The organism is Pantoea sp. Ft-CA_14, assembly GCF_024520875.1.
Taxonomy (GTDB): Bacteria; Pseudomonadota; Gammaproteobacteria; order Enterobacterales; family Enterobacteriaceae; genus Pantoea; species Pantoea agglomerans.
The window spans coordinates 1-42,343 of record NZ_JALNPM010000021.1; the positions used below are offsets into that span (position 1 = coordinate 1).

37 protein-coding genes and 1 tRNA gene are annotated in these 42,343 nt (G+C 54.8%); 16 read left to right on the forward strand and 22 right to left on the reverse strand.

The annotated features are described in order from the left end of the window. Positions 1 to 261: 261 nt before the first annotated feature. The 14 genes from NR195_RS22065 to msrP all read right to left on the reverse strand — a co-directional run bounded on the left by NR195_RS22065 (position 262) and on the right by msrP (position 13,408). Positions 262 to 1,023, reverse strand: coding sequence for an amino acid ABC transporter ATP-binding protein (locus NR195_RS22065; RefSeq protein ID WP_010699823.1), 762 nt, complete (start codon positions 1,021 to 1,023; stop codon positions 262 to 264). 8 nt (positions 1,024 to 1,031) lie between these two features. Further along, the gene (locus NR195_RS22070) at positions 1,032 to 2,132 is read right to left on the reverse strand and encodes an amino acid ABC transporter permease (protein WP_033780625.1); all 1,101 of its coding nucleotides are present in this window, start codon (positions 2,130 to 2,132) and stop codon (positions 1,032 to 1,034) included. A gap of 15 nt (positions 2,133 to 2,147) precedes the next feature. Further along, positions 2,148 to 3,326, reverse strand: a complete 1,179-nt coding sequence (locus tag NR195_RS22075) for an amino acid ABC transporter permease (protein WP_256844917.1) — start codon at positions 3,324 to 3,326, stop codon at positions 2,148 to 2,150. Positions 3,327 to 3,394: 68 nt separating this feature from the next. Then, positions 3,395 to 4,420, reverse strand: coding sequence for an amino acid ABC transporter substrate-binding protein (locus NR195_RS22080; protein ID WP_010255984.1), 1,026 nt, complete (start codon positions 4,418 to 4,420; stop codon positions 3,395 to 3,397). A 543-nt stretch (positions 4,421 to 4,963) separates the two neighbouring features. Then, the gene (gene fis, locus NR195_RS22085) at positions 4,964 to 5,260 is read right to left on the reverse strand and encodes a DNA-binding transcriptional regulator Fis (RefSeq protein ID WP_003855228.1); all 297 of its coding nucleotides are present in this window, start codon (positions 5,258 to 5,260) and stop codon (positions 4,964 to 4,966) included. Positions 5,261 to 5,283: 23 nt separating this feature from the next. Then, entirely contained in the window at positions 5,284 to 6,249 is a 966-nt protein-coding gene (gene dusB / locus NR195_RS22090; protein ID WP_008925814.1) for a tRNA dihydrouridine synthase DusB, read from the reverse strand. Positions 6,250 to 6,616: 367 nt separating this feature from the next. Then, positions 6,617 to 7,498 carry a 50S ribosomal protein L11 methyltransferase gene (gene prmA, locus NR195_RS22095; protein ID WP_010699821.1) on the reverse strand — a complete coding sequence of 294 codons (882 nt, stop codon included), beginning with the start codon at positions 7,496 to 7,498 and terminating at the stop codon, positions 6,617 to 6,619. A gap of 16 nt (positions 7,499 to 7,514) precedes the next feature. Continuing rightward, positions 7,515 to 8,960 (reverse strand): sodium/pantothenate symporter, encoded by a 1,446-nt coding sequence (gene panF, locus NR195_RS22100; protein WP_050680388.1) that lies wholly within the window; start codon positions 8,958 to 8,960, stop codon positions 7,515 to 7,517. Then, positions 8,950 to 9,192: a YhdT family protein gene (locus NR195_RS22105; RefSeq protein ID WP_010256005.1), complete on the reverse strand. Its 243-nt coding sequence runs from the start codon at positions 9,190 to 9,192 to the stop codon at positions 8,950 to 8,952. Before NR195_RS22105 ends, panF begins: the two co-directional genes overlap by 11 nt. 72 nt (positions 9,193 to 9,264) lie before the next feature. Then, positions 9,265 to 10,614, reverse strand: a complete 1,350-nt coding sequence (gene accC / locus NR195_RS22110; RefSeq protein ID WP_010256007.1) for an acetyl-CoA carboxylase biotin carboxylase subunit — start codon at positions 10,612 to 10,614, stop codon at positions 9,265 to 9,267. Between the two features lie 11 nt (positions 10,615 to 10,625). After that, positions 10,626 to 11,087 carry an acetyl-CoA carboxylase biotin carboxyl carrier protein gene (gene accB / locus NR195_RS22115; RefSeq protein WP_010256009.1) on the reverse strand — a complete coding sequence of 154 codons (462 nt, stop codon included), beginning with the start codon at positions 11,085 to 11,087 and terminating at the stop codon, positions 10,626 to 10,628. Positions 11,088 to 11,112: 25 nt separating this feature from the next. Next, positions 11,113 to 11,565: a type II 3-dehydroquinate dehydratase gene (gene aroQ, locus NR195_RS22120; RefSeq protein ID WP_010256011.1), complete on the reverse strand. Its 453-nt coding sequence runs from the start codon at positions 11,563 to 11,565 to the stop codon at positions 11,113 to 11,115. 232 nt (positions 11,566 to 11,797) lie between these two features. After that, positions 11,798 to 12,403, reverse strand: a complete 606-nt coding sequence (gene msrQ / locus NR195_RS22125; RefSeq protein WP_010256013.1) for a protein-methionine-sulfoxide reductase heme-binding subunit MsrQ — start codon at positions 12,401 to 12,403, stop codon at positions 11,798 to 11,800. Then, complete coding sequence (gene msrP, locus NR195_RS22130) at positions 12,404 to 13,408, reverse strand: protein-methionine-sulfoxide reductase catalytic subunit MsrP (protein ID WP_010256016.1); 1,005 nt, start codon at positions 13,406 to 13,408, stop codon at positions 12,404 to 12,406. It abuts the gene before it with no gap. A gap of 286 nt (positions 13,409 to 13,694) precedes the next feature. Between msrP and csrD the strand changes: the two genes are divergently transcribed. From csrD to tldD, 8 genes are all read left to right on the forward strand, one after another. After that, entirely contained in the window at positions 13,695 to 15,644 is a 1,950-nt protein-coding gene (csrD, locus tag NR195_RS22135) for an RNase E specificity factor CsrD (RefSeq protein WP_010699819.1), read from the forward strand. Between the two features lie 311 nt (positions 15,645 to 15,955). After that, a complete protein-coding gene (gene mreB, locus NR195_RS22140) occupies positions 15,956 to 16,999 on the forward strand; it encodes a rod shape-determining protein MreB (RefSeq protein WP_004385136.1) in 1,044 nt (347 codons plus the stop codon). A 148-nt stretch (positions 17,000 to 17,147) separates the two neighbouring features. Continuing rightward, on the forward strand, positions 17,148 to 18,170 hold the full coding sequence (gene mreC, locus NR195_RS22145; RefSeq protein WP_010256043.1) for a rod shape-determining protein MreC: 1,023 nt from the start codon (positions 17,148 to 17,150) through the stop codon (positions 18,168 to 18,170). Next, positions 18,167 to 18,655, forward strand: a complete 489-nt coding sequence (gene mreD / locus NR195_RS22150) for a rod shape-determining protein MreD (protein WP_010256045.1) — start codon at positions 18,167 to 18,169, stop codon at positions 18,653 to 18,655. The genes mreC and mreD overlap by 4 nt, the downstream gene beginning before the upstream one ends. Positions 18,656 to 18,663: 8 nt before the next feature. Further along, positions 18,664 to 19,257: a nucleoside triphosphate pyrophosphatase gene (locus tag NR195_RS22155; protein WP_010699818.1), complete on the forward strand. Its 594-nt coding sequence runs from the start codon at positions 18,664 to 18,666 to the stop codon at positions 19,255 to 19,257. Further along, positions 19,247 to 20,716 carry a ribonuclease G gene (gene rng, locus NR195_RS22160; protein ID WP_003855268.1) on the forward strand — a complete coding sequence of 490 codons (1,470 nt, stop codon included), beginning with the start codon at positions 19,247 to 19,249 and terminating at the stop codon, positions 20,714 to 20,716. The genes NR195_RS22155 and rng overlap by 11 nt, the downstream gene beginning before the upstream one ends. Positions 20,717 to 20,864: 148 nt before the next feature. Beyond that, positions 20,865 to 24,689, forward strand: a complete 3,825-nt coding sequence (gene yhdP / locus NR195_RS22165) for an AsmA2 domain-containing protein YhdP (protein WP_010256049.1) — start codon at positions 20,865 to 20,867, stop codon at positions 24,687 to 24,689. Positions 24,690 to 24,753: 64 nt separating this feature from the next. Continuing rightward, complete coding sequence (gene tldD / locus NR195_RS22170; RefSeq protein WP_010699816.1) at positions 24,754 to 26,199, forward strand: metalloprotease TldD; 1,446 nt, start codon at positions 24,754 to 24,756, stop codon at positions 26,197 to 26,199. A gap of 252 nt (positions 26,200 to 26,451) precedes the next feature. Here the strand turns inward: tldD and aaeR are convergent, their stop codons facing one another. After that, complete coding sequence (gene aaeR, locus NR195_RS22175; RefSeq protein WP_010256055.1) at positions 26,452 to 27,369, reverse strand: HTH-type transcriptional activator AaeR; 918 nt, start codon at positions 27,367 to 27,369, stop codon at positions 26,452 to 26,454. Between the two features lie 230 nt (positions 27,370 to 27,599). On the opposite strand from aaeR, the gene aaeX reads away from it, so the two are divergent. The 5 genes from aaeX to NR195_RS22200 all read left to right on the forward strand — a co-directional run bounded on the left by aaeX (position 27,600) and on the right by NR195_RS22200 (position 32,595). Further along, positions 27,600 to 27,803 (forward strand): p-hydroxybenzoic acid efflux pump operon protein AaeX, encoded by a 204-nt coding sequence (aaeX, locus tag NR195_RS22180; protein WP_010256058.1) that lies wholly within the window; start codon positions 27,600 to 27,602, stop codon positions 27,801 to 27,803. 7 nt (positions 27,804 to 27,810) lie between these two features. Then, complete coding sequence (aaeA, locus tag NR195_RS22185) at positions 27,811 to 28,743, forward strand: p-hydroxybenzoic acid efflux pump subunit AaeA (RefSeq protein ID WP_010256061.1); 933 nt, start codon at positions 27,811 to 27,813, stop codon at positions 28,741 to 28,743. A 9-nt stretch (positions 28,744 to 28,752) separates the two neighbouring features. Continuing rightward, a complete protein-coding gene (gene aaeB / locus NR195_RS22190; protein WP_010256064.1) occupies positions 28,753 to 30,705 on the forward strand; it encodes a p-hydroxybenzoic acid efflux pump subunit AaeB in 1,953 nt (650 codons plus the stop codon). 113 nt (positions 30,706 to 30,818) lie between these two features. Beyond that, positions 30,819 to 32,270: an NAD-dependent succinate-semialdehyde dehydrogenase gene (locus NR195_RS22195; RefSeq protein ID WP_060681161.1), complete on the forward strand. Its 1,452-nt coding sequence runs from the start codon at positions 30,819 to 30,821 to the stop codon at positions 32,268 to 32,270. Positions 32,271 to 32,325: 55 nt separating this feature from the next. Next, positions 32,326 to 32,595 carry a hypothetical protein gene (locus NR195_RS22200; protein WP_010256069.1) on the forward strand — a complete coding sequence of 90 codons (270 nt, stop codon included), beginning with the start codon at positions 32,326 to 32,328 and terminating at the stop codon, positions 32,593 to 32,595. 65 nt (positions 32,596 to 32,660) lie between these two features. Here the strand turns inward: NR195_RS22200 and yhcN (NR195_RS22205) are convergent, their stop codons facing one another. From yhcN (NR195_RS22205) to argR, 4 genes are all read right to left on the reverse strand, one after another. Then, positions 32,661 to 32,924, reverse strand: a complete 264-nt coding sequence (gene yhcN / locus NR195_RS22205; protein ID WP_010256072.1) for a peroxide/acid stress response protein YhcN — start codon at positions 32,922 to 32,924, stop codon at positions 32,661 to 32,663. Positions 32,925 to 33,017: 93 nt separating this feature from the next. After that, complete coding sequence (locus tag NR195_RS22210) at positions 33,018 to 33,284, reverse strand: YdgH/BhsA/McbA-like domain containing protein (RefSeq protein WP_010256074.1); 267 nt, start codon at positions 33,282 to 33,284, stop codon at positions 33,018 to 33,020. Between the two features lie 88 nt (positions 33,285 to 33,372). Further along, complete coding sequence (yhcN, locus tag NR195_RS22215) at positions 33,373 to 33,636, reverse strand: peroxide/acid stress response protein YhcN (RefSeq protein WP_022623941.1); 264 nt, start codon at positions 33,634 to 33,636, stop codon at positions 33,373 to 33,375. Positions 33,637 to 34,110: 474 nt separating this feature from the next. Next, a complete protein-coding gene (gene argR / locus NR195_RS22220) occupies positions 34,111 to 34,581 on the reverse strand; it encodes a transcriptional regulator ArgR (RefSeq protein ID WP_010256080.1) in 471 nt (156 codons plus the stop codon). Positions 34,582 to 35,009: 428 nt separating this feature from the next. Here argR and mdh point away from each other — a divergent pair, with 428 nt between their 5' ends. After that, the gene (gene mdh / locus NR195_RS22225) at positions 35,010 to 35,948 is read left to right on the forward strand and encodes a malate dehydrogenase (protein WP_010699812.1); all 939 of its coding nucleotides are present in this window, start codon (positions 35,010 to 35,012) and stop codon (positions 35,946 to 35,948) included. 49 nt (positions 35,949 to 35,997) lie between these two features. Here mdh and mscM read toward each other — a convergent pair whose 3' ends face one another. From mscM to rsgA, 3 genes are all read right to left on the reverse strand, one after another. Beyond that, on the reverse strand, positions 35,998 to 39,327 hold the full coding sequence (gene mscM, locus NR195_RS22230; protein ID WP_010256086.1) for a miniconductance mechanosensitive channel MscM: 3,330 nt from the start codon (positions 39,325 to 39,327) through the stop codon (positions 35,998 to 36,000). A gap of 14 nt (positions 39,328 to 39,341) precedes the next feature. After that, positions 39,342 to 40,241, reverse strand: a complete 900-nt coding sequence (gene asd, locus NR195_RS22235; protein WP_010256089.1) for an archaetidylserine decarboxylase — start codon at positions 40,239 to 40,241, stop codon at positions 39,342 to 39,344. Between the two features lie 171 nt (positions 40,242 to 40,412). Beyond that, positions 40,413 to 41,462, reverse strand: a complete 1,050-nt coding sequence (rsgA, locus tag NR195_RS22240) for a small ribosomal subunit biogenesis GTPase RsgA (RefSeq protein ID WP_010256092.1) — start codon at positions 41,460 to 41,462, stop codon at positions 40,413 to 40,415. A gap of 101 nt (positions 41,463 to 41,563) precedes the next feature. Here rsgA and orn point away from each other — a divergent pair, with 101 nt between their 5' ends. Beyond that, the gene (orn, locus tag NR195_RS22245; protein WP_010256094.1) at positions 41,564 to 42,112 is read left to right on the forward strand and encodes an oligoribonuclease; all 549 of its coding nucleotides are present in this window, start codon (positions 41,564 to 41,566) and stop codon (positions 42,110 to 42,112) included. Positions 42,113 to 42,266: 154 nt separating this feature from the next. After that, positions 42,267 to 42,342: transfer RNA gene (locus NR195_RS22250), tRNA-Gly, on the forward strand. The last annotated feature ends 1 nt before the right edge of the window (position 42,343 follow it).

Consider the following 42,343-nt stretch of genomic DNA (forward strand, 5'->3'; position numbering starts at 1 on the left):
AAGTGAAACGCCGTAGCGCCGATGGTAGTGTGGGGTCTCCCCATGCGAGAGTAGGGAACTGCCAGGCATCAAATAAGAGAGAGCCCTTTGCGTATGCGAAGGGCTTTTTTCGTTGTGGCAAACCGCGATAAAACTCCCTCTTCACAGCGTATCTGTCTGTCTATTCATAACAGCAACAGGTCAGTAAGCATATTAAAGCGGCTGTTCAGGCCATAAAAAAACCCGGCACCAGGCCGGGTAGTGAGATAACTGAACGTCTGATCAGTGAATAACCTGCGATAGAAACGCCCGGGTACGCTCCGATTTTGGATTCGCAAAGAACTCCTGCGGTGGCGCGACTTCGACGATCTCTCCCCGATCCATAAAGATCACCCGGTCAGCCACCGTTCGGGCAAAGCCCATCTCATGGGTGACGCACAGCATAGTCATCCCATCCTCAGCCAGACCAATCATCGTATCCAGCACCTCTTTAACCATCTCAGGATCCAGCGCTGACGTGGGCTCATCAAACAGCATAATTTTGGGCTTCATACAGAGTGAGCGGGCGATGGCGACACGCTGCTGCTGTCCGCCAGAGAGCTGGCCCGGAAACTTATGTGCATGCTCGGCAATACGCACGCGTTGCAGATAGTGCATGGCCAGCTCATCAGCTTCCTTCTTTGGAATCTTTCTTACCCAGGAAGGTGCCAGCGTGCAGTTTTGCAGTACGGTCAGATGCGGAAAGAGATTGAAGTGCTGGAAGACCATACCGACTTCGGTGCGCACGCGCTCAATGTTACGAACGTCATCATTAAGATGGATACCGTCAACAACAATGCGGCCCTGCTGATGCTCTTCCAGATGGTTGATACAGCGGATCGTCGTCGATTTGCCGGAGCCGGAAGGTCCGCACAGTACGATGCGTTCACGGGGTTTAACCTGCAGGTTGATGTCTTTCAGTACATGGAATTGCCCGTACCATTTATTCACGTTCTCAAGCGAGATCATCAACGCGTCGGAAGAGTGTGTCATAGAGTCAGTCATGTAAAACCTCAGTGCGATGTACGCCCGGTGTGAAAGCGCTTTTCCAGATACTGGCTGTAGCGCGACATGCTAAAACAGAAGATCCAATAGACCAGTGCAGCAAAGACATAACCTTCGGTCGACATCCCCAGCCAGGTCGGATCGACCGTTGCCTGCTGGACGCTGCTGAACAGATCGAAAAGACCAATGATGATGACCAGGCTGGTATCTTTAAACAGTGCGATGATGGTATTGACCAGGCCGGGAATAGTGAGCTTCAGCGCCTGGGGCAGAATAACCAGCATCTGCGTCTTCCAGTAGCCCAGCGCCAGAGATTCGGCTGCTTCGTACTGACCTTTCGGCAGTGCCTGCAGGCCACCGCGAACCACCTCTGCCACATAGGCGGACTGGAACAGAATGACGCCGACCAGCGCGCGCACAAGCTTGTCGATGTTAGTGCCTTCAGACATAAACAGCGGCAGCATCACGGATGACATAAACAGCACGGTAATCAGCGGCACGCCGCGCCAGAACTCAATAAAGATAATCGACAGCGTGCGCACGACCGGCATGCGTGAGCGACGGCCCAGCGCCAGCAAAATACCCAGCGGCAGCGCACCGGCAATACCCACCGACGCAATAATCAGCGTCAGCGTTAATCCGCCCCACTGACGTGTTTCGACACGTTCCAGCCCCAGATAGCCGCCATACAGCAGAAACCAGACAATCACCGGATAGATGACAGCCCAGGCAGCAATGTAGCGTCCACGATACGGCAGACTCTTCAGGAACATCGGCACAATCGACAACAGGCCGATCACCAGCGCCAGGTTAATACGCCAGCGCAACTCATGCGGGTAAAGCCCATACATGAACTGGCCGAAACGAGCATGGATAAAGACCCAACAGGCACCCTCTTTGGTGCAATCGGCGCGCGTGGTGCCGATCCAGTTTGCCTGAAAGACCAGCCAGTTCAGCGCGGGCGGAATGACGTGCCAGATAACCCAGATGCAAAACAGCGTCAGTAGCGTATTAAACCAGCTGGAAAACAGGTTTTTACGAGCCCAAAACCAGGCACGACTGACCAGAGTCGTCGGGACGGGGGGCGTTTCATGCGTAGTCAAAGACATAGTTATCCCGTTCTCTTAACGCTCAACCAGCGCAATTTTGCGGTTGTAGAAGTTCATAAGCATTGATATCAGCAGGCTGATAATCAGGTAAACGCCCATCGTGATAGCAATCGTCTCAATGGCCTGACCGGTCTGATTCAGTACCGATCCGGCGAACAGCGACACCATATCGGGATAACCGATAGCGGCAGCGAGTGAAGAGTTCTTCACGATGTTCAGATACTGGCTGGTTAGTGGCGGAATAATGACGCGCATGGCCTGAGGAATAATCACCTGGCGCAGCGTAACCGGATTAGGCAGCCCCAGCGACCGCGCTGCTTCATGCTGACCATAGGGGACCGACTGGATCCCGGAGCGGATCACTTCAGCAATAAACGACGACGTATAAATCGACAGTGCCAGCGTCAGGGCTGCCAGCTCCGGTATCATCACCGAGCCGCCACGGAAATTGAAACCGCGCAGTTGTGGCACATCCCAGTGCGTGGCTGGGCCAAACCCAAGGTGTGCAAGCAAAGGAAAGAGAATCAGCATCACAACGGCAGCGGGCCATGTGCGACGTAACTGACCGGTTTTCAGCTGATGTTTACGGTTAAAGCGGTACAGGCCATAGCTCACAGCCGCGGCCAGAAGCAGTGCGATCACAAATGGCCAGCTGCCTGCTGCATAGGTCGGCCACGGAACGTAGAGTCCGCGATTACTGACATACGCCAGATCAAAAGCATTCAGCGCCTGACGTGGCCCCGGCAGATTGCGTAAGACTGCAAAGTACCAGAAGAAGATTTGCAGCAGGGGTGGGATATTACGGAAGGTTTCGATATAGATATTCGAGAGTTTCCGCAGCAGCCAGTTGTCAGAAAGGCGGGCAAGACCGACCGCGAATCCGAGAATCGAAGCGAAAACAATACAGAGTGCAGAGACCAGCAGCGTGTTGGTTAATCCGACCAGAAACACGCGCGCGTAGGTATCTCCCTCAGTGTACTCAATCAGATGCTGAACGATGCCGAAACCGGCAGTGCGCTCTAGAAATCCAAACCCCGATGTAATGCCGCGATTGGCAAGGTTAATAATGGTGTTATGCACCAGATAACCCACCACACCAAGCACCGCGACGATGGCGATGAGCTGATAAATCCAGGCGCGAACCGTGGGATTACCAAATGAAAAATCCCTTTTCACGGTTGGGCGTTGTGACATGTTGAAACCTCAGTAACGAAAGCTGGGGTAGGGCACCACAGAATAGGGTGCCCGATTAGTGAGGTCTGTTAACGTACCGGTGGTGCGTACTGAATACCGCCCTGGTTCCACAACGCATTCTGACCACGTGCAATCTTCAGTGCGCTGTCTTTACCGACGTTACGGTCAAAGCTTTCCTGATAGTTACCCACCTGCTTGACGATGTTGTAGGCCCACTTGTTATCCAGCTTCAGATCCTTACCAAAATCACCTTCGGCGCCCAGGAAGTGTGCCATGTCTGGTGTGGTTGGCTTGGCCGTCATCTGATCAACGTTCTTCGAGGAGATGCCCATCTCCTCCGCATTCAGCATGGCGTAGAGCGACCACTTCACGATGGTGAACCAGTCATCATCACCACGACGCACCAACGGCCCCAGCGGCTCTTTGGAGATCACTTCGGGCAGAACAATAAATTCGTCCGGTTTGCCCAGCTTAATGCGTAATGCGTAAAGCTGAGACTGGTCAGACGCCAGCGTATCGCAACGTCCGCTATCCAGCGCTTTAGCCGATTCATCAGAGCGGTCGAAGGTTACAGGCGTATATTGCATTTTGTTGGCTTTAAAGAAGTCCGCTACGTTCAGCTCGGTGTCGGTTCCCGCCTGAATACAGACGGTGGCACCATCCAGCTCTTTCGCACTTTTCAGGCCGGCCTTCTGGTGAGTCAGGAAGCCGATACCGTCGTAATAGTTCACGCCCGCAAACAGGAAGCCCATGCCGCCATCGCGCGATGAGGTCCATGTGGTATTACGTGAAAGCACATCCACCTCGCCGGACTGCAGAGCGGTAAAACGCTCTTTCGCGGTCAGCGGGGTATATTTCACTTTGGTCGCATCACCAAACACAGCGGCAGCCGTCGCACGACACACATCCACATCGATACCGGTAAACTTGCCGCCAGCATCTGCATAGGAGAAGCCCGGCAAGCCGTCACTGATACCACATTGAACAAAACCTTTTTTCTTTATCGCATCCAGTGTGGTGCCTGCGTGTGCTTGCTGAGCAACGGCAACCAGCGAGGCAGCAGCGATCAGCGTAGAGAGCATCATCTTTTTCATAAAGCATCCTGTGTGGCGGGATCATGTTGTTATGTTTGCGCACTTTAGTGTGCGTTTTTCCTGTCTGTGGCGGTCAGCCATCCACGACTCTGCAAAGCTGATGCCAGGTTTGCAGGTTCCTGAATTCGTATGAAAGAACGGTTAATAATCGGAAGCACTTAGAAAGTTCCGCTAATATGGCGCACCAAAAGGAAGCAATGCGAGTCGACCCGATCACATTTAGTGCAAATAGTTTCACTATGTGGGAGCAGTGTGAGCATTCACTCAGGCAGAAATGTATGAAGAGATTGCGTTGCTTTTTAATGCGCAGAAAGTCACATACCCAGCAGTGGCGGGGATGTGAAGCGAGGTGAGGGTCAGGCAGGCACTAAGTCAAATCACAGCGGGCGAAAGCGAGAGGGTGAAATATCACGCCAGCGATTGCAACTACAGTTACCATATTACCGGAAACTGTTTCACTATCATTACCGTGGCTTTGTGCGTCGACGCACAAATAAAAACGCCAGCCCGAAGGCTGGCGTGATTTACAGACAGAACTAAAAATCAGTTCATGCCGTATTTTTTCAATTTCTTACGCAGCGTACCGCGGTTGATACCCATCATCAGGGCAGCACGGGTCTGATTGCCACGGGTATACTGCATCACCATGTCCAACAGAGGCTGCTCGACTTCAGCCAAAACCAGCTCATACAGGTCGCTCACATCCTGACCATTCAGTTGAGCAAAATAGTTCTTCAGTGCCTGTTTAACCGAATCACGCAAAGGTTTTTGAGTTACCTGATCCTGTGAGTTAACGGTTGAAACGGTCAGTACGTCAGAATTTACGCGTTGTTCGAACATAGTTCTTTCAGCTCTTTATTTCGTTACGCAAGATTTTCGAAGTATGCCTCCAACGCCTCCAGCTGTTCGCTGGCATCCTCAATGGCGTTGAATGTGCGCCGAAACTGGTCATTCGGGGCGTGCTCCTGCAGATACCAGGAGACGTGCTTTCGCGCTATACGGTATCCCTTGCCTGAACCGTAAAAGTCGTGCAGCTCACGTATATGCGAAACAAGCAAGCGCTTGACCTCTGCCATCGGCAGCGGGGCAAGCAACTCCCCAGTGTCCAGATAATGCTGGATTTCCCGGAAGATCCACGGTCTTCCCTGAGCAGCACGTCCTATCATCAGAGCATCGGCCCCTGTATAGTCGAGCACCGCTCTGGCTTTATGCGGGTCAGTTATGTCTCCATTCGCGATAATCGGAATGGAGACACTCTGCTTAACTGTCCGAATGCTGTCATATTCAGCTTCTCCGTTGAACAGGCAGGCACGAGTGCGACCATGTATCGTCAGAGCCTGTATACCGCAGCGTTCAGCCAATTGGGCAATCGCGACACAGTTCCTGTTTTCAGGATCCCAGCCAGTACGAATTTTCAGCGTAACCGGCACATTCACTGCATTAACCACTGCGGAGAGAATTGACTCCACCACGGTGGGATATTGCAGCAAGGCTGAACCCGCCATTTTGCGGTTAACCTTCTTGGCAGGGCATCCCATATTAATGTCGATGACCTGTGCACCAGCCTCAACATTAATGCGTGCAGCTTGCGCCATTTCACTGGGATCGCAACCGGCAATTTGCACGGCGCGAATGCCTGGCTCATCGCTGTGAACCATACGTAATCGAGATTTGTCGCTTGCCCAGACTTCCGGGTTTGAAGACAACATCTCAGAAACTGCCATGCCTGCACCCATTTCGTGACACAGCGCCCTGAACGGCCTGTCGGTAATACCGGCCATCGGTGCTGCAATCAGTCGATTTCTCAGCTGGAGGTTTCCAATACGCATGAAGTCAGAATGGCCATACTGTGTCTGCAAGGCGGCGTATATTACGCATTTTTGCAGGAAGATGAAAGGCCAAACTTTGAACAATCAGCAAGAAAGATCAATGAAATCCGGGTCATGATCGATGTGCATATTTATTAAGCTTAAATATCAATGATTTAACAACTTATGCTGAAATTGTGAGCAAAAGTTTTTCCAGAAAAGTACGTCAATTCGCCAGATAAAAAACGTCACATGCCGTGATTAACGATACAAGCATCCATTTCAAATCGGGAAAGCCCGCAACTTACGCTACGGGCTGGCTGAATGTTCTGTTAAGGCACTTTGTTACGGGCAGCGCGATATCAGAGGGGGCAGACAGGCGCTATATTCAGGATTTAATCCCGGTAATCCGGCACCACTCCTCTTTAACCGCAACCGGGTCGAGCGTGAACTCGCTGACATACGCTTCGCAGACGCTCTCTGCCTGGCTCTCTAACACGCCCGAGAGGCCCAGATGACCGCCAGACTTCGGCAGTACGCTGATCAGCGGGGCCAGTTCACGTAGCGGGCCGGCCAGGATATTGGCCACCACCACATCAGCCTGCAGATTTTCGGGTTGCTGGTGGGGCAGATAGAGCGACAGGCGATCAGAGACGCCGTTGCGCTCAGCATTATCCCGGCTGGCCTGAATAGCCTGCGGATCGATATCAATCCCGATCGCCTGAGCCGCGCCCAGCTTCAGTGCGGCGATCGCCAGGATCCCCGAACCACAGCCGAAATCGATCACCGTTTTGCCCACCAGATCCAGCCCGTCAAGCCAGGTAAGGCAGAGTGAGGTGGTCGGATGCGTGCCGGTCCCAAACGCCAGGCCGGGATCGAGCATTACGTTGACGGCATCGGGATCCGGCACATCACGCCAGCTCGGACAGATCCAGAGCCGCTCACCGAAGCGCATCGGATGGAAGTTTTCCATCCATTCGCGCTCCCAGTCTTTATCTTCGATCTGCTCGATCCGGTGACGAAAACCGGCGCCCAGCAACGGATGCTGCGCCAGTTCGGCGGTAATCGCGGCCATATCAGTTTCTGCATCGAACAGGCCGATAACATCGGTATCGCCCCACAGGCGGGTTTCACCTGGCAGCGGCTCATACACCGGCGTGTCGTTGGTATCCTGAAAGGTCACTGAAACCGCACCGATGTCCATCAGCGCATCGCTCAGCGTTTCCGCGTGTTCACCTGAGCTATTAATTTTGATTTGAATCCACGGCATAACGTCTCTCTTTCCGTCAATGTTGCGGCGCGTCGACCGTTTGCGGCGCGCGTCCAAACAGGTTGCCCACTAAAAATGCCAGCAGGCTTAAAAGCAGTGAGGGCACAATGGGATGAAAACCCAGAATCTGCAGGTTCAGGCTCGCCAGAAAAGCGTAGCAGCCTCCACCCACCACCATGCCGGTGATGGCGCCTGCGGCATTAGCGCGTTCCCAGTAGAGACCCAGTACCAGCGGCCAGAGGAAAACCGCCTCAAGGCCGCCAAAGGCCAGCAGGTTGAGCCAGATAATCATATCGGGTGGATTCCAGGCCGCAATCAGCAGCAGGATACCCAGTGCGAACGTAATGGTGCCAGATAACAGCCGCAGCCGCGTCTCATTTTCCATCTGCTGCGGGGCGACACGCAGATAGAGATCTTTGATCAGCGTAGCCGAAGCCTGTAACAGCTGGGCATTAATGGTCGACATAATGGCTGCCATGGGGGCTGCCAGAAACAGTCCGGCAGCTAACGGTGGCAGCACAGTGATCATCAGGGTGGGTATAACACTATCCGGCACGGTCAGATTCGGCAGTATCGCCCGGCCCAGCGCACCGGCCAGATGCATTCCCAGCATCAGGATCACCACCACAATGGTACCCAGAATAATGGCCCGATGGACTGCCTTGCTGTCTTTATAAGAGATGCAGCGCACCGCAGTATGCGGCAAGCCAATCACCCCAAAGCAGACCAGCACGACAAATGAACTGAGGAAGGTCGGCGTTATAATCTCACCCGGTCCCTGCGGCGACAGCAGAGCGGGATCAATGTCATGTAGTTTCTGCACGGCCGTGCTCAGGCCGCCAGCCTGATGAATCACCGCGAACAGCAGCAGAAATGTGCCAATCAGCATCACGATGCCCTGCATGGCGTCATTGAGAACGCTGGCACGGAACCCGCCAAAAGCGGTGTAGAGCGCAATAGTGCCGCCAAAAATCAGCAGACCCGTGTCATACGGGATGCCTGCGGCGGTTTCGAGCAGCCGCGCGCCGCCAATAAACTGCACCGTCATGGCACCGATAAAGGCAACCAGCAGGCTCAGACTCGCCAGCCAGATCAGCAGCGGGCTCTGATAGCGGGCGTAGAGCATGTCATTCAGCGTCACCGCATTATGCTTGCGCGCCAGGATGGCAAACTTTTTCCCCAGCACACCCAGCGAGAGCCAGACGGCGGGCACCTGCACCATCGCCAGCAATACCCATCCCAGCCCATATTTGTAGGCGGCACCGGGACCACCAATAAACGAGCTGGCGCTGATATAGGTGGTGGTGAGCGTCATCGCCAGCACAAATCCGCCCATGGAGCGGCTGCCAAGGAAATATTCAGTGAGGAAGCTACCCTCGCGCCTTTTGCGCACGGCAAACACCGACAGCGCGGCAATCAACACCAGATAAATCAGTAACGGCAGGATAATTTCACTGTTCATTTGTGTCCTCCAGCGGCATGTCGCGGAAAATTAACCGCACCATCATCCAGCACAGGAATATGAACAACAGGGGAGCAAACAGGCAGGAGAGTTCAAACCAGCGCGGCAGGCCGGTGATACCAATTTCACTGCCACCCAGCCAGGCAGAAAGCCCCCAGGCAGCGAGCCAGAGCAGGGTGAGGTAGAGCGACCAGCGCGCCTCTTTATGTGCCTGTATAAAACGAGCATCCATGATTCAACCTTAACGCCAGCGGCAAAAGAAAAAGGCCGGATTAACCGGCCTCTGACTGACTCAGCGTTGCGTTTACTTCTCGTGCAAGCCGAGTTTTTTCTCCAGATAGTGGATATTGGTTCCACCGTGCTGGAAGTTTTCGTCGGACATGATTTTCATCTGCAGTTCAACGTTGGTTTTGATACCGTCGATGATCAGTTCCGCCAGCGCATTCTTCATGCGGGCGATAGCCACGTCGCGCGTTTCGCCATAGGTGATCAGCTTACCGATCATGGAGTCGTAATACGGCGGTACGGTGTAGCCTGAGTAAATATGCGACTCCCAGCGCACGCCAAAACCGCCTGGCGCATGGAAGCGGGTGATTTTACCCGGACTTGGCAGGAAGGTGACCGGATCTTCAGCGTTAATACGGCACTCGACCGCATGTCCGCGAATAACCACTTCGTCCTGTTTGATCGACAGTGGCTGACCCGCAGCAATGCGCAGCTGCTCTTTGATCAGATCCACACCGGTGATCATCTCGGTCACCGGATGTTCCACCTGAATACGGGTGTTCATCTCAATGAAGTAGAACTCACCGTTTTCGTACAGAAACTCGAAGGTACCTGCGCCACGATAGCCAATCTCAATACAGGCTTTGGCACAACGATTGCCGATAAAGCTGCGCTGTTCTTCAGTAATACCTGGGCCTGGCGCTTCTTCAACCACTTTCTGGTGACGACGCTGCATAGAGCAGTCACGTTCGCCCAGATAGATCGCGTTGCCCTGGCCGTCAGCCAGAACCTGAATCTCGATGTGGCGCGGATTCTCCAGATACTTCTCCATGTAAACCATGTCGTTGCTGAAAGCCGCTTTGGCTTCCGCTTTCGTCATGTTGATGGATTGTTCCAGATCTTTGTCGCTGCGCACAACGCGCATACCACGACCGCCGCCGCCGCCAGAGGCTTTGATGATGACCGGATAACCGATGCGCTTCGCAAAGGCACGGTTTTTTTCCATATCATCGGTCAGCGAACCGTCAGAACCGGGTACGGTTGGGACGCCTGCTTTCTTCATGGCATTAATCGCAGAGACTTTGTCGCCCATCAGGCGAATGGTGTCTGCTTTCGGACCGATAAAGATAAAGCCGGAGCGCTCAACCTGCTCAGCAAAATCGGCATTCTCAGAGAGGAAGCCGTAGCCAGGGTGAATCGCCACCGCGCCGGTGATCTCTGCAGCAGAGATCAGCGCCGGGATGTTGAGGTAACTTTTAACTGACTGCGCCGGGCCGATGCAGACGGTTTCGTCTGCCAGCAGCACGTGCTTCAGGTCACGATCCGCGCTTGAGTGTACCGCAACAGTCTTGATGCCCAGTTCTTTACAGGCACGCAGAATGCGCAGCGCAATCTCACCACGGTTAGCAATAACAATTTTATCCAGCATGATCTGCCCCGTTACTCGATGATAACCAGTGGCTCGTCAAATTCGACCGGCTGACCGCTTTCAACCAGGATAGCTTTCACTACACCTGATTTGTCAGCTTCGATCTGGTTCATCATTTTCATGGCTTCGACGATGCACAAGGTATCGCCGGCATTCACTTTCTGGCCGACTTCCACAAAGGCTTTCGCATCCGGGCTCGGCGTACGGTAGAAGGTCCCTACCATTGGTGAACGCACGATGTGACCGCTGATTTCAGCCGGTGCCGCTTCGGCAACCGCTGCAACAGGAGCAACAGCTGTTGCCAGAGCAGGCTGTTGAACCGGCGCAGCGTAAGTCTGCTGCATCATCGGGTAACCCACGTTTGCAGGTGCACGGCTGATGCGAACGGACTCTTCACCTTCAGAAATTTCCAGCTCTGAAATGCCAGACTCTTCAACCAGTTCGATCAGTTTTTTAATTTTACGAATATCCATGAGTGGGGTTCCGTACTCAGTTTGATTAATTAGTTTGAGACAGGCGTTTTACTGCCGTTTGTAAAGCCCATGTGTAGCCGTCAGCGCCAAGCCCACAGATCACGCCAGCAGAGACATCAGAAAGATAGGAGTGATGGCGGAAGGGCTCGCGGGCATGCACGTTGGAGAGATGAACCTCGATAAACGGTATTTCTACCGCCAGCAGGGCATCACGTAGTGCGACACTGGTATGGGTAAACGCGGCAGGATTAATAATGATGTAATCCACATTGCCTTTGGCCTCATGAATGCGATCAATCAGCTGAAATTCAGCATTGGTTTGCAGGTGGCTCAATTCCACATTCAACTGGTCTGCCTGACGTGTCAAATCGTCAACGATCTGACGCAGCGTGGTATGACCATACTTCTCAGGTTCACGCGTTCCCAACAGGTTCAGGTTGGGCCCGTTTAAAAGCAGAATATGTAATTTATGCGCCATCGTGCTGCCATCTCCCGCAATCATTGAGGCATCGCGTAAAATACCTTGCGAATCTTCATTTGTCACCTTTGAGAATGAAAAAGAAGACCCGACGAGCAATAAAGCCGGGCATTATATCCGTTTCGTGTCATTTCGCAGCAAAATACTGGTCTTATCTGCGAAGATGATCGGATGTGGCCTGCGGGCCACATCTTTTATCAGAAAAGTGCAGAGGAAAACAACGGGTGAAGCGCTAGCGAGGCCACCATTTGAGAAATTTTTTGTAACGCCAGGCTAACAGTATTGCAGCAAGTAGTGCGTAAATAAGTGGCTGGGGTGACACGGTTTTCACTGACCAGATATAGTGAATCGGCACCAGAATGGCCACCAGATAGACCGCGTTGTGCAGGGTTTGCCAGCGCTTACCGAGCTTGCGCTGAGCGCGCTGAAACGACGTCAGCGCCAGGGCCAGTAATATCAGCCAGCTGATAATCCCCAGTGTCAGATAGGGACGGGAAATCAGCTCGCTGCCCAGCAGACGCAGATTGTCAGCGCCCAGCTCCAGCAGGTAATAGCTCAGCAGATGGAGAGAAGCCCAGACAAACGTCCAGACGCCAAGCAGACGCCGGGTGCGGATTAACAGCGGTTGCCTGCCATAACGTGCCAGCGGTGAGACCAGCAGCGTACCCAGCAGCAGTTTCAGCGCCATGCGGCCGGTAAAATGCTGAATATCTTTTGCCGGATCCGCACTCAGGCCGCCCTGCATCGCGGCAAGAACCAGATAAATCAGCGGCAACAGGGCCGCCAGATGCAGAATCACCTTAAGCCAGGTGATCTGTTTTATCGACAGGCGTACCACCTAGTAATTCTCCCGTAAATCCAGGCCACGATAGAGCGACGCAACCTGTTCGGCATAGCCGTTAAACAGCAGAGTTGGCTGACGTTCGACCTTCAGACTGCCGCCCGGGCCAATAAATCGCTCAGTGGCCTGCGACCAGCGTGGATGATTAACATGCGGATTCACATTGGCATAAAAACCATATTCATCTGCGGCGATCTGATTCCAGGTCGTTGGTGGCTGATTTGCGGTCAGGGTGATTTTGACAATCGACTTAATGCCCTTAAAACCATATTTCCACGGCACCGTCAGGCGAATCGGCGCGCCATTCTGCGGCGGCAGCGCTTTGCCATAGACGCCGGTGGTCAGAATGGTCAGCGGATGCATGGCTTCATCCAGACGTAAACCTTCGACATAGGGATAATTGAGTCCGCCGCCAATAAAGCGATCTTTCTGACCTGGCATCTGCTCAGGATCGTACAGTGTCTGAAAGGCGACAAAACGCGCTTTGCTGGTGGGTTCCGCCAGAGAGATAAGCTTATTCAGCTCGAAGCCTATCCAGGGCACCACCATCGACCAGGCCTCCACGCAGCGCATGCGATAGATTCGCTGCTCCATGGCAAACCGTTTAAAGATGTCATCCATATCCAGGGTCACGGGTTTAGCCACTTCGCCATCAATGGTCAGTTTCCAGGGTTCTGTTTTCAGCGTACCGGCATTGGCAGCCGGATCGGCCTTATCCAGCCCGAACTCATAGAAGTTGTTATAGCCGGAAACTTTATCCGCAGGCGTTAAGGTCAGATCGGCCTGATATTGCGCTGGTTTGGTAAAGTCCAGCGGCCGGCCTGCTGGCGCGGGTGGGCGATCGTTGCCTTTGAACCAGCTGAGAATATCGGCTTGCGCCACGCCCGGCATACCCATCGCCGCTGCGCTCAGTCCCAGCGTTTTCAGCACCTGGCGGCGCTTCATGTTAAAAATGCTTTCCGGCGTTACGTCGGCTTCGGTCAGACGGGGTGTGCGTTTCATGGTGCCCTCTCCAGACAGGATGTCATTAACCAGCATGATGACTATTACTGATATCAGCCAGTTTCGCCCTGAAAATGTGAAATTTCCTGGCTGGCCGGTACGATGAGAATGCACCGAAAAGTGCCAGGATCAACGTCAGCGATGATATCCCGACGATATACTTCGGCTTCATACGTCCCGGCGCTGTCGGCAACGGCAAATTATGCTATTTTTGCTCGCGTTTTCGTCAGGCTGACGGTACAAGGTTGGGTGATCCGGTTATCACCGCAGTAATACAGGCACAGGGATGCGATTAACCACAAAATTATCTGCGTTTATTACCTTTTTAAGCCTGCTGGCCATGTCGTTGATGCTGGCAGGCTGTGCATTCAGTGTTTTCTGGTTCAGTCATCAGCGGGTTGAACATCGGGCGCAGATACTGGCGACCGAAGTGGATCAGGCGATGTTCACCCAGACGCCGGCAGAGCTGCATGTCTGGCTCACGCGTATGATGCCGATAATGAATGCCGAGCAGATTTCTCTTCACAACGGCAGGCAGACTTTCCTTACTCTCTCCCGACACGAAAACCAGATGCTGGAAGACGAACCTAATCGTTTTATCCAGGTCGATGTGCCTTTGATGCACCAGACGGGGTTAGAGCTGCGGGTCGTCACCCTTGATCCTGCCAAAACCTGGCTGCGCTCCATTACCGGCACCTCTACGCTGGGCATCCTGTTTACCGTCATGCTGGTGATGAGTCTGGTGCTGCTGCTGATGCATCGCTGGCTCAGTCGGCAGTGGCGCGGTATGGAGCATCTTGAAGTACGGGCAGAGGCGATTATCAGCGGTGAGCGCGGCGTAATGCCGAAACGCGGTGCGGATGAGTGGCCACCGAGAGCGAGCCGCGCACTGGATGTGTTGCTGGCGGATCTGCAGGAGGCGGGCGAGCAGCGTCTGCGTATCGACACGCTGATCCGCACCTTTGCTGCGCAGGATGGACGCACCGGTCTCAACAACCGGCTGTTCTTTGATAACCAGCTCGCCACCCTGCTGGAGGATCAGGAAGCTGTCGGCACCCATGGTGTGGTGATGATGGTGCGCCTGCCCGATCTGGACACGCTGAAGGATTCGCTGGAGCCGGGGCTGGTTGAGGAGTACCTCTTCAATTTCGTCAACATGCTTTCCACCTTTGTGCTGCGCTATCCTGGCGCCCTGCTGGCACGCTATTTCCGCAGTGATTTTGCCGTGCTACTGCCGCATCGGAGTCTTAAAGAGGCAAACAGTATTGCGGATCAGCTGATCAATGCTGTTGATTCTCTGCCGCCGATGCGGCTGGTTAATCGTGATGATCTCATCCATATCGGCATCAGCGCCTGGCACAGCGGGCAGACTGTGCCGCAGGTGATGGAAAATGCCGAAATGGCTACCCGACGTGCGGCACTGCTGGGCGGCAACAACTGGACCAATGGTGCCGGAAATCCGCAGGACGCCGGGCGGGGTAGTGTGCGCTGGCGAACCCTGCTGGAGAACACGCTTAGCCGTGGCGGCCCGCGGCTCTATCATAAACCCACCGTCAATATTGAGGGTAAGGTACAGCACCGGGTGATGCTGACCCGCATCTTCGACGGCGATAAAGAAGTGCTGGCCGCAGAATATATGCCCCTGGTACAGCAGCTCGGCATGGCTGATGGCTGGGATCGCCAGTTAATGACCCGCATTGCGGCACTCTCTGAACTCTGGCCAGAAGAGACGCTGGTGATCCCGGTGACGATTACCTCGCTTCTGCAGCGCTCTTTTGTCCTCTGGCTGCAGAACATGCTGCTGCAGTGCCCGAAAGCGCAAAGAAAACGATTTTTATTTGAACTTGCCGAGGCAGATGTTTGTCAACACATCAACCGTTTAACGCCAGTTTTCCGCGCACTTAAGGCTTTTGGCTGTCGGGTTGCAGTAAATCAGGCGGGTTTAACCGTGGTAAGCAGCGCCTATATACGACAGCTGCCGCTGGAACTGATCAAGCTTGATGCCGGTCTGGTACGCAATATTGAGCGACGGACTGAAAATCAGCTGTTTGTGCAGAGTCTGCTGGAAGTCTGTAAATGTACGGGCATTCAGGTGTTTGCTACCGGTGTCCGCACTAAAGCGGAGTGGCAAACTTTAGTCGCGTTGGGCGTAGCAGGTGGGCAGGGCGACTTTTTTGCTCCCTCGCTTCCGGTTAACAGTAACGTGAAGAAGTATTCACAACGTTACCGTATTTAATGAATTGCGGTCGTACTGACGGAAATTTACGGTTTTTTTTAATGTTTATCCGCGTCTGAACCTCTGAACTTACTGCCGGAAATGTTAGATTTTATGTCGGACAGGGCGAGGGGAAATAGCGTGAAATGCAGTGCTGATGGCGTCTGGTCGCCATTCTGCTGTTGTGGATCGCCAGTTCAGATGACTTAAACGCAATCAGGCGTCTTTTTTCACCGAAGCAGAACGTTTTTGCGCCTTGTGGCAGCTTCGTGTGGTTGGTAAAGTAAGCGGATTTTATTTTCCGCCCCCAGCTTGCAGGATTACCCCTTAGTATGTTTAAAAAATTTCGTGGCATGTTTTCCAACGACTTGTCCATTGACCTGGGTACCGCGAATACCCTGATTTACGTGAAAGGACAGGGCATCGTACTGAACGAGCCCTCCGTCGTCGCTATTCGACAGGATCGTGCCGGTTCACCGAAAAGTGTTGCGGCCGTAGGTCATGAGGCCAAACAGATGCTTGGCCGTACGCCAGGCAATATCGCAGCGATTCGTCCGATGAAAGATGGCGTTATCGCTGACTTCTTCGTGACCGAAAAGATGCTGCAACACTTCATCAAGCAGGTTCACAGCAACAGTTTTATGCGTCCCAGCCCGCGTGTGCTGGTCTGCGTACCCGTCGGGGCAACACAGGTTGAACGCCGCGCGATTCGTGAATCCGCTCAGGGCGCAGGCGCGCGTGAAGTGTTTCTGATTGAAGAGCCGATGGCTGCAGCAATTGGTGCGGGTCTGCCCGTTTCAGAAGCGACTGGCTCAATGGTGGTAGATATTGGTGGCGGTACCACAGAAGTGGCGGTGATCTCGCTGAACGGTGTGGTCTACTCCTCGTCAGTGCGTATTGGTGGCGATCGTTTCGATGAAGCTATTATTAATTATGTGCGTCGTAACTACGGTTCACTGATCGGCGAAGCGACCGCAGAACGTATTAAGCATGAGATCGGTTCAGCCTATCCGGGTGATGAAGTCCGTGAGATCGAAGTGCGTGGTCGTAACCTGGCAGAAGGTGTACCGCGCGGCTTTACACTGAACTCTAATGAAATTCTGGAAGCGCTGCAGGAGCCATTAACCGGCATCGTTAGCGCGGTGATGGTTGCCCTTGAGCAGTGTCCGCCTGAGCTGGCTTCAGATATTTCGGAGCGCGGCATGGTGCTGACCGGCGGTGGTGCGTTACTGCGCAACCTGGATCGTCTGCTGATGGAAGAGACGGGCATTCCGGTTGTGGTTGCTGAGGATCCACTGACCTGTGTGGCTCGCGGTGGCGGCAAAGCGCTGGAAATGATCGACATGCATGGCGGCGATTTGTTCAGCGAAGAATAATTGCCTCAACCGGCTAAGAACGCAATGATCATGCGAGGGAGTGGCATGTGAACCGGCGCAATCTGTGCCGGTGCAGTGCGTTCAGCCCAGGGAAGCACGGTGTTATGCCGTCGCTTCCTCTCCTGTTGTCGAGGATCACGCAGATTATATGAAGCCGATTTTTAGCAGGGGACCTTCCCTGCAGTTGCGTCTATTCCTGGCGGTTATCGTGGCGATTGCCATTATCATTGCCGACAGCCGTGTGGGTTCTTTCACCCAAATACGCAACTATCTGGATACGTCGGTCAGTCCGTTTTACTTCCTGGCCAATGGGCCACGTCAGCTGCTGGATGGCGTGTCAGAGTCGCTGGCGTCGCGTCAGCAACTCGAGCAGGAAAACAAAGCGTTACGTCGTGAGCTCTTCCTGAAAAACAGTAACCTGCTAATGCTGGGGCAATATAAGCAGGAAAACGCACGCCTGCGTGAACTGCTGGGTTCACCGCTGCGTCAGGATGAGCAAAAGATGGTGACACAGGTCATCTCCACCGGCACCGATCCTTACACCGACCAGGTGGTAATCGACAAAGGCAGCGTTAACGGCGTCTATGAAGGCCAGCCGGTCATCAGTGATAAAGGGGTAGTCGGTCAGGTCATCGCTGTCGGACAACTCACCAGCCGTGTTCTGCTGATCTGTGATGCGTCACATGCCCTGCCGATTCAGGTGCTGCGTAATGACATCCGTGTCATTGCCGCAGGTAACGGCTGTACTGAAGATCTTCAGCTTGAGCATCTGCCAGGTAATACGGACATTCGGGTCGGCGATGTACTGGTGACTTCAGGTATCGGTGGCCGATTCCCTGAAGGCTATCCGGTGGGTGTGGTTTCCTCGGTAAAAGTGGATACCCAACGCGCCTATACGGTGATTCAGGCGCATCCGACCGCGGGTCTGCAGCGTCTGCGTTACCTGCTGCTGCTGTGGGGTGCCGATCGCAATGGTGATATGCCGTTGCCGCAGGATGAAGTTCATCGCGTTGCGAACGAGCGTCTGATGCAGATGATGCCGCAGGTCTTACCGCCTGCGGGAGAAATGGGCCCGCCTGCGCCTGCCGTACAGATGGGACCGCCTGCACCGTCAGCTACCAGCAGCAGTGGACAAAGCAACTCCTCGCGTTCACGCGGGGGGCAGCCTTGAGTCGATATCGCAGCCAGGGACGTTGGGTCATCTGGCTCTCTTTCCTGGTTGCGCTTGTCCTGCAGATCATGCCCTGGCCGGATGAAATTTATATGTTCCGGCCCTCATGGCTACTGTTGATCCTTATCTATTGGGTGCTCGCACTGCCGCATCGGGTCAATGTCGGTAGCGGATTTGTGCTGGGTGCCATCATGGATCTGATTGCGGGTTCCACACTTGGCGTGCGTGCGCTGGCGCTCAGTATCATCGCCTATCTGATTGCCTTTAAGTTCCAGTTATTCCGCAACTTAGCGTTGTGGCAGCAAGCGTTAATGGTTATGGTGCTGTCGCTGGCGATGGATGTGATTGTCTTCTGGGCTGAATTCCTGGTAATCAACGTTTCATTCCGACCTGAAATTTTCTGGAGCAGTGTCGTCGACGGTATTCTCTGGCCCTGGCTATTCTTATTAATGAGAAAAATTCGACGTCAGTTCGCTGTTCAATAAGGAAATTTATGGTAACCCTCTATCTTGCTTCCGGTTCACCGCGTCGTCGTGAGCTGTTAACTCAACTTGGTCTGACATTCGAGCGCATCGTGACTGACGTTGAAGAGCAGCGTCAGCCGAACGAAGCAGCGGAGATCTATGTCCGCCGTCTGGCCAATGATAAAGCGCAGGCGGGTGTCAAACTGGCCGCGCAGGATCTGCCGGTGCTGGGCGCGGATACGATTGTGGTGCTGAATGGCGAAGTGCTGGAAAAGCCGCGCGATGCCGCTGATGCCCGCGCGATGCTGTGCAAACTCTCTGGTCATACGCATCAGGTGATGACGGCGGTAGCGCTGGCCGACAGTCAGCAGGCGCTGGATTGCGTCGTAATCACTGATGTGACATTCCGCACCTTAACCGCCACCGACATCGACGACTATATCGCGACCGGCGAGCCAATGGATAAAGCGGGTGCATACGGTATTCAGGGCAGGGGAGGAAACTTTGTCCGCAAAATTAATGGAAGCTACCATGCAGTGGTCGGATTACCCTTGGTTGAGACAGGGGAGTTGATCAGCCATTTCGAGTCACTGCGTGCCGTAAGGGGTCAACATGACGGCTGAATTACTGGTAAACGTCACGCCTTCTGAAACACGTGTTGCCTATATTGACGGCGGCATACTGCAGGAAATTCACATTGAGCGTGAGGCGCGGCGAGGCATCGTTGGCAATATTTATAAAGGCCGTGTAAGCCGTGTTCTGCCCGGCATGCAGGCCGCCTTTGTTGATATCGGTCTGGAGAAAGCGGCCTTTCTGCACGCCTCAGATATCATGCCGCATACTGAATGTGTGGCGGGCGACGAAAAGAAAAACTTTATCGTGCGGGATATCGCCGAGCTGGTGCGGCAGGGACAGGATCTGGTGGTTCAGGTCGTCAAAGATCCGCTTGGCACCAAAGGTGCCCGGCTGACCACTGACATCACGCTGCCTTCGCGTTACCTGGTCTTTATGCCAGGCGCATCGCATGTGGGTGTCTCTCAGCGTATTGAGAGCGAGAAAGAGCGCGATCGGCTTAAAGCGGTCGTGGCTGACTACTGCGACGATCTGGGCGGCTTTATTATCCGTACCGCCGCAGAAGGCATCGGGGAAGAGGAGCTGGCGCAGGACGCGGCTTTTCTCAAACGACTCTGGACCAAAGTCAGCGAGCGTAAAAAGCGCAATCAGACCCGCTGCCTGCTCTACGGTGAGCTGGCTCTGGCCCAGCGTATTCTGCGTGATTTTGCGGGCGCGGCGCTGGATCGCATCCGGGTCGACTCCCGCCTGACCTGCGATATGCTGGTGGAATTTACCGGTGAATATATCCCGGAAATGGCCGGTAAGCTGGAGCTCTACAACGGTAAACAGCCTATTTTCGACCTGTTTGACGTCGAAAATGAGATTCAGCGCTCGCTGGATCGCAAAGTTGAACTAAAGTCAGGCGGATATCTGATCATCGATCAGACCGAAGCGATGACCACCATCGATATCAACACCGGTGCGTTTGTCGGCCATCGTAACCTTGATGAGACGATCTTTAATACCAATGTTGAAGCTACTCAGGCGATCGCGCGCCAGCTGCGACTGCGTAATCTTGGTGGCATCATCATTATCGACTTCATCGATATGAGCAACGAAGACCATCGCCGCCGGGTACTGCATTCGCTGGAAAGCGCGCTCAGTAAAGATCGGGTTAAAACCGGTATTAATGGTTTCTCGGCGCTGGGTCTGGTGGAGATGACGCGTAAGCGTACCCGCGAAAGCATTGAGCACGTTTTGTGCCAGGATTGCCCGGTCTGCAAAGGGCGCGGCACGCTGAAAACCGTTGAAACGGTCTGCTATGAAATCATGCGTGAGATTGTCCGGGTTCATCACGCTTATGATTCTGACCGCTTTCTGGTCTATGTTTCACCGACGGTGGGTGAGGCGTTAAAAACTGACGAGTCTCATGCACTGGCTGAAGTCGAAATCTTTGTCGGCAAGCAGGTTAAAGTTCATGTCGAAGCGCTCTACACTCAGGAGCAGTTCGACGTAGTGATGATGTAACGCCAGCCCGGTCACCGGTTTCTTCGGATATCGGGCTGAAAAATCGCCCTTGTTTGAGATAAAATGCGCGTTTTAACGCTTTTATCGGGAGACGGTCGGGTATGAGAACCAACTATCCGTCGTTTACGGAACACAAGGAGAGGCGTGAGTGAGGCAGTTGCCGAGGATTTTGTTACTGCTTGTCGCGGCAATCATCGTGATTGTCGCGCTGCTGGTCAGCGGATTGCGTCTGGTGATGCCGCATCTCGACAGCTATCGCAGCAACCTTCTGCAATACATCTCCGACAGCAGCGGCGTGCCGGTCAACGCCAGCCAGTTACAGGGTAAATGGGAGAATTTTGGCCCAACCCTGCAGGTTCGCGATCTTAGCGTCGATCTGCATGAGAACGGCAAACTCACTATCAAACGCATCAATCTGGCTCTCGACGTCTGGCAGTCCCTGCTGCACTGGCGGTGGCAGTTTCGCGATCTGACCTTCTGGCAGTTGCACCTCGATACTAATCGCCCGCTGCTGGATAACGACAAAGAGAAAAACAGCTTCCGTCCGGCGCAGATAAACGAACTCTTCCTGCGTCAGTTTGACCACTTTGACCTGCGTGACAGCACCATCCGTTTCCGCACCCCTTCCGGTCAGCATGCTGAGCTGGCGATCCCGCGACTCACCTGGGTCAATGAAGATAACCGCCACCGGGCCGAAGGCGAAGTCAGCCTGTCGAGCTTCACCGGCCAGCACGGCGTGGTCCAGGTGCGGCTTGATCTTAACGACAGCAACGGTTTACTCAATGATGGCCGCATCTGGATGCAGGCCGACGACGTCGATATGCGCCCGTGGCTGGGCCGTTGGGTGCGTGACAATACCCGGCTGGATAGCGCCCGATTTAGCCTGGCGGCCTGGGTTAACCTGCGCGATGGCGACATCTACGCTGGTGATCTGCTGCTGCGCAAGGGCGGAGCCAGCTGGCAGGGCGAGACCGGACGACACCGCATTGAGGTCGATGGGCTGACCGCGCATCTGTCACGTTTCCAGAATGGCTGGGTGGTCAATGTGCCACAAACCCGGCTCAGCACCGACGGCCACGCCTGGCCCGCCGGTCACTTCTCTCTGTTATGGCGTCCTGAAGATAAGCAGATGCTGGGACCGGATGGTCAGCCGGAAGTGCGCGTTCGCGCCACACAGCTGGTGCTGAGTCATATTGCGCCGATCGTTCCGCTGTTTGCGCCGCTCTCTCCGGCGCTGTTTGAAAACTGGCAGACGCTGCAGCCACAGGGCACCATCGATGGCCTGGCGCTGGATATTCCGTTACAGCAGCCTGAAAAAACCCGCGTACAGGTGAAGTGGCGTGATTTCAGCTGGCAGCACTGGAAACTGTTGCCGGGCATCAGCCATTTAAGCGGGGAAGCGCGCGGCAGCCTGAGCAATGGTCAGGTCAGTGTGGATATGGGGGCGGCGACCGTTCCCTATGGCGACATGTTCCAGGCTCCGTTAGAGATTAAGCGGGTGACCGGTGCGCTGCGCTGGCTGAATGATGATCATGGCCTTACGCTGGCGGGCGAAAATCTTGACCTGGAGGCACGCTCGCTCTGGGCGCGCGGCGACTTCAGCTACCAGCAGAATAGCGGCGGTGAGCCTCGTCTGGATATTCTGGCCGGTATCCGGCTTACCGATGCGGGCGATGCCTGGCGCTACTTCCCGGTACCGCTGTTGGGTAACAGCCTGACGCACTATCTGAGTGGGGCAGTGAAGGGTGGCAAGGTGGACAACGCCACACTGCTGTTTGCCGGTAATCCGGCGCTGTTCCCGTTCAAGCATAATGATGGCATGTTCCAGGTCTGGGTGCCGCTTCGCCAGGCAACCTATGCGTTTCAACCCAAATGGCCAGCGTTAAGCAATCTCGATATCGACCTTAACTTCCTGAATGACGGTCTCTGGATGAAAGCGCCGGTGGCGAAACTGGGCGAGGTGGACGCGCGCAACGTCACTGCGGTCATCCCCGACTACCTGAAAGAAAAACTGATCATTGAAGGTGATATCAGTGGTGAAGGCCAGCAGATCGCGGACTATTTCGGGCAGACTCCGCTGAAACCTTCACTGGGTGCCGCGCTGGAACAGCTGGAAATCAAAGGCCGCGTCGGCGGCCACCTGAATCTGGATATCCCGCTGGATGGTGAGCAGGTTCACGCCCGTGGCAATGTGGACCTGAACAATAATTCGCTGTTTATCAAACCGTTAAAAACCACCATTAACAATCTCTCCGGGCGCTTCCGTTACGACAACGGCAATCTGGCCAGTGAGGATCTGCGTGCTAACTGGTTTGGTCAGCCGATGGGCGTGCGTTTCAGCACCAAAGAGAATCCGGACGATTTTGGCGTGAACGTCAAACTTCAGGGAGACTGGCAGCCCGCTAAAATCAGCCAGCTTCCTGCAGCCGTCAGCAAGCAACTGGGCGGAAATCTGCCGTGGCAGGGCGACGTCAATATTACGCTGCCCCATCATGGCGGTGCGCGTTATGACGTGACGCTGAACGGTAATGCAAAAGAAGTAAGTAGTCACTTACCTGCACCGCTCGATAAGAAAGCCGGTGAGGCGATGCCAGTCGCAATCAAGGCCAGTGGCGACCTGCACCATTTCGATCTCAGTGGCAGCGTCGATGCAAACCATCGCTTTAACAGCCGCTGGTTGCTGGAGCCGACGCTGCGCGTCGATCGTGGCATCTGGCTGAATGATGCGCAGAAAACACCTGCTCTGCCCGATCATCCCGGCATGGTACTGAACCTGCCCGCGCTGGATGGCGAGGCCTGGGTGGCGATGATGGCCGCAGGGGGAGCATCCGGGGGCAGCGAGTCAGGCGGCGGCCTCAAAACGGGTGGCGTCACGCTGCCCGGCAATATCACGCTACGCAGCCCGGCGGTCACCCTGGCCGGGCAGCAATGGCATGAGGTTGAAGCGACACTGGCTCAGAGTGCGGGCGGCAAGGGCCAGGTCGGCGTCAGGGCTAAAGAGCTGCGTGGTGCGCTGGCAATGGCCCCGAAAGCACCGTGGCAGGTGAACCTGGATTACCTTTACTACAATCCGCAGTGGGATAACGGTGAAGGCAAAGGCGGCAAAGCGCCACCTCAAAAAGCCACGAACATTAACTTCAGCCAGTGGCCCGCTTTACAGTTGCGCTGTAAAGAGTGCTGGGTGCTGGGTCAGAAATATGGTCAGGTCTCCGCGATGCTGCAACCCCGCGGAGATACGTTAGCGCTTACTAACGGAAAAGTGGATACTGGCAGTTCACAGCTGAAAATCAACGGGGAATGGGTTAACCGCCCGGACGACCAGCGCACTTCGCTGAAGGGCACGCTGAAAGGCCCGAATATTAATAACGCGACCAACTGGTTTGGGGTCAACACGCCGCTGCGCGATGCGCCATTTGATATTGCGTATGACCTGCACTGGCGCTCTGCGCCCTGGCAGCCCTCGGCAGAGACGCTGAGCGGTACCCTGAAGACCCACTTTGGCAAAGGCCAGATCGCCGATGTGAATACCGGTGCCGCCGGGAAAATCCTGCGGCTGGTGAGCTTTGATGCGCTACTGCGCAAGCTGCGCTTCGACTTCAGCGACACCTTCACCAATTCTTTCTACTTCGACTCGATTAACGGCACCGCCTGGATCGAAAACGGCATGATGCGCACCGATAATCTGCTGGTGGATGGCCTGGAAGCGGACATTGCGATGCAGGGTAATCTCGACCTGGTGAAGCGTCAGATCGACATGGAAGCGGTGGTTGCGCCGGAAATATCCGCCTCGGTTGGTGTGGCGACAGCTTTTGCCATCAATCCGGTGATTGGCGCGGCGGTGTTTGCCGCCAGTAAAGTTCTGGGACCCCTGTGGAACAAGATATCGCTGCTGCGTTATCACATCAGTGGCCCGCTGGATAAACCGGAAATCAATGAAGTGCTGCGTAAACCGCGTGAGACTGACAACAAGTGAATTTGACGCCGTACCGGAATTACCGCAGGCTATGATTATCTGAGCACATAATGAGTGAGAAACGATGACTCTGAACCTGGTAAGTGAGCAGTTACTGACTGCTAACGGCATTAATCAGCAGGACCTATTTTCCCTGTTAGGGCAGCTTTCAGAACGTCGTCTGGATTATGCCGATCTCTATTTTCAGTCCAGCTTTCACGAATCCTGGGTGCTGGAAGACAAAATCATTAAAGATGGCTCCTACCATATCGATCAGGGTGTGGGCGTGCGTGCGGTCAGCGGGGAGAAAACCGGCTTCGCCTATGCCGACCAGATCACGCTGAATGCACTGCGTCTCTCCTCTGAAGCCGCACGCAGCATCGTACGCGAACAGGGAAATGGCAAGGCACACACGCTTTCTGCCGTGATGAATCGTTCGCTCTATCAGGCTATCGATCCGCTGAGCAGCCTGACACGTGAAGACAAAATTGCCCTGCTGCATCGCGTTGATAAAGTGGCTCGTGCGGCTGATCCGCGCGTGCAGGAAGTCAATGCCAGCCTGACCGGCGTTTACGAGCAGGTATTGGTAGCCGCGACTGACGGCACGCTGGCGGCAGATGTCCGTCCGCTGGTTCGCCTCTCTATTAGTGTCCAGGTGGAAGATCAGGGCAAACGTGAACGCGGCGCAAGCGGCGGCGGTGCGCGTACCGGTTATGCGTTTTTCCTGGCAGATGAAGATGGCGAAGTCCGCGCTGACGCCTGGGCGCGTGAAGCGGTGCGTATGGCGCTGGTGAATCTCTCCGCCGTGGCCGCTCCCGCTGGTGCGTTGCCAGTGGTACTGGGTGCGGGCTGGCCGGGCGTGCTGCTGCATGAAGCGGTCGGTCACGGTCTGGAAGGCGACTTCAATCGCCGTGGCACCTCGGTGTTCAGCGGTAAAATTGGTCAGCAGGTTGCGTCTGACCTCTGTACCGTGGTGGATGACGGCACCCTTGAAGGGCTGCGCGGTTCACTGGCAGTAGATGATGAGGGCGTTCCCGGTCAGTACAACATGCTGATTGAGAATGGTGTACTGAAAGGCTACATGCAGGACAAGCTGAATGCGCGACTGATGGGGGTTAGCCCTACCGGTAACGGACGTCGTGAATCCTACGCGCATCTGCCGATGCCGCGCATGACCAACACCTATATGCTGGCTGGCAAGTCATCACCGCAGGATATTATTGAAAGCGTTGAGTATGGCCTCTATGCGCCGAACTTTGGTGGCGGTCAGGTGGATATCACCTCCGGCAAATTTGTCTTCTCAACCTCAGAGGCTTATCTGATTGAGAACGGCAAAATCACCAAACCAGTTAAAGGCGCAACGCTGATTGGTTCCGGCATCGAAGCGATGCAGCAGATCTCGATGGTGGGTAATGACCTGGCGCTGGATAAAGGCGTCGGCGTCTGTGGTAAAGAGGGACAGAGCCTGCCGGTCGGTGTCGGTCAGCCGACCCTGAAGCTGGATAAACTGACCATCGGCGGCACCGCCTGATGTGACCCCAACAACCCGCCGCCCGGCGGGTTGTCAGAATGCTGACAAATCCATAGCCGGATGAACCTGGCAGCAATGCAATAGCTGAAAGCGCAGGGAACACGGGCAGAGGAGGAAAGCGTCCCGCGCCACGGATGGCGCGGGCCGAGCGTGTCAGGGATGACGGATTTTGCGTCTTTCCGATCTGACCGTGTTCCCTTCGCTGGCTGGGTCTTACAGCTGGTCGGGACAGATGTTGTCAACAATCTATTGTTAGCTTTTACGATGCTGCTGATACTGTTCAGCCACCTGTTCAAAATAGCCGGTCAGATAATCGATACAGACCTGCACCTTAAGCGGTAACTTATCCTTCTCGGTATAGAGCGCGTAGACCGGGCGCGGATCGGACTGATACTGCGGAAACAGAATATCGATCTCGCCTGCGGTGATCTCATCAATCACCCACATCATCGGCACATAGGCGATGCCATTGCCCGACTTCAGCCAGCGAATCAGCGTCAGGGAATCATTGGTCACAAAACGTCCCTGCGGTGCCAGGCGTGTCACTAATCCTTCCGGCGCAATCAGTTCGAAATTGTTATCGGGCCGTACGCTATATTCCAGCCAGGAAAAATTATCGATATCACCCGGCTTCTCCGGCGTACCATGCTGCGCCAGATAGCTTTTTGCGGCGCACACCACCATCGGCATCGCACCCAGGCGACGCGAAAATAAGCTGGAATCTTTTAACGCTCCCACCCGAATCACCAGATCCAGACCATCCGCGATCAGATCCGGGGCCGGAACGCCGGTGACCAGATTCACACTCAGCCCCGGATATTCCCGCAGCATATCGCTGGTCATGCCGGCTAACACGTTCTGCGCCATGGTAGAGGAGCTGCCAATTCGCAGTACGCCAATGGGCGTATTGTTAAAAGCGTAAAGCTGTTCATGCACCTGCGTCGCTTCGGCCAGCATACGGCGACAGCCCTGATAATAGATTTTGCCCGCTTCGGTCAGCCCGATACTGCGGGTACTGCGATTCAGCAGTTTCACCTGCAATGCATCTTCCAGTTTCGCGACGATCTGGCTGATTGATGAGACGCTCAGATGAAGCTGACGCGCCGCAGCGGTAAACGAACCCAGTTCCACCACTTTAGCGAAGACAGACATGCCTTTCAGTCGTTCCATTATTTACTCTGACTTAAAAGTGATTTAGATCACATTCTGTAGAAAACTTATAGTCAGGCGCGTTATTATAAGCGCGCCGGGGTATTTCCCGGTGATTCTTCATTGCCTGATACCCTTCGATGATACGCTATTATTAAGCCAGCTGCGGTTCGGATAACGCTTCCAGAGGGTTTTCCTGCGACATCTGAAGAGGCATGAGTATCCCGGCAAGGTCGAACTAAGGATTTGTGATGAGTGTGCTTCCGGTATTTGTCATGTTTGGGCTCTCTTTTCCGCCCATTTTCATCGAACTTATTATTTCACTGATGCTGTTCTGGTTAGTGAAACGCGTGCTTACGCCGAGCGGTATCTACGATCTTGTCTGGCATCCGGCACTTTTTAATACAGCGCTTTACTGCTGTGTGTTTTACCTTGTCTCCCGTTTATTAGTCTGAGGTTTAAGTGAAAGCACTCATAAGAAAAATCGCGCGCTACGCGATTACTATCCTGCTGGTCATCATCGCAGTGGTCATTATTTTCCGTGCCTGGGTCTTCTATACCGAATCGCCCTGGACCCGTGATGCGCGTTTCGCCGCTGACGTGGTGGCGATCTCCCCTGACGTCACCGGCCTGATCACCGAGGTTCCGGTACACGACAACCAGCTGGTGAAGAAGGGCGATACGCTGTTTGTGGTTGACCGGCCGCGCTATCAAAAAGCGCTCGATCAGGCGCAGGCGGATGTTGAATATTACCAGGCACTGGTCAGTGAGAAACGTCGCGAAGCCGGGCGCCGTAACCAGCTGGGCACCTCCGCCATGTCGCGCGAGGCTATCGAGCAATCCAATAACGATCTGCAAACCAGCGAGCACCAGCTGGCGAAATCGGTGGCGACACGCGATCTGGCGAAGATCGACCTTGAGCGCACCACGGTGAAAGCGCCATCCGATGGCTGGGTCACCAACCTGAATGTCTACCAGGGTGAGTTTATTACCCGTGGTTCGGTTGCCGTGGCGCTGGTTCAGCAGCACTCTTTCTATGTGCTGGCTTACCTGGAAGAGACCAAACTGCACGGCGTGGAGAAGGGCTTCCGCGCGGAAGTCACCCCACTTGGCAGCAACATCGTGTTGCGCGGCACCGTAGACAGTGTGGCGGCTGGCGTCACCAACAGCAGCAGCTCGGTCGACAGCAAAGGCATGGCAACGGTGGACTCCAATCTGGAGTGGGTCCGTCTGGCGCAACGTGTGCCGGTGCGCATCCGGCTTGATCAGCAGCCCGGCAATCGCTTCCCGGCGGGCACGACAGCGACAGTGGTGATCACCGGTCAGGCCGATCGTCAGCCTGAACAGGTTTCACCGATGGTCCGACTGTTTAATCGCCTGCGTGAGTTTGGTTAAGAGGGCGATATGATCGAGTTCCTGCGGTTCCCGGTAAAGCTCACCTTTGCGCTGGTGTTAGCGCTGATGGTGGGTTTTCACTTTAACCTTGAAACGCCGCGCTGGGCGGTGATGACCGCCGGTATCGTGGCTGGCGGTACCGCGTTTGCGGCCGGGGGGGACCCCTATTCCGGGGCGCTGCGCTATCGCGGCGTTTTACGTATTATCGGGACATTTATTGGCTGTATCGCCGCGCTGACCATCATGATTGCCACCGTGCGTGCACCGGTCGTGATGCTGCTGCTGTGCTGCATCTGGGCAGGACTCTGCGTCTGGCTCTCTTCGCTGATCAAGGTAGAAAACTCTTACGCGCTTGGACTGGCGGGCTACACCGCGCTGATTATTGTGGTGACGGCTAATGCCAGCGGCGGTCTGACGCTGGTGCCACAATATGCGGTAGAGCGCTGCAGTGAAATCGTACTCGGCATTCTGTGTGCCATTCTGGCCGACATGATTTTCTCACCCCGTTCGATTAAAAAAGTGATCGACGCTGAGGTCGATTCGCTGCTGGTGGCACACTATAACCTGCTGCAACTCTGCGTCGCTCACGGTGATAAAGAAGAGGTCGATAAAGCCTGGAGCGCGCTGGTAAGGCGCACCACGGCATTGAACAGCATGCGCAGCCAGCTGATGATGGAGTCCTCACGCTGGAAGAACAGCAATCGCCGTTTGCAGATGCTCAATACGCTGTCACTGACGCTGATTACACAGGCAGCCGAAACCTTTCTGATCCAGAATTCCCGTCCTGATTACATTCCGCCCCAGTATCGTCTGATGGTTGAAAAACCAGCCTCGACCGTTGAAGAGGTGCATAAGCGGATGAAAGTGATGCGGCGGGTGATTGGTGCCAGCGGCAAATCAACGCCGGTCACGCTGGCCAGCTGGGTAGGCACTGCTACCGAATATCTGCTGCTGCTGAAAGGGATCAAAAGCAACAGCCGGATCACCTCGCTGGAAGAGGAGATTCTGCAGCGCGAAGTGGTGATCCAGGCGCGTTCCGCTGAAACGCATCATGCGATGATCAATGGTATCCGTACCTTTGTGGCGACCGCGCTGGGTTCGCTGTTCTGGCTCTATACCGGCTGGACCTCTGGCAGTGGCTGCATGGTCATGCTGGCTGTCATCACCGCGCTGGCGATGCGCATGCCCAACCCGCTGATGATGGCAAAGGACTTTCTCTACGGCATGACGGTCGCGGTTCCGCTGGGCGCGCTCTACTTTATGTATGTTCTCCCGGCGACGCAGCAGAGCGCACTGCTGCTCTGCATCGCAATCGGCCTGCTCGGTTTTATCGGTGGTATCTTCATTCAGCGGCGTCAGCTCGGCACGCTGGGGGCGTTGATTGGCACCCTTAACGTTCTGGTGCTGGATAATCCGATGGAATTCCACATTAACGTCTTTCTCGATAACGTTCTGGGCCAGGTCATCGGCTGCTTCGTGGCGATGATGGTGATCCTGCTGATTCGTGATAAATCAAAAGCGCGTACCGGCCGCAAGCTGCTGAACCGCTTCATGTATGCGGCTGTCTCTGCCATGACGACCAATCAGGCGCGCCGGCGTGAAAACCATCTGCCAGCGCTCTATCAGCAACTGTTTCTGCTGCTGAACCTGTTTCCGGGCGATATCAACAAATATCGCATCGCCCTGACGCTGATCATCGGTCATCAGCGGTTACGCGACGCAGAAGTGCCGGTGAATGCCGATCTCTCTGCTTATCATCGGCAGTTGCGTTACACCGCTGACCGGGTGATCTCCGCCAGCAGCGATGACAAGCGGCGTTACTACTTTGAACGTCTGCTGAAAGAGCTGGATGTCTATCAGGAAAAACTGGCCCATTACGAGGCTCCCGCCAGCGTAACGGAACCGGTAAAACGACTGGCTATGATGCTGGATAAGTACCAGAACACGCTCATCCAAATCTGAATCTGGCCGCTGTGACCTGCAGCGGCCTGCGCAATCCCCACCCATCACAAAATCTGTCGCTTTTGCCAACTATACTCTCCAGACGGAAGAGCAAAACTGACAGGAGCGAATCAATGAAATCACTGCAAGAGAGCGAACTGTTCCGGACCGGCTATTTAGCGGACGGCCAGTGGCATCAGGCGGCCTCTACCTTTGACGTGACCAATCCGGCGACCGGTGAGGTGATTGCACAGGTGGCGAAAGCGGGTAAAGCTGAAACGGAACAGGCTATCGCCGCAGCGGAGCGCGCATTTCCCGCCTGGCGGGCGCAGACTGCAAAAGCGCGCGCTGAAATTCTCACTCGCTGGTACCAGCTGATCATTGAGAACAAGCGCTGGCTGGGACTGCTGATGACGACCGAACAGGGCAAGCCCCTGAAAGAGGCGGAAGGGGAAGTAGAATACGCCGCCAGTTTTATTCAGTGGTTCGCCGAGCAGGCGAAACGGACCAATGGTGAGATTATTCCGCCAGCTAAACCCGGCTCCCGTATTCTGGCAACTCGCGAACCGATTGGCGTTGTGGCTGCCATTACGCCGTGGAATTTCCCGATGGCGATGCTGACCCGCAAACTGGGGCCAGCTCTGGCTGCCGGCTGCACCGGCATTATTAAACCTGCCAATAACACGCCACTCTCCGCCTTTGCCCTGCTGGCGCTGGCGAAGGAGGCAGGTGTGCCTGATGGTGTACTGAATGCGGTAGCCGGTGATACCCATGCTATCAGCGATGCCATCATGGCCAGCAAAGCGGTGCGTAAAATCTCGTTCACCGGCTCCACCCAGGTGGGCAAGCTGCTGATGCGCAATGCTGCCGAAACCATGAAAAAAGTGTCGATGGAGCTGGGGGGTAATGCCCCTTATATCGTGTTTGACGATGCCGACATTGATGCCGCCGTACAGGGCGCCATTGCCAACAAATTCCGTAATGCGGGCCAGGTGTGCGTCAGCGTAAACCGCTTCTACATTCACAATGCTATCTATGATCGTTTTACTCAGCAGCTGGCTACCGAAGTGAACAAGCTGAAGGTGGGCAACGGCATGGAAGAGGGCGTGATTGTCGGGCCATTAATTGAGGCATCGGCGGTGGAAAAGGTTGAGCAGCACGTCAATGATGCGGTAGCAAAAGGCGGCAAATTACTGGCGGGTGGCGAGCGACATGCGCTGGGTGGCAACTTCTGGCAGCCCACTGTGATTACTGAGGCGCACGAAGGGATGCAGCTCGCGCAGGAGGAGACCTTTGGTCCGGTGGCTGCCTGTTTCCGCTTTGATGATGAAGATGAGGTCATCCGTCGCGCTAACGATACGCCGTTCGGCCTTGCCGCATACTTTTACACCCAGAATCTGCAGCGGGTGTTCCGTGTTTCAGCCGCGCTGGAAAGCGGCATGATCGGCATTAATGAATGTGCCGTATCAACCGAGCTGGCGCCGTTTGGTGGTGTGAAAGAGTCGGGGCTGGGCCGCGAAGGTTCGGTACTCGGCATGGAAGAGTATCTGGAGGTCAAAGCGCTGCACCTGGGCGGTTTGAGCTAGCGGACAGTAACGGGCGGCGCAGGTCGCCCGCAGACGGAGCATGGGAGCCGTCAGCATGAAAATCGAGCGTTTTGATTTTAATGAAATTGTCGATCAGGCCCATTTCTTCCGGCAGTTCAGCGAGCGATTTGCGCTGGAGGAGCGCCGCATCTGCGATCTGGATGGATTATGGGATGTGGTGACGGGCGATCTGTTACCGCTGCCGCTGGAGATTGAATTTGTTAATCTGGGCAGGGGACAGCGACGGCGTTATGGCGCGCTGATTCTGTTATTTGATGAAGCGGAAGAGGAGCTGGAAGGTCAGCTTCACTTTAATGTCAGATAAAACGTCAGATAAAAAAAGGCCCCGGCGAGCGGGGCCAAAGGGTTCGTCATACATCTGACGAGGAATTATTTATAAAGCTGTGCGGTGATGTGATAGTTATCGCCGGTGCGCGCCTCAATAACTTTATAGGCACTGGCACCCTGTTCATCCGCTTTCTGAGAAAGCTCAGCGCGGTAATCCATTGGCGATCCCGCGGTTCCACTGATGGTCACGGTGCCCGCAGGCTGCAGGTTCTGCGTCTGATCGCCGGTGACCAGCTGTGCGGCTGATGCGCCGAACGCCATAACGGAAAGCAGACTGACTGTAGCGATGGTTGTTTTGATATTCATGATTATCTCCTCAATACATTCAACAACCTGCGGTTTCTCGTAAAGGCGGGTCGTCGATATCTTCTGACGCCCTTCAGGCGTCATCACGGTTAATTATTTATAAAGCTCAGCGGTGACATGCCAGGTGTTATCCTGGTTGTTTTCGATGATGCGATAGTGGCTTGCGCCCTGGGCATCCGCTTTCTCTGACAGCACCTGACGGATATGTGTCTGGTCGCCATTTCGTCCACCAATGCTGATGGTCTGATTCATTGGCTGCAGGCCCTGTGCCTGTTCATTGGACACCAGGCTGGCGGCGTTGGCACCTACTGAGAACAGGGATGCCAGACTCAGTGCAGCGATAGCTAATTTCATTTTCATGGTCAACTCTCCTGAAATTTCTGCTTCAGCTCTCCGGAGCGCAAAAGGGCGCGTCAGACAGAGAGCAGATGGCATTATCGGTTACGCCTTAGTTATACAGTGCGGCGGTAGCGTGATAGTTGCCGTTGTTGTATGCCTCAATCACGCGATAGGCTTTTGCGCCCTGCTGATCGGCTTTGTCGCTGAGTTTCTGTTTGATATCCATCGGTGAACCCGCCACGCCGCTGACACTGATGGTGCCGACAGCCTGCAGATTCTGCGCCTGTGACGCATCAATAGATTCTGCTGCCACAGCACCAAATGAGAGGGCGGAGAGAATGCTCAGGGTAGCAATAGTAGTTTTTACGTTCATAGATTTTTCCTCGTCGTCTATTTTTATCTTTTTATTTAGTGTGATTTGCATCACGAAAAGAAGTATAGAACTAATAACGTAAGAAATTAATACCCCGCTAATAATGTTTTTTTGTGATTCTTTATCCTTATGGCTACTTTTAATAACTTAACGTTATAAAAAAAGGATAAAAAGTAACCTTTAAGCCACTTTTAATCGTAAAAACAGTGAGATAGATCACTTTAACTTTTAGTGCGAAAGTTGGAGGTATATCGGGCTGGAGTTTGATCTGGATCCGGGCAATGGTGCCGGTTTAGTGATGTAAAGCAGTGTAAAATAGCGCATAAAGTGAAGCAGAGTTATCGATCTGACCAACAGCCGGGCGTGTAAAAGCAGGCTTATTACTTATCCAGAGCGGGTAACTGTCGTGGAACGGGGTGAGCAGAGAGAACGAACTGACGATCTGGCGCATGATGGCCGGTCGTCAGTCCGCGATCAGAGTTCCTGTTCAAACAGGGTGAGGATGGCACCGTGCAGCTGCTTAACGGTGAAGTCACGCGCGCGGGTAATAAAGATTGTGTCATCGCCAGCGATGGTACCCAGAATCCCGTGCGACTTACCCAGTGAATCCAGCATACGTGCAATCAGCTGTGCTGCGCCGGGACTGGTATGAATCACCACCAGGGCATCGTTGTAGTCGATATCCAGTACCAGGTTTTTTAACGGGCTGGTGGTGGTCGGCACACCCAGCTCAGCGGGCAGGCAATAGACCATCTCCATCCTGGCATTCCGGGTGCGTACTGCGCCAAACTTGGTCAGCATTCGCGAGACTTTGGACTGATTGATATTTTCAAAGCCCTCGTCCTGAAGCGCCTGAACAATTTCGCCCTGGGAACTGAATTTTTCTTCTTTTAATAAGGCTTTGAAAGCCTTAACCAGATCGTCTTGTTTCGATGGGTTTCGCATAGGTTACCAATAAATAGAGAGAATAACCGCGCATCCGCCCGCGGCAGAGTGGTGATTATGCATTTATATGCATTTTTATGCAATCGTTCGATTGATGAGCAGCGTCCGGGCGGCTAGCGGGCGGCGATAATAGCAAATAAATCCGCTCAGACCAAAACACGCGTCACAGCCCCGGAAGGCGAAGGTTGCAAAGTTGTTATATTATTGGTGGTGTAGTAACAGAAAACGCACGTAGCCGTTCTCTGTCTGACGACGGCAAAGTTGTCGGTCATTCAGGTGCAATGATAAGTAACTTTTGAATCCGGAGATTAAGTGTGAAAACACGTAGAATTAACAACGGATATTTATCATCGCCTGAGCAGTTGATTAAGGTCTGACACAGATAGAATTTCGGCCCATCTCTGCCCCACCTTAATAAGGAGTTAAGAATGAAAGTTGCCGTTCTCGGTGCCGCTGGCGGCATAGGCCAGGCGCTCGCACTTCTGCTCAAAACCCAGCTTCCCGCAGGTTCAGAACTCTCGCTGTATGACATCGCGCCGGTTACGCCGGGTGTTGCCGTTGATCTCAGCCATATTCCTACCGCAGTGGCTATTCAGGGATTCAGTGGAGAAGACGCCACGCCTGCCTTACAGGGTGCCGATGTGGTACTGATTTCCGCGGGTGTCGCACGTAAGCCCGGTATGGATCGCGCCGACCTGTTTAACGTTAACGCAGGCATCGTCCGTAACCTGATCGAACAGGTTGCCACAACGGCACCTAAAGCGTTGATTGGTGTCATCACCAACCCGGTCAATACCACCGTGGCCATTGCGGCAGAAGTGCTGAAAAAGCACGGTGTTTACGACAAAAATCGGCTGTTCGGCGTGACCACGCTGGATATCATTCGCGCCAATACTTTTGTGGCTGCATTGAAAGGCAAGCAGCCTGACCAGGTGGAAGTCCCGGTCATTGGTGGCCACTCTGGCGTAACCATTCTGCCGCTGCTGTCGCAGGTTAAAGGCGTCAGCTTCAGCGATCAGGAAGTGGCCGATCTGACCAAACGCATCCAGAACGCCGGCACCGAAGTGGTGGAAGCCAAAGCGGGTGGCGGCTCGGCCACGCTGTCGATGGGCCAGGCAGCTGCACGTTTCGGTTTGTCACTGGTACGCGCGCTGAAGGGTGAAGCTAATGTGGTGGAGTGTGCTTACGTAGAAGGCGAGGGTGAACATGCGCGCTTCTTCTCCCAGCCGCTGCTGCTGGGTAAAAACGGTGTGGCTGAACGCAGGCCGATTGGTACCCTCAGCGCTTACGAACAGCAGGCGCTGTCAGGCATGCTGGATACGCTGAAGAAAGATATCGCCCAGGGCGAAGAGTTCGTTAAGCAGTAACTGACGGCTCAGACTTGCAATAACGCCCGGCTTTGCCGGGCGTTTTGCATTACAGTCCGCCAGACTTATAGGCGCGGGCAGCGGGTGTACCGTTGCTGGCAGGTAGCTTCTTACCCAGGGTTTCCATACGCATCTGGAACGGCGGGAACGGCATCTCAATACCGTGCTGATCAAATCCGCTGAGAATCAACTGATGCAGTTCGTGACGAAGCGGCATACGGTGTCCCATCTCAGCAGCATGCACACGAAGTTCAAATAACTGAATGCCCTGCTGCAGATCGACCAGGAAGGCTTCCGGTTGCGGCGTGTCCAGGACATAGCTGCAGCGCTCAGCCGCCTGGATCAGAATGGTGGTCACCTGTTCACTGCTGACTTTCGCCGGAGCCGGAATGGTGAGCACCACGCGCGTCACGGAATCGGACAGCGACCAGTTAATAAACTGCTCGGTGATAAAGGCCTTGTTCGGCACGATGATCTCTTTGCGGTCCCAGTCGGTAATAGTGGTCGCGCGGGTATTAATTCGCGTGATACTGCCGGTCAGATCGCGGATCGTCACGGTATCGCCGATACGAATCGGCTTTTCGAACAGGATAATCAGACCTGAGATAAAGTTGGCAAAAATCTCCTGCAAACCAAACCCCAGTCCCACACCCAGCGCGGCAACCAGCCACTGCAGCTTTGACCACTCAATACCAATCATTGAGAAACCAATCAGCCCGCCAATCAACAGCAGCAGATATTTGGTCAGTGTGGTGATGGCGTAACCCGTACCTGGCGTCAGATTAAGATGCTGCAACAGCGCCAGCTCAAGCAGCGCGGGCATATTGCGCACCAGCTGGGTGGTGATAATAAACACCAGAATGGCGATCAGCACCGACCCCAGGGTAATGGGCTGGATCGACTCTACGCCCTGCACTGAGGTACTGACGTCCCACAGCTGAATATTCTCCAGGAAGCCAAAGGCCGAATGGATTTCTGACCACAGCACAATCACGGAGACCAGGGCGATAAGCATCAGGATAGAGCGTACCAGCCGCAGCGACTGCGCACTGATCGCATCCAGGTCAATTACCGGCTCTTCAATTTCAATCGCATCAGTGTTCAGAGAGCCTTGCTCCTTCTCCTCTTCACTGCGCGCACGGTTAGCCAGCATATCGGCACGGCGCTGACGGGCGCGATCAAAGCCAAGACGGCGACGCTGAATCAGCATCCAGCGCCGGATAATGTGATAGATAACCAGCAACAGGAACCAGATGGCGACAGAGGTCTCCAGTCGCGCCAGCAGCGCCTGCGCGGTAGCCAGATAACCCACAGCGGAGGCGAGGGCAGCCATCAGCGGCATAGCGATCATCAGGTTCCACAGCATCCGGTTCACCATGTTCTCGCCATTTCCCTCTTTATCGAGATAGAGCGGAATCCCGGAACGCTTCAGGCTGACGGTCACAATGCTGATTGCCCCGCAGATCAGGATGAAACAGAGACGACCCAGCGACGAGGAGAACTGCCGATCTTCCAGATTACCAAAGGCGATCAGCAACATAATCAGCGGCACAATTAATCCGATGCTCAGCGAGTAGTAGCGCATGGCGCGCGCCACCCGGTTTTGCGGCCAGCGGAAATGCACAATGAACAGGCCGTTAGGACGGGCAAAGGCAGCGCTGATCATAAACGCCCACAGCAGCGGCAGCGTGGCGGTAATGCCATCACCAATCGCTACGGCGATAGGGTAGGGCCAGGCGTTCTGCAGGCCATAACCCAACGCACCCCATAACACCGGCAGCGGCAGCGCCACCAGGATAGACCAGAACAGGGTACGGATAGTCAGGCGGAAACGATCCTGCGTGACCTTGCCGACTTTACTGGCAGAACGGTCAAGGAAAGCATTGAAGTGGCGGCGCGAACTGATGCTGAAGCCGACCAGCAGCAACGCACCAATAATCGGCAGCACCGAGTTGCGGCTGGTAAACATCATCGCCATCGCTTTGCCGAGCTGACCCAGCGTATCCAGCGACAGCAGACGGGAAAGATCTTTGGCCAGATCCAGCGGATAACTCAAACCAATCGGGTTAACGTCGGCGGTCCAGAACAGATAGCGGTGCGTCGCCTCTTTGACTTCCGTCAGCGCATCCTGCAACTGCGTGTTGCCAACCTTAAGCTTGGTGATCTCCAGAATCAGCGTGTCACAGCCGGAGATCAGCGAATTGAGCAGTTCCCTCTGAGTGCGTAGCTGCGCATCAAGAATACGCTTCTGGTCTGCGGTGAAGGGCTGACCATCGGCCTGCCGTCCCTTGCGCAGCGCCTCCTGGCGCTCCAGCAGATCTTCATAATTGAGACGCTGCACGCGAAGCTGTGCCATCTCATTATCAATCTGCTGCGACTTGGGCATCTCCGGCAGACGCGCGACCTGCGCCCGTAACGCTTCGCCCAGCAGATTAGAGGCACCCAGCCACTGCGACTGTTCACGCAGGGTAGAGAGCGCCTGACGGACCTGAATAATCTGGTTGGTGGCCAGTCGCTGCTGCGACGCCACCAGATCCATGCGCTGCGCCTGCTGATTCAGGGCAACCGAGAGTTCGCGGTTAACCCGAAACTGATCGCTGATCTCTGGCGGAAGATCGCCACTGTTTTCTGCCAGTTGCTCGGTGCGGGCCAGCGCGACTTCGGCTTCACGTTGCCGCTGATCGTTGAGCTGGTTGCGCAGCGCCTGAAGATAGTTATCGAGCTGAGTTGCTTTGCGCTGGTGGGCTTCAGCCCGCATCCGCGCCAGTTCCTGACGGTTGTTGGCAGAGAGCTGTGCCAGCTCAAGTTCATCGACCAGCGCTTTATTCGCGGCGCTTTCCGCCTGGCGAGCCGCCAGTTGCAGCTGCCCCTGTGGCGAACTGCTGCTGACGCTCTGCAAACGGCGTTCACTCTCCGTCATCGCCCGGCGTGCTTCAGTCTGCTGCTGCGGCAGTTGCGACAGCGAATCACTGATTTCCCGCGCCCGATCCTGCTCCTGCCGTGCCTGACGCCCCTCTTCCAGCAGCTGGCTGCTGACCTGCAGGATCTCCTGATCCAGCTCGGCGCTGCTCATGTTGTTGCGCACGGTTTTCCCGCTGTCACTCAGCGCGGCGATCTGCTGACGCAGTTCGCGCGCCAGACGCGGAAAATCATCAATAACCTGCTGATATTGCGCCGCGCGCTCCAGCGATTCATCGCGTTCAGAGAGAAAGTTTAAGGCGGCTTCAATCGTCTGGATCTGTTCAGCCTGCGAGGGTGAACTTTTGGCCGATTTTATCTCTTCCAGCTGCTGTTTGAGCTGGCTGGCATCAGGAAGGCTGGCCGCGAAGGCCGGGCTGCTGAGCCACAGGCTCAGCAGCAGGAGGAGAATCGAACGCACAGAGGACACTCAATTTAATCGACGATGACGTCGGAAATGTCTGTCGCGACCGGCAGCGCAATCGCCAGCGGTTGACCCAGACGGGTTTTGCTTTCTGCTTCCAGGCTTTCAGCCAGTTTGACGCGGCCAGGTGCGAACAGATTGATGACGGTAGAGCCAAGCTTGAAGCGGCCCATTTCCTGGCCTTTCAACAGCACCACGGCGCTTTCATCATCCGCTGCCGGATAGTGCCAGCGCTTGATCACGCCTTCACGCGGTGGCGTGATGGTGCCAGCCCAGACGGTTTCGATGCTGCCGACAATGGTGGCACCCACCAGGATCTGCACCATCGGCCCGATATCGGTTTCAAAGTAGCAGATGACGCGCTCGTTACGGGCGAACAGGTTGGGAATATTACGCGCGGTCAGCGGGTTGACGGAGTAGAGGTCGCCAGGCACATAAATCATCTCACGCAGGATGCCGTTGCACGGCATATGGACGCGGTGATAATCACGGGGCGCCAGATAGGTGGTGACGAACTCGCCATCAACAAATTGGGCTGCCATCCGCTCATCACCCGCCAGCAGGGCGTCAATGGTGTAGTGATGACCTTTAGCCTGGAAAATCTGATCGCCATCAATGTGGCCGAGCTGGCTGATAGCGCCATCCGCGGGCAGGGCGATGAGATTGGCATCGGCATCCACCGGACGCGCATCGTCTTTCAGCGGACGAACGAAAAAGTCATTAAAGGTGCGATAGCTGGCGGTATCGGGCTTACGCGCTTCCGCCATGTCGACTTTGTAAAACCAGACAAAGATGTCAATGACCAGTTTGGTCAACCAACCACCGCGGCGACTGGCGCCCCAACCGGCAAGTTCAGTCAGCCATTTCTTCGGGAGAATATGATTCAAGCCGAGTTTTAAACGATCAAACACCTTAGCCTCCTGGCTATTTTATGACGTTGTAAAAAAGGGGGCGGATTGTAGCAGCGCCCCGTTCAGATGGCGACTATACCCGAATTCCGGCACGCTGCACGGTCTGGACGCGCGACTGGAATGCACCTCGCAAAATGCCCCGGCTTATCCGTTCAGACGCGGTTATACCGATTAACTTTCACCATCAGGGAAATTTTTACGCGTTTTTACCTGCGCCATGCTCTCCAGGATACGGTGGTAGTTATCAAAACGGGACCTGTTGATTTTGCCCTGTTCGACCGCTTCGCGAATGGCACAGCCGGGATCGCTGCCGTGTTTACAATCGCGGAATTTGCAATCGCCAAGGAATGCGCGGAATTCGACAAATCCGCGGGTAATTTGTTCCGGCTCAAGATGCCATAAACCGAACTCACGCACGCCGGGTGAATCGATCACATCGCCGCCGTCCGGGAAGTGATAAAGGCGCGATGCGGTGGTGGTGTGCTGGCCTAAGCCTGAGCCATCCGAAACCTCGTTAGTCAGAATAGCGACCTGCTCTTCTTTGTCGAAGCCGAGCAGGGCATTCAGCAGACTCGATTTGCCGACGCCAGACTGACCGGCAAAGATACTGATGCGGTCGGTCAGCGCCGCTTTCAGGTCGTCCATGCCGTTTTTCGCCCGGCTGGAGACCATCACCACGCGATAGCCAATATTGCGATAGATATCCATCTGCTTATCGACAAAGGCGCGCGCCTTGTCATCCAGCAGATCGGTTTTGTTCAGTACCAGCAACGGTTCAATATCCAGCGTTTCGCTGGCAACCAGATAGCGGTCGATGATGTTTAACGACAGTTCAGGCAGGATTGCGGAGACGACGATGATCTGGTCGATATTCGCCGCCATCGGCTTCACGCCGTCGTAAAAATCGGGGCGGGTTAATACGCTGGTGCGCTCATGCACCGCTTCAACAATACCTTTGTTGCCGCTGGTTGCCGGACGCCACAGCACCCGGTCGCCGGTGACCAGCGAACGAATGGTACGGCGGATATTGCAGCGGTGGGCGACGCCTGCGCTATCCTCAACATCAGCGTGCATGCCAAAACGGCTGACAACGACCCCATCTGCAGCTTCACCAAACAGGTTGTCATCCGCTTCCGGACGCTCTCTGCGTTGGTTGAGACGGCGATCGTGGTTAGCGCTTACGCGGCGTTGTTGGCCCTTCGACAGTTTATTTTTACTCACTCACCCTCACAGCGTTAGCCAGATTTCGCCCGGCTGGGCAAAACGTCTATGATACACCTTATTCATCGTAAATGACGACTACAGCAACCGCAGGAAACAGCATGGCTACTGGAAATGAACAGAATCTGATCTGGATTGATCTTGAGATGACCGGACTTGATCCGACGCACGATCGCATTATTGAAATTGCGACCCTGGTGACTGATGCCAACCTGAACATTCTGGCGGAAGGGCCGGTCATGGCCGTTCATCAGTCTGATGCGCAACTGGCGCTGATGGATGAGTGGAATGTCCGCACTCATACCAACAGCGGTCTGGTTGCGCGGGTGAAGGAGAGTCAGATTGACGATCGCGCAGCAGAGCTGGCGACCATTGAGTTCCTGAAACAGTGGGTTCCGGCGAACACCTCGCCTATCTGCGGCAACAGCATCGGGCAGGATCGTCGTTTCCTGTTTAAGTACATGCCTGAGCTGGAAGCGTACTTCCACTATCGTTATCTGGATGTCAGTACCCTGAAAGAGCTGGCTCGTCGCTGGAAACCCGATATCCTTCCTGGCTTCAAAAAAGGGGGGACGCACCAGGCTCTGGATGATATCCGTGAGTCCGTGGCGGAGCTGGCGTACTACCGCGAACACTTTTTGCAGCTTTAATCGGCGACGGGTGCGCATGAAATCACCAGGTTGCTGATTTAATCAGCAAACGCGCGGAAAGCGAAAATTTTTGCTTTCAGACGCTTGCAGCAGCAACGATTTCTCGTATAATGCGCACCCCGTACCGGTGAAGAATTTATTAACGGTACAAGGCGCGGGAATAGCTCAGTTGGTAGAGCACGACCTTGCCAAGGTCGGGGTCGCGAGTTCGAGTCTCGTTTCCCGCTCCAG

Bases quoted from the DNA above. Each gene is read 5' to 3' on its own strand.
- aroQ (WP_010256011.1), bottom strand. From the start codon at position 11,565: ATGGCGCATAAATTACATATTCTGCTTTTAAACGGGCCCAACCTGAAC.
- fis (WP_003855228.1), bottom strand. From the start codon at position 5,260: ATGTTCGAACAACGCGTAAATTCTGACGTACTGACCGTTTCAACCGTT.
- aaeB (WP_010256064.1), top strand. From the start codon at position 28,753: ATGATCGAGTTCCTGCGGTTCCCGGTAAAGCTCACCTTTGCGCTGGTG.
- NR195_RS22105 (WP_010256005.1), bottom strand. From the start codon at position 9,192: ATGGATGCTCGTTTTATACAGGCACATAAAGAGGCGCGCTGGTCGCTC.
- prmA (WP_010699821.1), bottom strand. From the start codon at position 7,498: ATGCCGTGGATTCAAATCAAAATTAATAGCTCAGGTGAACACGCGGAA.
- NR195_RS22155 (WP_010699818.1), top strand. From the start codon at position 18,664: ATGGTAACCCTCTATCTTGCTTCCGGTTCACCGCGTCGTCGTGAGCTG.
- NR195_RS22065 (WP_010699823.1), bottom strand. From the start codon at position 1,023: ATGACTGACTCTATGACACACTCTTCCGACGCGTTGATGATCTCGCTT.
- argR (WP_010256080.1), bottom strand. From the start codon at position 34,581: ATGCGAAACCCATCGAAACAAGACGATCTGGTTAAGGCTTTCAAAGCC.
- mreB (WP_004385136.1), top strand. From the start codon at position 15,956: ATGTTTAAAAAATTTCGTGGCATGTTTTCCAACGACTTGTCCATTGAC.
- NR195_RS22075 (WP_256844917.1), bottom strand. From the start codon at position 3,326: ATGTCACAACGCCCAACCGTGAAAAGGGATTTTTCATTTGGTAATCCC.
- tldD (WP_010699816.1), top strand. From the start codon at position 24,754: ATGACTCTGAACCTGGTAAGTGAGCAGTTACTGACTGCTAACGGCATT.
- accB (WP_010256009.1), bottom strand. From the start codon at position 11,087: ATGGATATTCGTAAAATTAAAAAACTGATCGAACTGGTTGAAGAGTCT.
- csrD (WP_010699819.1), top strand. From the start codon at position 13,695: ATGCGATTAACCACAAAATTATCTGCGTTTATTACCTTTTTAAGCCTG.
- aaeR (WP_010256055.1), bottom strand. From the start codon at position 27,369: ATGGAACGACTGAAAGGCATGTCTGTCTTCGCTAAAGTGGTGGAACTG.
- mdh (WP_010699812.1), top strand. From the start codon at position 35,010: ATGAAAGTTGCCGTTCTCGGTGCCGCTGGCGGCATAGGCCAGGCGCTC.
- NR195_RS22195 (WP_060681161.1), top strand. From the start codon at position 30,819: ATGAAATCACTGCAAGAGAGCGAACTGTTCCGGACCGGCTATTTAGCG.
- msrP (WP_010256016.1), bottom strand. From the start codon at position 13,408: ATGAAACGCACACCCCGTCTGACCGAAGCCGACGTAACGCCGGAAAGC.
- accC (WP_010256007.1), bottom strand. From the start codon at position 10,614: ATGCTGGATAAAATTGTTATTGCTAACCGTGGTGAGATTGCGCTGCGC.
- dusB (WP_008925814.1), bottom strand. From the start codon at position 6,249: ATGCGTATTGGAAACCTCCAGCTGAGAAATCGACTGATTGCAGCACCG.
- yhcN (WP_022623941.1), bottom strand. From the start codon at position 33,636: ATGAACGTAAAAACTACTATTGCTACCCTGAGCATTCTCTCCGCCCTC.
- orn (WP_010256094.1), top strand. From the start codon at position 41,564: ATGGCTACTGGAAATGAACAGAATCTGATCTGGATTGATCTTGAGATG.
- NR195_RS22080 (WP_010255984.1), bottom strand. From the start codon at position 4,420: ATGAAAAAGATGATGCTCTCTACGCTGATCGCTGCTGCCTCGCTGGTT.
- mreC (WP_010256043.1), top strand. From the start codon at position 17,148: ATGAAGCCGATTTTTAGCAGGGGACCTTCCCTGCAGTTGCGTCTATTC.
- rng (WP_003855268.1), top strand. From the start codon at position 19,247: ATGACGGCTGAATTACTGGTAAACGTCACGCCTTCTGAAACACGTGTT.
- aaeX (WP_010256058.1), top strand. From the start codon at position 27,600: ATGAGTGTGCTTCCGGTATTTGTCATGTTTGGGCTCTCTTTTCCGCCC.
- NR195_RS22210 (WP_010256074.1), bottom strand. From the start codon at position 33,284: ATGAAAATGAAATTAGCTATCGCTGCACTGAGTCTGGCATCCCTGTTC.
- yhcN (WP_010256072.1), bottom strand. From the start codon at position 32,924: ATGAATATCAAAACAACCATCGCTACAGTCAGTCTGCTTTCCGTTATG.
- NR195_RS22200 (WP_010256069.1), top strand. From the start codon at position 32,326: ATGAAAATCGAGCGTTTTGATTTTAATGAAATTGTCGATCAGGCCCAT.
- NR195_RS22070 (WP_033780625.1), bottom strand. From the start codon at position 2,132: ATGTCTTTGACTACGCATGAAACGCCCCCCGTCCCGACGACTCTGGTC.
- panF (WP_050680388.1), bottom strand. From the start codon at position 8,960: ATGAACAGTGAAATTATCCTGCCGTTACTGATTTATCTGGTGTTGATT.